The sequence below is a fragment of the Streptomyces sp. NPDC057877 genome, assembly GCF_042796855.1.
Lineage (GTDB): Bacteria > Actinomycetota > Actinomycetes > Streptomycetales > Streptomycetaceae > Streptomyces.
In genome coordinates this window covers 1-55,913 of the sequence record NZ_JBHVMS010000016.1, presented here as the reverse complement: position 1 = coordinate 55,913, position 55,913 = coordinate 1, and the positions used below count along the sequence as shown (strand labels likewise).

Below are 55,913 nucleotides of genomic sequence, written 5' to 3'. Positions count from 1 at the left end.
AGCGGGTGCAGGTGGATGGGGTTGCGGTCGCCGGACACCGCGCCGTACCGCCGCCCGATGTCGCCGCCGAGCCGCCACTCGTCCAGCACGGGGAGCCCGGGGAGCACGGGGAGCGGAGGGAGCGGGTCCGAGTCCGTGGGGTGCTTGTCGTCGGTGCGGTGGTGCCGGGCGAGATAGGTGCTGGACGACTCCCATACGACGTCCCCGTCCCGTTCCATCCGGGTCACCACCGTCGCCTCCGTCCCGCGCCGGTGCGCGGTCAGCCCGTCGACGTGCACGGAGAGGTCGTAGGAGTCGGTGGCCGGGAGGGCGGCATACCGGGAGATCGCGACGGACGTGTGGACCAGGCCGAGCAGCGGCAGCGGGAAGTCCCGGCCGCTCATCAGGCTCATGGCGAGCGGGAAGCCGAGGACGTGCGGGAAGGTGAGGGGGAGGGCGTTGTCGCCGGGGGCCGGGTAGCCGCAGACGCGTTCGTAGGCCGCGAGCCGGGCGAGGTCGACGCTCAGGCCGGGGAGCGTCAGCCGGGTGCGGGGGTAACCGGCGTCCGCGCGGGGGCGCTTGAAGGGGGAGAGCAGGGCGCCGCGGGCGAGCAGCGGGGCCAGGGCCGGGGGACTGGTCAGGGGGTTCACTAGGCCCCCAGGAGGCTCTGGCCGCAGACCCGTACCACCTGTCCGTTGACCGCGCCGGACGCCGGATGGGCGAGCCAGGCGACGGTCTCGGCGACGTCCTGCGGCTGCCCGCCCTGGGCGAGGGAGTTCATCCGCCGCCCCGCCTCCCGGATGAACAGCGGCACCGCGGCCGTCATCCGGGTCTCGATGAAGCCGGGCGCGACCGCGTTCACGGTGATGCCGTGCGCGTCGCGCGCCCGGGGCGCGAGGGCGCGGACCAGCCCGGCCACGCCCGCCTTGCTCGCGCCGTAGTTGGTCTGCCCGGCGTTCCCGGCGAGACCGGCGATGGACGCGGTGGCGACGATCCGGCCGCCGGGGCGCAGGGTGCCGCCCTCCAGCAGGGCGTCCGTCGTGCGCAGCACGCTCGCCAGGTTGACGTCCAGCACGGAACTCCAGCGCTCGGCGTCCATGTTGACCAGGCGCCGGTCACGGGTGATGCCCGCGTTGTGCACCAGCACGTCGAGACCGCCGGGCAGCGCGGCGGCGATCCGTTCGCCCGCGTCGGCGGCGGTGACGTCCACCGCGAGCGCGCTGCCGCCGAGCCGGTCGGCGAGCCGCCGCGCGTCCTCCTCGGCCGAGGGCACATCGAGGACGACGACCCGGGCCCCGTCCCTGGCCAGCGTCCCGGCGACGGCCGCCCCGATGCCGCGCGCGGCGCCGGTGACCAGGGCGGTGCGGCCGGTCAGCGGGCGGTCCCGGTCGTCCGGGGTGGCGGCGGGTGTGGCGTCGACGCCGATCACCTGGCCGCTGACGTAGGCGGACTTGGGGGAGAGCAGGAAGCGGAGGGTCGACTCGGCGGCGTGCGCGTCGGTGAGCCGGACGAGGTTGACCGTCCTGCCCCGGCCGATCTCCTTGCCGAGGGAGCGCGTGAAGCCCTCCAACGCCTGTTGGGCGGCGGCCTGGTGGTGGTCGGCGGGGTCGAGCGGCGCGCCCAGCACCACGATCCGTCCGCTGGGCGCGACCGACCCGACGACGGGGTGCAGGGCGGCGTGCACCCCGTCGAGGGCGTCGACGTCGCGGACGGCGGTGGCGTCGAGGACGACGGCGGCGACGGGGCCGCCGTCGGGGGCGGGGGTGAGGCCCGTACGGGCGAGGACGGGGGCGAGGTCGAGGCCGGAGGCGCCCGCGGTCAGGTGGCGCAACGTCCCGTCGAGCCGGGGCTGTTGCTCCGACCAGCGGCAGAGCGGCGTCGGCTGGGGCAGCCCGAGGCGCCGGGTGAGGAAGCGGCCGGGCGCGGTGCCGGTGAAGCTCAGATAGCGGTCGGCTGCCATGGGCGACTCCTTGGGAATCCCGGGTTCTTACTCCAAAGTAAGGTTACCGTAGGTAAACCCCCGGAGCGGACAGGGTGACAGATGCCACCGCACGCCCCGGAGGACTGCACATCCCCGTCCCCGGACCACCCCCGAAACATCCCCGAACTCGCACGAACTCCCCACGCGAGCGCCGTACGATCACGCTGCCGACCGGCGGCGCGGCGCCGAGCCGCGGGCCGCCGGTGAACGCCTCCGCACGCGCGCCGCGTACCTCATGCGGCGGAGCAGTGCGCCCCGCCGCAAGGCCCCAGGAGCTGCCATGCCCATCTCGTACTCGTCCTCGTCGCCCGTGCCGCCCGATCCGGCGGGGCAGCCGCTGGAGCTGGACTACGACCCGGACGGCGGCCCGGTCCTCGTCGAGCCGGAGATCCGGCGGCTGGACGGAGAGGTGCGCGAGGTGGCCGTACCGCCGCTGGTCCCGCCCGTGTCGCACGGCTCGCTGGCCGACCTGCCGTTCGAGAACGCGGCCGTGGCACCGGACGAACGCGTCATCAGCCGCCGCACCGACGACGGCGGTTGGACGGACCTGACGACCACCGACTTCGCACGGCAGGTGCTGGACCTGGCCAAGGGCCTGATAGCGGAGGGCCTTGCGCCGGGCGACCGGATCGCGGTGATGGCGCGGACGTCCTACGAGTGGACCCTGCTCGACTTCGCCGCCTGGGCGGCCGGACTGGTGACCGTGCCGGTCTACCCGACCTCCTCCGTCTACCAGACCCGGTGGCTCCTCCAGGACTCGGGCGCGGTCGCCCTGGTCACCGAGACGGTGAGCCAGGCCTCGGCACTGGGACCCGAGCTGGGCCACCTCCCCGACCTGCGGCACCTGTGGGTCATCGAGAAGGGGCACCTGGAACGGCTGACGGAGCTGGGCGGCCCGGTGCCGGACCAGGAGGTGGACGTACGCCGTGGCGTGCTGGGCCCGGACACGCTCGCGACGCTCGTGTACACCTCGGGCACGACCGGCCGCCCGAAGGGCTGCGCGCTGACGCACGGCAACTTCCTGTCGGAGGTCGACAACGCGATCGAACTCCTGTACCCGGTCTTCAAGGCGCGGACGAACGTCGAGCCGTCCACCCTCCTCTTCCTCCCGCTCTCCCATGTCTTCGGCCGGATGGTGGCCATCGCCTGCGTCCGCGCCCGGGTCCGGCTCGGCCACGCGCCCAGCCTGAAGGCGTCCGACCTGATCGCCGACCTGGCGGGCTTCAAGCCGACCTTCCTGCTGGCCATCCCGTACATGCTGGAGAAGGTCTACAACAGCGCCCGCGCCACCGCCGAACGCGGCGGAAAGGCCTCGTCCTTCGAACGCGCCGCCAAGGTGGCCCGCCGCTACGGCGAGGCGATCGAGGCCCGCAAACAGGGCACAGGACCGGGCCCCGGCGCCCCCCTCAAGGCGGCCCGCGCCCTGTACGACCCGCTGGTCTACCGCCGGATCCGCAACGCCCTGGGCGGCAAGGTCCGCTATCTGATCTGCGGCGGCTCCCCGTTAAGCCGGGACCTGGCCGCCTTCTACGCGGGCGCGGGCATGGAGATCTACGAGGGGTACGGCCTGACCGAGTCCACGGGCGCCGCGACCGTCACCCCGCCCCTCAAGCCCCGGCTGGGCACGGTCGGCTGGCCCCTCCCCGGCACCCGGGTCCGGATCGCGGCCGACGGCGAGATCCTGCTCTCCGGCGGCCAGGTCCTGCGCGGCTACTGGGACCCCCACGCGGGCGGCGTCGTCCCCGCCTCCGCCGACGGCTGGTTCCCCACCGGCGACCTCGGCAGCCTCGACGGCGAGGGCTATCTCTCCATCACCGGCCGCAAGAAGGAGATCCTGATCACCGCGGGCGGCAAGAACGTGGCCCCCGCGCCCCTGGAGAACTGGCTCCGCAGCCACCCCCTGATCTCCCAGTGCCTGGTCCTGGGCGACCGCCGCCCCTACATCAGCGCCCTCATCACCCTCGACCTCGACGGCGCCAACCACTGGCGCCAGATGAACGGCCGCCCGCCCGCCTCACCGGAGGCCCTGGCGCGCGACGACGAGCTGCGCGCGATCCTGCAACGCGCCATCGACGAGGCCAACAAGATGGTCTCCCGCCCCGAGTCCATCCGCCGCTTCACCGTCCTCCCCGTCGACTTCACCGAGTGGTCCGGCCATCTGACTCCGTCGATGAAGCTCCGGCGCGAGGCGATCCTGCGGGACTTCTCGGCGGAGGTGGAGGCGATGTACGGGAGCTAGGCGTGGGGAGTACGGCAGCTGGCCGCCACCGTGTCGGCGAAGGCGCGTGCCGGTGGGGTCAGGGTGTCCCAGCGGCGGACCGCCCAGCCGACCGTCAGGGGGCGCAGGTCGGGGAGGGGGAGGAGACGGAGGTCGCCGCGGCCGTCGGTGAGGGGGAGGTCCGGCAGGGCGGGGACGACCGCGCGGCCGAGGCCCAGTTCGGCCAGGAGCAGGGCCGTGTCCCAGTCGGCCACGCTGGTGTCGTAGGAGAAGCGCACGCCCAGGTCGGCGCAGGCCGCCTCCAGATGGGCGGCGGAGGTGGAGTTCGGGGGGAGGCGGATCAGGCGCAGGTCCGTCAGCGACTCGGCGGTCACGGCCGTACCGTCCGCGAACCGCTCGTCGTCCGCCCGCACCGCCAGCAGCCACGGCAGCTCCACCACCGGCCGCTGCTCGATGCCGCGCACCGGCGGGCCCAGGGTGATCCAGGCCAGGTCGAGATCGCTGTCGGCCAGCGCGTCGAAGCAGGCGCGGCTGGAACTCTCGGTCCGGAACTCCAGGTTGACCCGGGGGTGGTGGCGCCGGAAGGTGACGATGGCGTCCGCCATGAAGTGCCGTACGGTCGTCGCGCCCGTCGCCACCCGTACCGAGCCGCTCTCCCCGTCGGCCAGGTCCCGCAGCCGCCGTATCGCCAGATCCAGCCCGGCGATCCCCTCGGCCGCGGCGGCCTCGAGCACCCGGCCCGCCCGGGTCGGCACGACCCCGCGGGGCTGCCGCTCCAGCAGGCCGACGCCCGTCTCCCGCTCCAGCCGCTTCACGTGCTGGCTCACCGCCGACTGCGTACAGCCCAGATCGCGCGCCACCGCACTGAGGCTTCCGGCCCGGCACACGGCCACGAACACCCGTAGGTCGTCGAGAGTCATGGACCCAAGGTAATGCTTGGGCTTCGGCAGTCTTCCTTAGGATTGACTGCGACTTGGCCCTGTACGACGATCTCCACAGGGCCCGGGCGGCAACCCGCTCCGTGTGCTGGTCCTCGTCGTCGTCCGAGACGTCCGGAAGGAAGGGGAGGCCAAGTGAGGGAGCGGGTGCCGACCCACCACGCCGATCAGGCCCGCCTGCTGCTGCGCCAGTTGGGCGCCGAGGCCGTCGCCCACCGCGGCGGCACCCTGCTCGCCCACCTGGACCGGGTACGGCGACGGCTCGCCGACTGGTCCGCCCGGCCCGCCCTGCAACTCGCCGGGCTCTGCCACGCCTGTTACGGCACCGACGGCTTTCCGGCCACCCTGCTGCCGCTGGACCGCCGCGCCGACCTCGCGTCGGTGATCGGCGCGGAGGCCGAGGCGATCGTGTACGCCTACGCGAGCTGCGACCGCGACGCCAGCTATCCGGCCTTCCACGAACCGGCGTCCGCGCTCCACGACCGTTTCACCGGGGGCACCCTGGTCCCCGGCCTGCGCCTGCGCCGCGACCTCGCCGAACTCACCGCGGCCAACGAACTCGACCTGGCCCACCACGACCCGGTGTTCCGGGAACGGTGGGGTCCGGACCTGCTCACCCTCTTCACCCGCTTCCGGCCGCTGCTCAGCGAACCGGCGTGGCAGGAGTGCCGTGCGGTGCTCGGTCCGGAGCCGGACCGCGGCGCCCGCCGCTGACCACCGGCCCTCACTCCACGCCCAGCGCCCGCAGCGTCCCCGCCGTCACCGCCGCCCCCAGCACCACGACCACGAACGGCGCCCGACTGCCCCGAGCTCTCGACTTCGCTCGACCAGGGGGCACCCCCATGGCCAGTACGCCCGCCACCAGTACCCCGGCCGGGCGCGCCCAGCCCGCGAAACCGCCGCCCTCGGTCAGCGCCCCGGTCGCCAGCAGCGCCACCAGCAGCACCACGGCACCGGCGGACAGCAGCTCCCGCACCCGCACCGGCAACTCCACCCGCCCGTGCAGCACCGGCCCGACCAGCCGGAAGGCATACGTCCCGACCGCCAGCGCCAGGATCATCGCGACCGTCGCGCTCATGCCGTCCGCTCCCGTCGCCCGGACAGTGCCAGCCCGGCCAGGGCCAGCAGCACCGGCACGCCCGCCGGGACGGCCGGGGTCACGGCCAGGGCGAGCGCGGCGCCGAGGAGGGCGGCGCGCCGTACGGCCCGGTCCTCGCGCAGGACGGGCAGCACCAGGGCCACGAGTACGGCGGGGAAGGCGGCGTCCAGGCCGTAGCGGCCGGTGTCGCCGAGGGCGCTGCCCGCCAGCGCACCGGCCAGGACGCCCGCGTTCCACACGGTGAACAGGCCGAGCCCGGAGATCCAGAAGGCGGCCCGGCGCCGGGCCGGGTCCTGCTGGGCGAGGGCGAAGGCGACGGTCTCGTCCGTCACCAGATGCGCCCCGAGGAGCCGGGCGATCCGTCCCCGGCCCAGGATGTCCGCCACCGCGAGGCTGAAGGCGGCGGTGCGGGTGTTCAGCAGCAGTCCGGTGGCCGCCGCGGCGAGCGGACCGCCCCCGGCCAGCAGCACGCCGACCGCGCTGAACTGGGCCGAGCCCGCGTAGACGACCAGGGACATCACCACCGGCACCCACACCGGCAGCCCGCCGGTCACGGCGATGGCCCCGAAGGAGACGCCGACGACACCGCTCGCCAGCCAGACGAGGGAGGCGTCACGGACGAGGGATGCCATCATGGGGGCGGTAGGTGGTGTTCGGAGTAGCGAACGCATGTTCTCTACGATGAACGCGGAAGGGTCCGTTCGTCAAGGCGAACGATCGTAGTGATGGAGCGAACGCAATGGCAGACGGAACCGGCGGCGCGCCCTCGCCCCGCCTTCCCCTCGACGGAACCGGCGGCGCGCCCCCGCCCCGCCTTCCCCTCGACTGGATCGCCGCCGCCCTGCGGCGCGAACGCACCCGCGCGGGCCTCTCGCTCTCCGAGCTGGCCAAACGCGCCGGTATCGCCAAGTCCACGCTGTCGCAGCTGGAGGCCGGGGGCGGGAATCCGAGCGTGGAGACGCTGTGGGCGCTCGGGGTCGCGCTCGGGGTGCCGTTCAGCGCGCTGGTGGAGCCGCCCGCGCCCGCGGTACAGGTGATCCGGGCCGGGGAGGGCCCGTCCGTCGCCTCCGAGCAGGCGAACTACGTCGCCACGCTGCTCTCCGCCAGCCCGCCCGGCGCCCGCCGGGACATCTACCGGCTCCGGGCGGAACCCGGCGCGGCGCGGGAGTCGGAGCCGCATATTCCGGGGACGGTGGAACACCTCGTCGTCAGCGCCGGACGGGTGAAGGCGGGGCCGCGCGGTGAAGAGGTGGAGCTGGGGCCGGGCGATTATCTGGGTTACCGGGGTGATGTGGCCCATTCGTATGAGGCGCTGGCGTCCGGTACGGCCTTTGTGCTGATCATGCAGCACGTGTGAGGCGGGGACGGGGGCCGGGAGCGGTGCGGCCGGGCCGGTGTGGAATTCCCGGAGAATTCACCCGGTCGCCGCCCTCGCCGCGTCCGCCGCGGTGAAAGGGCAGGAGCCCCGTCGCCGTACTGGACGGCGCGGGGCTCCTTGGGTACTGCACTCGTTCCCGGATCGGAGGATCGATCAGACCGGGGTGACGTTCTCCGCCTGCGGGCCCTTCGGGCCCTGGGTGACGTCGAAGGACACCTGCTGGTTCTCCTCAAGGGACCGGAAGCCGGTCGCGTTGATCGCGGAGTAGTGGACGAAGACGTCGGGGCCGCCGCCTTCCTGGGCGATGAAACCAAAGCCCTTTTCGGCGTTGAACCACTTCACGGTTCCGGTAGCCATAAGCCCTCCTTGGGCTCAAAGGGTTGCCCTGCTCCAGAACCAGCAAGTGTGAAGATTTTTGAGTTCTGCACAACTGCATCCGTCTAGGAACGACGAGAGCCTGCGGTCACATGCTCCGCAGGCTCTGTACTGCAAGGGAAACCAAACTGCAACTTGCGGCGAGCCTAGCACGCGCGCAGGGGAATGCAATAGAGGGCAAGATCACGTCACCCGGATGTTTGAAGGGGCTCACGGGGCTGACGTGGCGTCCCGGCCGGTCCGGCCCGACCCCGGGGGCTGCACCCTACCCCAGGAGGTCTAGCCTCACGATGTGGACATTTCTCGCACCCGGCCGCGCGTCGGCCACATCCAGTTCCTGAACTGTCTGCCCCTGTACTGGGGGCTCGCCAGAACGGGCACGCTCCTCGACTTCGAGCTGACGAAGGACACCCCGGAGAAGCTCAGCGAGAAGCTGGTGCGGGGAGACCTCGACATCGGGCCGATCACCCTCGTGGAGTTCCTCAGGCACGCGGACGAGCTGGTCGCCTTCCCGGACATCGCCGTCGGCTGCGACGGGCCGGTGATGTCCTGCGTGATCGTCTCCCAGGTCCCGCTGGACCGCCTCGACGGCGCCCGGGTCGCCCTCGGTTCCACCTCCAGGACCTCGGTCCGGCTCGCCCAGCTGCTGCTGGCGGAACGCTTCGGCGTGACGCCCGACTACTACACCTGCCCGCCCGACCTCAGCCTGATGATGCAGGAGGCCGACGCCGCCGTCCTCATCGGGGACGCCGCCCTGCGCGCCAACCTGCACGACGGGCCCCGTTTCGGCCTGGACGTGCACGACCTGGGCGCGCTGTGGAAGGAGTGGACCGGGCTGCCGTTCGTCTTCGCGGTCTGGGCGGCGCGCCGCGACTACCTGGAGCGGGAGCCGGTCATCACCCGCAAGGTCCACGAGGCCTTCCTCGCCTCCCGCAACCTCTCCCTCGAGGAGGTCGCCAAGGTCGCCGAACAGGCCGCCCGCTGGGAGGCCTTCGACGAGGAGGTCCTCGCCCGCTACTTCACCACCCTCGACTTCCGCCTCGGCGCCCCGCAGCTCGCGGCGGTCGCGGAGTTCGCCCGCCGGGTGGGGCCGACGACCGGCTTCCCGGCTGATGTGAAGGTGGAGCTGCTGCAGCCGTAGGGCCCCGGGGGCGCGGGCTTATACGCTTCCGGGCAGTGCGCGGGACAGGGCTCATGCGCTTCCGGGCACCGCACGGGAATCGGGGGAACAACCGGGGGAAGGGGGCGGCATGCAGCCGCTCGGTGCCGACGAGCCCACCGTCGTGGGGCCCTACCGACTGCTCGGCCGACTCGGCTCCGGCGGGATGGGGCGGGTCTACCTCGGCCGCAGCGCCGGTGGCCGGACGGTCGCCGTCAAGATCGTGCATCCGCACTTCGCGCTCGACGAGGAGTTCCGCGCCCGCTTCCGACGGGAGGCCGAGGCGGCGCGGCGGGTCGGCGGCGCCTGGACCGCGCCGGTCCTCGACGCCGACCCCGAGGCGCCGGTGCCCTGGATCGCCACCGCCTACGCCGCCGGGCCGTCCCTCACCGCGGCGGTCACGGACGGCGGAGCGCTGCCCGCGCACACCGTACGGGCGCTCGGTGCCGGACTCGCCGAGGCGCTGGCGGCGGTGCACGACCTGGGACTCGTCCACCGGGACGTGAAGCCGTCCAACGTCCTGCTCACCCTCGACGGCCCCCTCCTCATCGACTTCGGCATCGCCCGCGCCACCGACGGCACCGCGTCCCTCACCTCCACCGGCGTCTCCATCGGCTCGCCCGGCTACATGTCCCCCGAGCAGATCCTCGGCAAGGGCGTCACGGGCGCCGCGGACGTCTTCTCGCTGGGCGCGGTCCTGGCGTACGCGGCGACCGGCGCGCCGCCCTTCCCCGGGGACTCCTCGGCCGCCCTGCTCTACAAGGTCGTCCACGAGGAGCCGGAACTGGACGGCCTGAGCGGGGAGTTGCGGGAGCTGGCCGCCGCCTGCCTGGCCAAGCAGCCGGGCGCCCGGCCCGCGCCCCGCGACATCGCCGCGCGGCTGGCTCCCGAGGGGGCCGCCCGGCTGGTCGGCGGGGGGTGGCTGCCGGGGGTGCTGGTGGAGCAGGTCAGCCGTAGTGCCGTACAGCTGCTGAACCTCGAGGGGGCGGGCGACGGGGCCTCGGTGTCGGGGCCGGTGGGGTTCAGCAGTCCGGCGGTGGGGGTGGCGCCGACGTCCACCGGGAACGGGAGCGGTGGGTCGGGGGAGTTCGGTCCGGCGCCGGTGATGCCGACGCCGCACATGCCCACGTACTCCCCGCCCACGGCGGATGCCTCCGGTGGCGGGCGTCCCGGCAGGGTCTCGCTGTCCGTGGCGGCGACCTCCGGGGCCGGTGCGGGCGGCCGGGGGCGGCGGGTGAGCTGCACCGTGGCGCTCGCGGTGGCGGGGGCGCTGGCCGCGGTGACGTTCGGGTCGGTGTTCGTCTTCGACCTGCTGCCGGGCGGCGGTTCGGACGACACCAGCGGGAGCGACACCGGCACGCGGCCCCCGGCGGCGAGCGAGAGCGCCCCCGGGGACTCCGGCGGGGCGGCGGAGGTCCCCGACCGCTACCTCGGCACCTGGGAGGGCCAGGGCACCGCCCTCGGCGGCACGCTGCCCATGGGCGCCTTCCAGGTCACCGTCGAGCGGGCCGAGGTGGGCGAGGAACTGGGCCGGGTCCGCAACACGGACCCGCTCGGCGGCGTCTGCACCGACGTACTGACCCTGCGGCAGGTGACCGAGAAGCGGCTGGTGGCGCGCGCCGTCGGGGCCGAGGGCAACCACGCCGGGTGCAGCCAGGCCGCGCACACCGTCCGCCTCACCCCGGTCGGCGACGACCTCACGTACCAGTCGGACAGTACGGACTCGGGGCAGCCGGAGGCGCGGTTGTCCAAGGTGGGGCAGTAGGCGGGGGGCGGAACCCGCTGGCGTAGGCTGGATCGGTCTGCCCACCCGTCTCCCACCACCACCCTTATTCAGAGCGCTGCGCGCGCACCTTTTGATTCCTTGACGAAAGGGACGCTTCGGTGACCGAGAAGGCCGACCTCCAGTCTGTGCTCGACCGTGCCGCGGCCGGTGGGCGGATCACGCCCGAGGAGGCGCTCGCGCTCTACCGCGACGCCCCGCTGCACGCCCTCGGCGCCGCCGCCGACGCCGTACGCCGCCGCCGGTACGCGGGCGTCGAGCACATCGCGACGTACATCATCGAGCGGAACATCAACTACACGAACGTCTGTGTGACGGCGTGCAAGTTCTGCGCCTTCTACGCGCCGCCGAAGGACAAGGCCAAGGGCTGGACCCGTGACCTGGACGACATCCTGCGCCGGTGCGCGGAGACCGTCGAGCTGGGCGGCACGCAGATCATGTTCCAGGGCGGCCACCACCCGGACTACGGCGTCGAGTACTACGAGAAGCACTTCGCCGCCATCAAGGCCGCCTACCCGCAGCTGGTGATCCACTCGCTGGGCGCGTCCGAGGTCGAGCACATGGCCCGGATCTCCAAGGTGAGCGTCGAGGAGGCGATCCAGCGGATCCACACCGCCGGGCTCGACTCCTTCGCGGGCGCCGGTGCCGAGCTGCTGCCGGAGCGGCCCCGCAAGGCCATCGCCCCGCTGAAGGAGAGCGGTGAGCGCTGGCTGGAGATCATGGAGACCGCCCACAACCTGGGCGTCGAGTCCACCTCCACCATGCTGATGGGGACCGGCGAGACCAACGCCGAGCGCATCGAGCACCTGCGGATGATCCGCGACGTACAGGACCGGACCGGCGGCTTCCGCGCCTTCATCCCGTACCTGTACCAGCCGCAGAACAACCACCTGAAGGGCCGCACGCAGGCCACCATCTTCGAGTACCTGCGGATGATCGCCGTCGCCCGGCTGTTCTTCGACAACGTCGCCCACATCCAGGGCTCCTGGCTCACCACCGGCAAGGACGCGGGCCAGCTCACCCTGCACTACGGCGCCGACGACCTCGGTTCGATCATGCTGGAGGAGAACGTCGTCTCCGCGGCCGGTGCCAAGCACCGCTCCAACCTGATGGAGATGATCGAGATGATCCGCGGCGCGGGCCGGGTGCCCGCCCAGCGGTCCACGACCTACGAGCACCTGCACGTCCACGACGACCCCGCGGACGACCCCGTCGACGGGCGCGTGATGTCCCACATCTCCTCCACCGCCATCGAGGGCGGCACCGCCCACCCCGAGCTGAAGCTGCTCGCTTCCAACTGACACCAGGTGCTGACCATTCATGCCGCCGACCTGGTGGTGGGCGGCGCCGGGGAACTGAAGGACGGCGCCGTCGTCGTCGACGGGGCGCGGATCGCGGCCGTGGGGTCGCTCGCCGAGCTGACCGAGCGGTTCCCGGGGGCACGGGTGCGGCGGTGGCCCGGCGTCCTCGGGCCCGGCCTCGTGCACGAGGGTCCGCTGCCGGACGCGCCTTCGCCGCGCGAGCGGGTGCACGCGGTGTTGAAGCGCGGGGTGACGGCGGTGCTCGCCGCGGATGTGGACAGCGCCGGGCTGCGGGGGGCCGCTGAGCGCGGTGGGGTGAGTGTGGTGGCCGGGGCGCGGTCGTCCGCTGGGCTTGGTGAGGGTGAGCGTGCTGACCTCGCCGTCTTCGCGGAGGCCCATGGGGTGGGGGAGGCCGTGGCCACGGTGTGCGGGGGGCGGTTGGTGCATCGGCGGCGGTGATCCGTCAGCCGGAGAGGGCCTCCGCGAACGCGCCCGGCGTCTGGGTCACGCCGCTGCAGTCGGTGGCGGCCCGTGTCTCGTCGTCCGCGCACTGCTGGTCCCGGAAGGTCGCCCACATCGACACCCAGGCGATCTCCTTCTCCTCCGCGAAGGCCCGTACCCGTGCCGCGTCCGCGAGGGTGAAGGTCTCGCCGTCGACGTCGTTCACGCCGATCATCGAGGTGAGCGCCATGGCCCGCCAGGCGCCCGCGTCGGACTGGCCGAAGACCTCCTTGAGCTGGGCGTGCGTGGCCTTCGCCGACCGGATCGCGTAGGCGCCCATGTCGCCGGTGTACGTGCTGCCGTAGTTCATCGTCATGATGTTGACGGTGGCGACCTGTACGCCGTGGTCGTTGGCGGACTCCAGCAGCGCCACGCTGTCGTCGTCGAGGCCGGAGGGCATCACCGGGAGCGTGAAGGACACCTCCAGCCCGGGCCGGTCCCGCTGGAGCAGCGCGATGGCCTCCGAGCGGAGGGCGACCGAGTCGGCGTCGGTGAGGGTGTCGCCCTCTATGTCGAAGTCGGCGCGGGTGGCACCGGCGGCGTCCAGGGCGGCGCCGTACGCCTCGGCCAGTTCCTCGGCGCTCTCGCAGGCGGTGGCCAGCTCGGCGCCGGACGCGCCGCCGAAGGAGACGCGGGTCTCGGTGAGCCCGGAGATCCGGGACGTGACCGTCGAGTCGTCGACGGGGTGGGTGCCGCCCCAGGTGGGGGTGCAGCCGGTCCCGTCGGCGATCACGAAGGCGAGGTTGTACGTCGTGGGGGATCCGGCGGTGTCGTGGTCGGAGGGGGTGGTGGCGCTGACGTAGGGGGCGTAGGCGGTGGTGTCCGGTGCTTCCTCGGTCGCCGCGTCCGTCGTCTGCGCGGTTGCCCGGTCAGCTGACGTGTGCGCGGTGGTCGTGGAGCAGGCCGTCACCGCCAGTGCGACCAGGCAGCTCAGCCCGGCCACCGGCCTGAGGAAACTCCGCATCGCTGACGCACCCGCTCTCATGGATCGCTTCTGGGGGAGGGGAAACGTCTCACACGAGTCTGGGATTCGACGCCGATTTGCGGCTGCGCAGGGATTCTCTCAGCGGACGGACAGGTTGGGGGACTTTCCATGGGCTGCTCACAACTCGCCAGTGCCCCGCACAAATAAAGCTTCCCTACCGTCCGGGGAATGCATTCCGAGTCTGTCATCGACGACCGTGCCACCGCGCACGGTCGCCACCGCAAACGCGGTAACGGGTCAGTGGCCATCGAGGGGCCCGTGTTCGTCGACACCTCCGGGCGCCGGGCCAGGGTGCTGCGCCGGATCGGTCTCCTCCTCGGGGTCGCCTGCCTCGGGTACGCCGTCCTGCTGGGCGCGGCCTTCATGGGCTGGGGGACCTCGCTCACGCCGTCCTCGCTGTTGCCGTTCGGCGCGGGGGGCGGGCCCGGTCAGGGGGGCGTCCCCAGTGGCGCGCCCGGCACCGGTGTGCCGCCGCAGGGTGGTTACGGCGCCTCATGACCACCGCTCCCGCCCGCCCCGCGCGGGTCGTCCTCGCCCTGCTGCTCCTGCTCGCGCTGACCTCCGTACTGCTGCTGGACGGCTATCTGCGCGCCGAGGTCGGGGGCGACCAGCGCGTACGCACCGGCGCCAGCGCCAGCGACGTACCGGACGAGATCCTGAGCGGCGGGCCCATCCTCACCTTCCGGGGCGGTCAGGCCACCACCCTCTCCGTGCCGGACAAGACGATCGCGCTGACCTTCGACGACGGGCCCGACCCGACCTGGACCCCGCAGATCCTGCAGGTGCTGGAGGAGTACGACGTCCCGGCGACCTTCTTCGTCGTCGGGTCGATGGTGTCCCGGTACCCCGGCATCGTGCGGGACCTGGTGGAGCAGGGCAACGAGGTCGGCGTCCACACCTTCACGCACGTCGACCTGTCGTACCAGAGCGAGGCCCGCGTCACGCGCGAGATGACGCAGACCCAGCTCGCGCTCGCGGGCGCGGCCGGGATCACGACGACCCTGTTCCGGGCTCCGTACTCCTCGCAGACCGACGCCATCGACAACTACAGCTGGCCCGTCTACCAGTCGCTCGGCGAGCAGGGCTACACCAGCGTCTTCGTCGACACCGACAGCGACGACTGGAAGACACCTGGCGTGGCGAAGATCGTCAAGTGGGCCACCCCGGAGGACGGGGAGGGCGCGTCCGTGCTGATGCACGACGCGGGCGGCGACCGCTCCCAGACGGTGAAGGCGCTCGCCGAGTACATCGAGAAGATGCGGGGGGAGGGGTACACCTTCACGACGGTCAGCGGGGCGATGGGGGTGGCACAGGCGGAGGCGCGGGAGGAGGCCGGGGAGGCCCTTGCCGCGCCGGGTGCGGGTGCCGCGCCTGGTTCCGGCTCCGCTTCCGACTCCGGTTCCGGCTCTGACTCCGCTTCCGACTCCGGTTCCGGCTCTGACTCCGCTTCCGGCTCCGGTTCCGGCTCTGCTTCCGACTCCGGCTCAGGCTCCGACTCCGGCTCAGGCTCCGACTCCGGCTCCGGCTCCGGTACGGCGATGCTCCAGGCCGCCCACCGCGAGGCCACCGGCACCACCCTCTACGAGGGCAAGGCGCTCGTCGCGGCCGTCGCCGTCGCCGAGTGGACCGTGCCCGCGCTGTCCGTCGGGCTGGCGGTGGTCGGCGTGGCCGTGCTGGGCCGGTTCGGGATGATGGTGGTCCTGGCCCGGCGCCACTACCGGCAGCGCAACCGGCGCCGGTTCAACTGGGGGCCGCGGGTCACCGCTCCGGTGAGCGTGATCGTCCCGGCGTACAACGAGAAGGAGTGCATCGCCAACACCCTCGACTCGCTGGCGCTGAGCACCCACCCGATCGAGATCATCGTTGTCGACGACGGGTCGACGGACGGTACGGCCGATATCGCCGAGTCCCTCGGCATGCCGAACGTGCGTGTCATCCGGCAGGAGAACGCGGGCAAGCCCGCCGCCCTCAACAACGGTGTCCGCAACGCCCGTCACGACATCGTCGTGATGATGGACGGCGACACCGTCTTCGAACCGGACACCGTACGGCAGCTCGTCCAGCCCTTCGCCGACCCCGCCGTGGGCGCGGTCGCGGGCAACGCCAAGGTCGGCAACCGCAACACCGTGATCGGGGCCTGGCAGCACATCGAGTACGTGATGGGCTTCAACCTCGACCGCCGCATGTACGACCTGCTGCGCTGCATGCCCACCATCCCGGGCGCGATCGGCGCGTTCCGGCGGGAGGCCGTGACGCGGGTCGGCGGGATGAGCGAGGACACCCTCGCCGAGGACACGGACATCACCATCGCCCTGCACCGCGCGGGCTGGCGGGTCGTCTACCAGGAGCACGCGCGGGCATGGACCGAGGCGCCGGGTTCGCTGAAGCAGCTGTGGTCGCAGCGCTACCGGTGGTCGTACGGCACCATGCAGGCCCTCTGGAAGCACCGCAAGTCCCTGACGGACAAGGGGCCCTCGGGGCGGTTCGGTCGGGTCGGGATGCCGCTCGTGGTCGTCTTCCAGATCGTCACGCCGGTCTTCGCGCCGCTCATCGACGTCTTCACCGCCTACTCGATGATCTTCATCGACTTCAGGGCCGCGCTGCTGGCGTGGCTGGCGGTGCTGGGGGTGCAGCTGGCGTGCGCGGCGTACGCCTTCCGGCTGGACCGGGAGAAGTACCGGTATCTGCTGATGATGCCGCTCCAGCAGCTCGCCTACCGGCAGATGATGTACCTGGTCCTGATCCATTCCTGCGTCACCGCGCTCACGGGCGGGCGGCTGCGGTGGCAGAAGCTGAAGCGGACGGGTGAGGTCGGGACACCGGCGGGAGCGGGGTCTTCGGGCTGATGGGGGCGCATCGCAAGGCGGTCGGGGCGGGTTCTGCGGGCCGCGGTCGTGACCGGTACTTCGACGTGCTGCGGGCCCTCGCCCTCGTCCGCGTGGTCACGTACCACACCTTCGGCTGGCCCTGGGCGGGCATGGTGTTCCCCTCGATGGGGATCATGTTCGCCCTCGCCGGGAGCCTGATGGCGAAGTCGCTGGAGCGCCCGGCGCTGGCGGTGATCCGGGGGCGGGTGCGCCGGTTGCTGCCGCCGTTCTGGTTCTGGGGCTGCTTCGTGGTGCTCGCGATGCTGGTGCACGGCTGGATGCCGGGCTGGCAGATCGTCTACTGGGTGGTGCCGCTCGGCGACCCGCCGGGCGACGCGTGGGCCGAGCAGGCGTGGGAGGTCGTCTGGTACCTGCGCACGTACCTGTGGCTGGTCCTGCTCTCCCCGCCGCTGCTGTGGCTGCTGCGCCGGGCGCCGGTCCCGGTGCTGCTGCTGTCGCTGGTGCCGGTCCTGGTGTTCACGTACGTCTGGTGGCCACCGGACGGCCGCCTCGGCACCGGGCTGTGGGACCTGGCGACGTACCTGTTCTGCTGGCTGCTCGGCTTCGCCCACCGCGACGGTGTGCTGCGGCGGCTGCGGCCGTTCGCGGTCGTCGTGCTGTCGCTGGCCGCGCTGGGCTACGGCGGCTGGTACGCGCTGACCCACCAGGCCGAGTACGGCGGCACCTACGACCTCGACGACAACCCCCTGGCGCAGGCGTTCTGGTCGGCGGGCTTCGTGACGCCGCTGATCTACGCCAAGGCCCGCCTCGGCACCGGCCTCGCCGGGCTGGCCCGCTTCCGGCGGCTCGACCGGATCGTGGCCGTGCTCAACGCCCGCGCGGTGACGGTCTACCTCTGGCACGAGATCGCGCTGATCCTCGCCGTGCCGCTGATCGACCGGTTCTGGCGGGTACCCGCCTTCGAGGCCCATCTGCCGCTGGAGAGCCAGTGGTTCCTGTTCGGGGTGGCGTGGGTGCTGATCGGGGTGTTCGTGCTGCTGTGCGGGTGGGTGGAGGACGTGGCGGCGCGGCGGGCGCCGCGGCTCGTCCCGGGCGCCGTGCCCCGCGGCCCTGCTGCAAGAATGGCTCCGTGACCCGCGCATCCCTGGAAAAGCAGCCGCACGAAGTCGCCTCGATGTTCGACGACGTCGCGGAACGGTACGACCTCACCAACGACGTGCTCTCCCTCGGCCAGGACCGGCGATGGCGCAAGGAGGTCGCCCGGGCCGTCGACGCGCGCCCCGCGCAGAAGGTCCTCGACCTGGCGGCCGGTACGGGCACCTCGTCCCTGCCGTTCACCCGCGCGGGAGCCTTCGTCGTGCCCTGCGACTTCTCCCTCGGGATGCTCCAGGTCGGCAAGCGGCGCCAGCCGTGGATGCCGTTCACCGCAGGGGACGCGACCAGGCTGCCGTTCAAGGACGACACCTTCGACGCGGTGACGATCTCCTTCGGGCTGCGCAACGTCCAGGACACGGACGCGGCGCTGCGGGAGATGTACCGGGTCACCCGGCCCGGCGGGCGCGTCGTCATCTGCGAGTTCTCGCACCCGACGTGGACGCCCTTCCGGACCGTCTACACCGAGTACCTCATGCGCGCCCTGCCCCCGGTCGCCCGGGCCGTCTCCTCCAGCCCCGACGCCTACGTCTACCTCGCCGAGTCCATCCGCGCCTGGCCCGACCAGCCCGCCCTCGCCGAACGCCTCCGTGACGCGGGCTGGTCGAGCGTGGCCTGGCGGAACCTGACGGGCGGGGTCGTGGCGCTGCACCGGGGGTTCAAGGTGGCGCGGGCACGTGGGGGGACGTCTCAGTAGGGCACGCCGACGAACGGGTCCCGCGGTTCGTCCAACTCCCTGCGCACCCCGCCCCCGGGAGGACCCGGCACGCGCGGCTCCCGCACGCCCGCGCCCCCGCCTCCCTCACCCTCCCCGAGGTCGAACCACACGGTCACCACGGCCCCGCGCGGGATCTCGACGCCGGGCGGCGGGTACTGCCGTACGACGTAGTCGACGACGGTGCGGTGGAAGTCGGGCCGGTCCGGCGCGGCGAGCAGCACCCCGTGCGCCTCGGCCGCCTCGCGCGCGTCCACGGCCATCAGACCGACCAGCTTCGGCACCCGCACCTCGGGCGTCCTGGGTGTTATGCGCACAGATGTCACCCCCAGCGGTACTGGCAGGGTAACCCCAGGGAGGCCCGTCGGGAAGCGTCAAGTACCTTTCCGTAGCCGACTGTTACTGTCAGTCACGGTCGCTGGAGATCGCCTGGAGCGCGAGTCGATAGCACCGCCCCTTCTGCTGTGTCGCGGGGGACATGAAGGTCTCGGCGAGCCGCATGCCGAGCCGCTGGGTGACCGCGATCGAGCGGGCGTTGCGCGCGTTGACCATCGCCACGACCGAGGGAACCCCCGCCGCCCTGACCCGTTCCAGGGTCTCCTGCGCGGCGGCCGTGACGTACCCCTTGCCCCAGTGCTCCCGCGCGAGCCGCCACCCGATCTCGATCTCGCCCTGCGGGCCCCACTCCCAGGGCCAGGGCTGGGCGCCGGTGAAGCCGATGACCCGGTCCCGGTCGTCCAGCATGGTCCACAGGCAGAAGCCGTGCTCGGCGTCGTGACGGCGCTGGCGGGCGGTCAGCTCCTCGTAGACGGACAGTTCCGCGGACCGGCCGCCGTGGAACTCCATGACATCCGGGTGGTCGAACGCCCGGTGCCAGGCGACGGCGTCCTCGTCGGTGGGGACGCGCAGCCGTACTACGGGGAGGGTTCGGTTCACGAGGGCAGCCCTTCAGCCGGGTGATCAATTCTGCTGAATAGACTGCCCATGTCCAGTGCCGGTCGGCACACAGATTTCGAACTTGGGGAGATCCCGCCGTGGCCGAGTCTCTGACGGACAACACCGCCGATGTGATCGTCGTGGGCGCGGGCCCGGCCGGTTCCACGACGGCCTACCACTTGGCCAAGGCCGGAATGAACGTGCTGCTACTGGAGAAGACCGAGTTCCCACGGGAGAAGGTCTGCGGCGACGGTCTCACCCCGCGCGCGGTCAAGCAGCTGGTGGCGATGGGCATCGACATCTCCGAGGAGGCGGGCTGGCTGCGTAACAAGGGCCTGCGCATCATCGGTGGCGGTGTCCGGCTCCAGCTGGACTGGCCGGATCTCGCCTCCTTCCCGGACTACGGACTGGTCCGCAAGCGCGACGACTTCGACGAGCAGCTCGCCCGGCAGGCCCAGAAGGCGGGCGCCCGGCTGCACGAGCGCTGCAACGTCAGCGAGCCGATCGTCGACGCCCGCACGGGCCGTATCACCGGCGTGCGCGCCAAGCTGGGAGAGGACAAGCAGGAGGTCACCTTCCACGCGCCCCTCGTCGTCGCCGCCGACGGCAACTCCACCCGCCTCTCCCTCGCGATGGGCCTGCACCGCCGCGAGGACCGCCCGATGGGCGTCGCGGTCCGTACGTACTTCACCTCCCCGCGTCACCACGACGACTACCTGGAGTCCTGGCTGGAACTCTGGGACCGGCGCGGCCCCCAGGACCGTCTGCTGCCCGGCTACGGCTGGATCTTCGGCATGGGCGACGGCACGTCCAACGTCGGCCTGGGCGTCCTGAACACCTCCGACTCCTTCAAGGAGCTGGACTGGCGCGAGGTGCTGAAGGCCTGGTGCGCGTCCATGCCGGAGGACTGGGGCTACACCCCGGACAACATGACCGGCCCGATCCGCGGCGCCGCCCTCCCCATGGCCTTCAACCGCCAGCCGCACTACACGCGCGGGCTGCTCCTCGTCGGCGACGCCGGCGGCCTGGTGAACCCCTTCAACGGCGAGGGCATCGCCTACGCCATGGAGTCCGCCCAGATCGCCGCCGACGTCATCGTCCAGGCCCACGCGCGCGCGACCCCGGCCCAGCGCGAGGCGGCCCTGCAGCGCTACCCGCGCGTGCTCAAGGACACCTACGGCGGCTACTACACGCTCGGCCGCGCCTTCGTGAAGCTCATCGGCAACCCCAAGGTCATGCAGATCGCCGCCCAGCGCGGACTGACCCACCCCATGCTGATGCGGTTCACGCTGAAGCTCCTCGCCAACCTCACCGACCCCACGGGCGGCGACGCGATGGACCGCATCATCAACGGCCTGAGCAAGGTGGCCCCGAAGGCCTGACCCAGGCCCTAGGCCTTGAGCGCCTCCACGTTGGCGGCCCGGCGGGCGAACACCTCGTCCCGCCGGGCCGCGACCTGCCGCAGGGCCTGCTTCCGCTCGCGCGCGGAGAGCCGGTCGAGATACACCTGACCGTTCACATGGTCGGTCTCGTGCGCGAGACACCGCGCGAAGTAGCCCGTCCCCTCGATGACGACCGGCGCGCCGTCCCTGTCGCGCCCGCGTACGACGGCCCGGTCCGGGCGCGGTACGACCATCAGCGCGCCGGGTACCGACAGGCACCCCTCGCTGTCGTCGACCAGCCGTCGCCCGGCCGGATCCAGCGGTTCGAGCACCGGATTGACGATGTGCCCGACATGTCGGACTCCGTCGTCGTCCGGGCAGTCGTAGACGAACAGCCGCAGATCGACGCCGACCTGATTCGCCGCCAGTCCGGCCCCCTCGGCGATGTACATGGTCAGGAACATGTCGTCGATGAGCGCGGCGAGGTCGGGCCCGAACTCCGTCACGTCCCGGCACGGCTTGTGCAGGACCTGCTCACCGACCTCGGTGATCCGCCGCACCGATCCGCGCCGGGCTTCCGGCGCGAGCGGCGGGTAGGACTCCACGGGCCGTCCCTGGAGGAAGACGCTGGGCATCGCTGCCCCTCCTTGTCCCTTACGCGGTCCCGCCACCGTGGCGTGACCGTCGGGGAAGAGACTGTCGGGACAGCTCGCGCCCGTGCAACGGGTGGTACGGCGAAGGGCCGCTGCCCCCGAGCGGCTGCGGCCCTTTCCCCTGGCGCCCGTCGGCGCGCGTCGCTCCGGTCAGAGCACGCGCACCGCGCCCGACGCCGGGTAGCCGGAGAGGTCCTGGATGACGACACCCTTGGAGGGGTTGGCCGCGTCCAGGTACTGGCCGTTACCGATGTACACCCCTGTGTGATACGCGGAGCCCTTGCCGCCCCAGTACAGGATGTCGCCGACCTGGAGGGCGGAGAGGGAGACCTCGGTGCCGACCATCGACTGGTCCTGCGAGACCCGGGGGAGGTCCACGCCGACCTGGCGGAAGGCGGCCTGGACGAGGCTGGAGCAGTCCCAGGCGTTGGGGCCGGTGGCGCCCAGGACGTAGGCGTCGCCCAGCTGGGCCTTGAGGAAGGAGATGACCGTCGCCACGCTGCCGCTGGCCGGTGCGGAGGCCGTGGTGCCGGTGTCGGCGCTCGCGCTGGCCGTGAGGGTGGTGCGCTCGGCGTCGCGGGTGGCCCGCTCCGCGGCGGCCTGGCGGGCGGCCTCCGCGGCCTTCTTCTTGGCCTCGGCCTTCCGCTTGGCCTCGGCGAGGTCCGCCTTGGCCTCCTTCGCGGCCTTTGCGGCGGCCGCGTCTCGCTCGGCCTCCAGCTCGTAGCTCGCGGCCGCCAGTTGGGTGGCGTCCGCGGACTCGGCGACCTGAGCGGCCAGGTCGGCCGTCAGGACGGGCAGTTCAAGCGTCTGTGTGACCGGCTCGGCGGCGTTCGCCGCGGCCGACGCACTGGCCACTGCCACGGTGCTGAGGATGCCACCGGCAACTCCGGCGCGCATCGCGATCGTCGAGGACGCGGTGCGGCGGGGCTTCCGGTGGCTGCGTATGTGAGCGGTGTGGGACATGAGAACAACCGGTATCAGGGGCTCCTCCATACCTACAAGAAACGTGTGCTGCGCCACAGTTGTTCAACCGGCACCCCGAACGCTTGGCGCACCGCCCTTTATTGACGCCGTAACGGACATTGCGGACGCAGTCATTCAAGCCTGTGATCACGGCCTTTCGTTGTTACGTCCGAATTGCCCGCGACCTACCACTCGTTGCGTCCGTTGGCCAAGCCCGCTTTTCATCCGCCTCTCATGAATGTGGCGGAGGTCACGGAACGGTTGCCCCGGCGGTCGCGTCCCGCGCGGGAACCGGAGCCGGGCCGACTTCGTGAACGCGTGCACGCGTCCACACCCCCTCGCGCGGCTCCCGCTGAAGTGTGAACGTGATCCACTACCAGCCGCTCCCGTCCATCTCCAATTTGCATGCAGCGGAACCATCTTGATATTGAGACGACCCCTCTGAACTGCACTGACGAGCGAAAATGTCACCTCTGGTGATCACTCGGACGCTTCACGTGCGAAGATCACCGCTCATCCGACTTCATGATCCTTCGTCAGGTGGTGGAGATCACAAAGCTTGAGCAATACCCCGTGTCGCAGATCACAGAGCTGCGGGCATAAGATGCGAGGCAACTGGGCTTGTGACCTGCTTCACATGTTCTCGATCTTCGCCGGGACAAGCGGGGTTTGTGGGACTGACGGGGCGGATGCGAGTCCAAAGCACACCGCCAGCAGTCAGTGCCGACTGAGAGGAGCGAGGAGCGGTGAACGCGTATGCGCCCATCCTCGTACTGGGAGCCCTCGGGGCAGGCTTTGCGATCTTCTCCGTGGTCATGGCCACGCTGATCGGTCCAAAGCGATACAACCGGGCCAAGCTCGAGGCCTACGAGTGCGGCATCGAGCCGACCCCCACGCCGGCCGGCGGCGGGCGTTTCCCCATCAAGTACTACCTGACGGCGATGCTCTTCATCGTCTTCGACATCGAGATCGTCTTCCTCTACCCCTGGGCCGTCACCTTCGACGCCCTGGGTGTGTTCGGGCTCGTGGAGATGCTGCTCTTCGTGCTCACCGTCTTCGTCGCGTACGCGTACGTGTGGCGGCGCGGCGGCCTGGAATGGGACTGAGGGGCCTTTAGCCATGGGACTTGAAGAAAAGCTGCCGAGCGGATTCCTGCTGACCACCGTCGAGCAGGCCGCCGGGTGGGTGCGCAAGTCGTCGGTCTTCCCGGCCACCTTCGGCCTCGCCTGTTGTGCCATCGAGATGATGACCACCGGCGCCGGGCGGTACGACCTCGCACGCTTCGGCATGGAGGTCTTCCGCGGCTCACCCCGCCAGGCGGACCTGATGATCGTGGCGGGCCGGGTGAGCCAGAAGATGGCGCCGGTGCTGCGGCAGGTCTACGACCAGATGCCGAGCCCCAAGTGGGTGATCTCCATGGGCGTGTGCGCGTCCTCGGGCGGCATGTTCAACAACTACGCCATCGTCCAGGGCGTCGACCACGTCGTCCCGGTCGACATCTATCTCCCCGGCTGCCCACCACGGCCCGAGATGCTGATGGACGCCATCCTCAAGCTCCACCACAAGATCCAGCACTCCAAGCTCGGCGTGAACGCGGAGGAAGCGGCCCGCGAGGCGGAGGAGGCGGCGCTCAAGGCCCTGCCGACGATCGAGATGAAGGGGCTGCTGCGATGAGCGAGGCCAACGGCAACGAGGTCAATCCAGAAAAGGACCTCTCCGCCTCCAACCTCCCCGGCCAGCGCGGCCAGGGCGGCGAGGAGATCCGCGTCCAGCGCGGCATGTTCGGCGCCAACAACGGCGGCGACACCTCCGGCTACGGCGGCCTGGTCCGCTCGGTCCGGCTCCCGGGACCGGCGTCCCGCCCCTACGGCGGCTGGTTCGACGAGGTCGCCGACGAACTGGAAGGCGCCCTGGAGGAACAGGGACTCCTGCCCGCCAACGCCATCGACAAGACGGTCGTCGACCGCGGCGAACTCACCTTCCACATCGAACGCGAACACCTGGTCCGCGTCGCCCGCACCCTGCGCGACGACCCCGCCCTGCGCTTCGAACTGTGCACCGGCGTCAGCGGCGTCCACTACCCGCACGACAAGGGCCGCGAGCTGCACGCCGTCTACCACCTGCGCTCGATCACCCACAACCGGCTGATCCGCCTCGAGGTCAGCGCCCCGGACGCCGATCCCCACATCCCGTCCCTGGTCGCCGTCTACCCGACGAACGACTGGCACGAGCGCGAGACGTACGACTTCTTCGGCATCGTCTTCGACGGCCACCCGGCCCTGACCCGGATCATGATGCCGGACGACTGGCAGGGCCACCCGCAGCGCAAGGACTACCCCCTCGGCGGCATCCCCGTCGAGTACAAGGGCGCCCAGATCCCGGCTCCGGACCAGCGGAGGTCGTACTCATGAGCACTTCCCACGCCTCCCCCAGGGAGACGACCGAGGGCACCGTCTACACGGTCACCGGCGGCGACTGGGACGAGGTCGTCCAGTCCGCGGCCCGCGCCGACGACGAGCGCATCGTCGTCAACATGGGCCCCCAGCACCCCTCCACCCATGGCGTGCTCCGCCTCATCCTGGAGATCGAGGGCGAGACGGTCACCGAGGCCCGCTGCGGCATCGGCTATCTGCACACCGGCATCGAGAAGAACCTCGAGTACCGCACGTGGACGCAGGGCACCACCTTCGTCACGCGCATGGATTACCTGACGTCCTTCTTCAACGAGACCGGCTACTGCCTCGCCGTCGAGAGGCTCCTCGGCATCGAGGACCAGATCCCCGACCGCGCCACCCTGATCCGTGTGCTCCTGATGGAGCTGAACCGGCTCTCCTCGCACCTGGTGTGCATCGCCACCGGCGGCATGGAACTCGGCGCGACCACGATCATGATCTACGGATTCCGTGATCGTGAAATGATTCTCGACATCTACGAGCTGATCACGGGCCTGCGGATGAACCACGCGTACATCCGCCCCGGCGGACTCGCCCAGGACCTGCCGCCCGGCGCGGTGGACCAGATCCGCGAGTTCGTGAAGAAGATGAAGAAGAACCTCCCGGAGTACGACAAGCTCGCCACCGGGAACCCCATCTTCAAGGCCCGTATGCAGGACGTCGGCCACCTCGACCTGACGGGCTGCATGGCCCTCGGCGTCACCGGCCCGATGCTGCGCTCCGCGGGACTGCCGCACGACCTGCGCAAGTCCCAGCCGTACTGCGGCTACGAGACCTTCGACTTCGACGTCCCGACCGCCGACACCTGCGACGCCTACGGCCGCTTCCTGATCCGCCTGGAGGAGATGCGCCAGTCGCTCAGGATCGTCGAGCAGTGCCTGGACCGGCTCCAGCCCGGCCCGGTCATGGTCACCGACAAGAAGATCGCCTGGCCCGCCCAGCTCGCCCTGGGACCGGACGGCCTTGGCAACTCCCTGGACCACATCAAGAAGATCATGGGCACCTCCATGGAGGCCCTGATCCACCACTTCAAGCTGGTGACCGAGGGCTTCCGCGTCCCGCCGGGACAGGCGTACGCGGCCGTCGAGTCACCCAAGGGCGAACTCGGCGTACACGCCGTCTCCGACGGCGGCACCCGCCCTTACCGGGTCCACTTCCGCGACCCGTCCTTCACCAACCTTCAGGCCATGGCGGCGATGTGCGAGGGCGGCCAGGTGGCCGACGTCATCGTCGCTGTCGCGTCCATCGACCCCGTGATGGGAGGCGTCGACCGGTGACCACCAGTTCTTCGGAGCGGGGCGTCAGCCTGGGCATGCCCGAACTGCCCGCGCCCGACTACCCGGACGACGTCCGCACCCGGCTGGAGCGGGACGCGCGCGAGATCATCGCCCGCTACCCCGACTCCCGCTCCGCTCTCCTGCCGATGCTGCACCTCGTGCAGTCGGAGGAGGGCCATGTCACGCGCACCGGGATGCGGTTCTGCGCGGACATGCTCGGCCTGACCACGGCCGAGGTCACCGCGGTCGCCACCTTCTACACCATGTACCGGCGCCGCCCGAGCGGTGACTACCAGGTCGGGGTGTGCACCAACACCCTGTGCGCGGTGATGGGCGGAGACGCGATCTTCGAGGCCCTCCAGGAGCACCTCGGCCTCGGCAACGGCGAGACCACCGACGACGGCAAGGTCACCCTGGAGCACATCGAGTGCAACGCGGCCTGTGACTTCGCGCCGGTCGTGATGGTCAACTGGGAGTTCTTCGACAACCAGACCGTCGACAGCGCCAAGCAGCTCGTGGACGACCTGCGCACCGGCGCCCAGGTCTCGCCCACCCGCGGGGCGCCGCTGTGCACCTTCAAGGAGACCGCCCGGATCCTGGCGGGCTTCCCCGACGAGCGCGAGGGCGCGGTCGAGGCGACCGGAAGCGCGGGACCCGCCTCACTGGTCGGCCTCAAGCTCGCCAAGGGCGAGTCGGCACCCGCGCGGATCGTGCACCCGAGGGACGCCGGGCCGCACGACCAGCCGCAGGACAAGGTGCACGAGCCGTCGCCCACCGAGCACCTCAGCTCGCACGACGCGCCGCAGGACACATCGGCCTCCGACCCCACCCACCCGGCGGGGCCCGTCGCCGAGGAGGGGGAGTGATGACCTTGGCACCCGAGCTGAAAGACACCAGCCCCGAGAAGCTGCTCGCACCCGTGCTGTCGGCCTTCTGGGACGAGGACAGGTCCTGGACGCTGGACGTGTACCAAAGGCACGAGGGATACGAGGGACTCCGCAAGGCGCTGGCCATGTCGCCCGACGACGTGATCGCGTACGTCAAGGACTCCGGGCTGCGCGGGCGTGGCGGCGCGGGATTCCCCACCGGAATGAAATGGCAGTTCATTCCGCAGGGGGATGGAAAGCCACACTATCTAGTTGTCAACGCCGACGAATCGGAGCCCGGAACCTGCAAGGACATTCCGCTCCTCTTCGCGAACCCGCATAGCCTCATCGAGGGCATTGTCATCGCGTGTTATGCCATCCGGTCTTCGCATGCCTTCATCTATCTGCGTGGTGAAGTGGTCTCCGTGCTGCGGCGGTTGCACTCGGCCGTGAGCGAGGCCTATGCGGCCGGCTACCTGGGCGAGAACGTCCTGGGCAGCGGCCTCGATCTCGATATCACCGTGCACGCGGGCGCGGGCGCGTACATCTGCGGTGAGGAGACCGCACTGCTCGACTCGCTCGAAGGCCGCCGTGGGCAACCGCGGCTCCGTCCCCCCTTTCCTGCCGTCGCGGGCCTCTATGCGTGCCCGACTGTTGTGAACAACGTCGAGTCCATCGCGTCGGTTCCCGCCATCATGAAAAACGGCAAGGAATGGTTCAGGTCGATGGGCAGCGAGAAGTCCCCGGGCTTCACGCTCTACTCGCTCAGCGGCCATGTCGCCAGCCCCGGCCAGTACGAGGGCCCGCTCGGCATCACGCTGCGCCAGCTCCTGGAGATGGGCGGCGGCATGCGGCCCGGCCACCGGCTGAAGTTCTGGACCCCGGGCGGCTCCTCGACACCGATGTTCACCGACGAGCACCTGGACGTCCCCCTCGACTACGAAGGAGTGGGCGCCGCGGGTTCCATGCTCGGCACGAAGGCGCTCCAGTGCTTCGACGAGACGACCTGCGTGGTGCGGGCCGTGACCCGCTGGACCGAGTTCTACGCCCATGAGTCCTGCGGCAAGTGCACACCCTGCCGCGAAGGCACGTACTGGCTCGTGCAGTTGCTGCGCGACATCGAGGCGGGCAAGGGCCAGATGGCCGACCTCGACAAGCTCAACGACATCGCCGACAACATCAACGGCAAGTCGTTCTGCGCCCTCGGCGACGGCGCCGCCGCGCCGATCTTCTCCTCGCTGAAGTACTTCCGTGAGGAGTACGAGCAGCACATCACGGGCCGTGGCTGCCCCTTCGACCCGGCCAAGTCGACGGCCTGGGCCGATCACCGTACGGAGGTGAACGCATGACAGTGACCACCAGCGCTCCCTCCGGCGGGGGCGAGGCGGCCCGCCCGCCGGAGGACCTCGTGACGCTGACGATCGACGGCGCCGAGATCAGCGTGCCCAAGGGCACCCTGGTCATCCGGGCCGCCGAGCAACTCGGCATCGAGGTCCCCCGGTTCTGCGACCATCCCCTCCTCGACCCGGTCGGCGCCTGCCGCCAGTGCATCGTCGAGGTCGAGGGCCAGCGCAAGCCGATGGCGTCCTGCACCATCACCTGCACCGACGGCATGGTGGTGAAGACGCAGCTCAGCTCGCCGGTCGCGGAGAAGGCCCAGAAGGGTGTGATGGAGCTGCTGCTCATCAACCACCCGCTGGACTGCCCGGTCTGCGACAAGGGCGGCGAGTGCCCGCTGCAGAACCAGGCGATGTCGCACGGCAACGCCGAGTCCCGCTTCGACGGCAAGAAGCGCACGTACGAGAAGCCCGTGCCGATCTCCACCCAGGTGCTCCTGGACCGGGAGCGGTGCGTGCTGTGCGCCCGCTGCACCCGCTTCTCCAACCAGGTCGCGGGCGACCCGATGATCGAGCTGCTGGAACGGGGCGCGCTCCAGCAGGTCGGCACCGGCGAGGGCGACCCGTTCGAGTCGTACTTCTCCGGCAACACCATCCAGATCTGCCCGGTCGGCGCGCTCACCTCGGCGGCGTACCGGTTCCGCTCCCGCCCCTTCGACCTGATCTCCTCGCCGTCGGTGTGCGAGCACTGCTCCGGAGGCTGTGCCACCCGCACCGACCACCGGCGCGGCAAGGTGATGCGGCGGCTCGCCGCCAACGACCCCGAGGTCAACGAGGAGTGGATGTGCGACAAGGGACGCTTCGCGTTCCGGTACGCGCAGCAGAAGGACCGCCTCGAGACGCCGCTGGTGCGCAACGCCGAGGGTGAACTCGAACCGGCCTCCTGGCCGGACGCGCTGCAGATCGCGGCGCAGGGCCTGCTCGCCTCGCGGGGCCGGACCGGTGTGCTGACCGGTGGCCGCCTCACCGTCGAGGACGCCTACGCGTACAGCAAGTTCGCGCGGGTGGCGCTGGACACCAACGACATCGACTTCCGCGCGCGCGTGCACAGCGCCGAGGAGGCCGACTTCCTTGCGGCACGCGTCGCCGGACGCGGCCGGGACCTCGACGGTACGGGGGTCACGTACTCCGCTCTGGAGAAGGCGCCCGCCGTGCTGCTGGTCGGGTTCGAGTCGGAGGAGGAGGCGCCCGGCGTCTTCCTGCGGCTGCGCAAGGCCTGGCGCAAGCACGGACAGCGGGTGTTCTCGCTGGCCACGCACGAGACCCGGGGCCTGACGAAGGCGGGCGGCACGCTGCTGCCCGCCGCTCCCGGCACGGAGACCGAGTGGCTGGACGCGCTGGCCGGCGGCGTCGGTCTGGACAACGACGGCGCGCGGGCCGCCGAGGCGCTGCGCGCCGAGGGCGCCGTGATCGTCGTCGGTGAGCGGCTCGCCGCCGTGGCGGGCGGTCTGACCGCTGCCGTCCGGGCCGCGTCCGCGACCGGCGCGCGGCTGGTGTGGATCCCGCGGCGGGCGGGGGAGCGGGGCGCCGTCGAGGCGGGCGCGCTGCCGTCGCTGCTGCCGGGCGGGCGTCCGGCGACCGACCCGCGCGCGCGTCAGGAGGTCGCCGCCGTGTGGGGCGTCGCCGAACTCCCGCACCGCTACGGCCGGGACACCGGGCAGATCGTCGAGGCCGCCGCCTCCGGCGAACTCCAGGCCCTGCTGGTCGCCGGGGTCGAGGTCGCGGACCTGCCGGACCCGGCACGCGCGCGTGAGGCACTGGCCGAGGCAGGGTTCGTGGTCTCGCTGGAGCTGCGGCCCAGCGAGGTCACCGAACTCGCGGACGTCGTCCTGCCGGTCGCCGCGGTCGCCGAGAAGGCGGGCACCTTCCTCAACTGGGAGGGCCGGGCCCGTCTCTTCGAGGCCGCGCTCAAGCCCGAGCACACCCCGCGCCGCCTGAACGCCGACGCGCGCGTGCTGCAGATGCTGGCCGACGCCATGGACGTCCACCTGGGCCTGCCGGACCTGCGGACCGTACGCGCCGAACTGGACCGGCTCGGCGGCTGGGACGGGCCGCGGGCCACCGATCCGCTGGAGACGGCGAGCCCGCTGCCGCGTCCGGCCGCCGGGGAGGCCGTCCTGGCCGGGCACCGGCTGCTGCTGGACCTCGGCGTTCTCCAGGAGGGCGACGAGGCGCTCGCCGGAACCCGGCACGCCGCCCACGCGCGCGTGTCGCCCGCCACGGCCGCCGAGGCGGGTGTCGAGGACGGCGGCACGATCACCGTGACCGGCCCCGCCGGGAGCGTCGAACTCCGGCTGGAGACGACGGAGATGCCCGACCGTGTGGTCTGGCTGCCGCTGAACTCCGTCGGCGGGGGCGTCGCCTCCGACACCGGGGCACGGCCCGGCTCCCTCGTCCGCATCGGCCCGGCGACCCACGCCGCCGACGCCCCCAAGGAGGTGGAGGCATGAGCCCGTACCAGGCTGCTGAGGACCTCTCGCTGTTCGGCACCGACCCGTGGTGGCTGGTCGTCATCAAGGCGGTCTTCTGTTTCGCCTTCGTGATGGTGACCGTGCTGTTCTCCATCGTCTGGGAGCGCAAGGTCGTCGCCTGGATGCAGCTGCGCATCGGCCCCAACCGGCACGGCCCCTGGGGCATGCTCCAGTCGCTCGCCGACGGGGTGAAGCTCATGCTGAAGGAGGACGTGATCGTCCGCCGCGCGGACAAGGTGGTCTACGTCCTCGCGCCGATCGTCGCGGCCGTCCCGGCCTTCATGGCGATCGCGGTGATCCCCTTCGGCCCGGCCGGGAACGAGATCTCGATCTTCGGCCAGCGCACCACGATGCAGCTCACGGACCTGCCGATCGCGATGCTCTACATCCTCGCGGTCGCCTCGGTCGGCATCTACGGCATCGTGCTGGCGGGCTGGAGTTCCGGCTCCACCTATCCGCTGCTCGGCGGCCTGCGGTCCTGCGCGCAGATGATCTCCTACGAGATCGCCATGGGCGCCGCGTTCGCCTCCGTCTTCCTCTACTCGGGGTCGATGTCGACCTCCGCGATCGTCGAGGCGCAGGCGGACCGCTGGTACGTGGTCCTGCTGCCGGTCTCCTTCCTGATCTACATCGTGACGATGGTCGGCGAGGTCAACCGCGCCCCCTTCGACATGCCGGAGTCCGAGGGCGACCTGGTCGGCGGCTTCAACACCGAGTACTCGTCGATCAAGTTCGCGATGTTCATGCTCGCCGAGTACGTGAACATGGTGACGGTCGCGGCGGTGTCCGTGACGCTCTTCCTGGGCGGCTGGCGGGCCCCCTGGCCGGTCAGCACCTTCTGGGAGGGCGCCAACCACGGCTGGTGGCCGATGCTGTGGTTCGTCCTCAAGGTGCAGTTGCTGCTGTTCTTCTTCATCTGGCTGCGCGGGACCCTGCCCCGCGTCCGCTACGACCAGCTGATGAAGCTCGGCTGGAAGGTCCTCATCCCGGTCTCCGTGGTCTGGCTGATGCTCGTCGCCACCGTGCGGACCCTGCGGAACGAGAACTACGACTTCGCCGACATCGCCCTGTACGTCGGCGGCGGTGTGCTCGTCGTGCTGCTGCTGTCCTTCGTCGCGGACTTCTTCCGCGACCGCGACAAGACGGGCACGGAAGCGCCCGCCGAACCGCCCGCTTTCGACCCGATGGCGGGCGGATTCCCGGTGCCGCCACTGCCCGGACAGGAGCTGCCGCCCGTGCCGCGGCGCCGCTCGCACCGCGAGCGGGAGTTGATTGTCAGTGGTGGGCCGGATACTGCCAGTGACGGATCTCTGGATGGAAAGGAGGCGTCCGATGGCTGAGGAGCCCCAGGAGGCCGGGCAGACGAAGCCCGGTTTCCAGAACCCCGTGGCCGGCTTCGGCGTGACCTTCAAGGCCATGTTCAAGAAGCGGCTGACCGAGCAGTACCCCGAGCAGCAGAAGACCACCGCACCCCGGTTCCACGGACGGCACCAGCTCAACCGCCATCCGGACGGCCTGGAGAAGTGCGTCGGCTGCGAGCTGTGCGCCTGGGCCTGCCCGGCCGACGCGATCTACGTCGAGGGCGCGGACAACACCGACGAGGAGCGCTACTCGCCGGGCGAGCGGTACGGCCGCGTCTACCAGATCAACTACGCCCGCTGCATCCTGTGCGGCCTGTGCATCGAGGCGTGCCCCACGCGCGCGCTCACGATGACCAACGAGTTCGAGCTGGCCGACTCCAGCCGCGCCAACCTCATCTACACCAAGGAGCAGCTGCTCGCCGGTCTGGAAGAGGGCATGGTCGACTCGCCGCACGCGATCTACCCGGGCATGGACGAGCAGGACTACTACCGGGGCCTGGTCACCGAGGCCGCGCCCGGCACGGTCCCGCAGACGGCCGTCTCCAAGGGGGAGACGCCGCAGGAGGCCGCCACCACCTTCGGCGCCGACGAGCCCGCGTCGGAGGAGGTGATCGGCCGATGACGGAGCAGCTCGCCGCCTACTCCACCTCCACCGGGGAGGCGGTCCAGTTCTGGATCCTCGGCACCATCGCCGTGATCGGCGCCCTGTGCACCGTGTTCATGAAGAAGGCCGTGCACAGCGCGCTCTGTCTCGCCGGGACCATGATCGTCCTGGCGGTGTTCTACCTCGCCAACGGCGCCTACTTCCTGGGCATCGTGCAGATCGTCGTCTACACCGGCGCGATCATGATGCTGTTCCTGTTCGTGGTGATGCTCGTCGGTGTCACCGCGGCGGACTCCCTGAAGGAGACCATCAAGGGCCAGCGCTGGGTGGCCCTGCTGTGCGGGCTCGGCTTCGGGATCCTGCTGGTCGGCGGCATCGGCAACGCCTCCCTCAGCGAGTTCAACGGCCTCGGCGCGGCGAACGCGAACGGCAACGTGGAGGGCCTGGCGGCCCTCATCTTCACCAAGTACGTCTTCGCCTTCGAGCTGACCGGCGTCCTGCTGATCACGGCCGCCGTCGGCGCCATGGTGCTCACCCACCGCGAGCGCACCGAGCGCGCCAAGACCCAGCGGGAGCTGGCCGAGCAGCGCGTGCGCGAGGGCAAGCACCTCCCGCCGCTGCCCGCCCCCGGCGTGTACGCCCGGCACAACGCCGTGGACATCGCCGGTCTGCTCCCCGACGGCACCCCGTCCGAGCTGACGGTCAGCAAGACGCTGCGTGAGCGCGGTCAGATCCGGGATGTGTCGACGGAGGCGCTCAACGATCTGCGGGCCCTGGAGCAGCGCGCCGAGGAGCGCCTGGAGCGGACCGCGATCGAACCGGCGACCTTCAAGCGGGCCGAGGAGGCGTCGAAGTGAACCCGGTCAACTACCTCTACCTCGCGGCCCTGCTGTTCACGATCGGCGCCACCGGCGTGCTGATCAGGCGGAACGCGATCGTGCTGTTCATGTGCGTGGAGCTGATGCTCAACGCCTGCAACCTCGCCTTCGTCGCGTTCTCCCGGATGCACGGCAATCTCGACGGCCAGATCATCGCCTTCTTCACGATGGTCGTCGCCGCCGCGGAGGTCGTGGTCGGACTCGCGATCATCGTCTCGGTGTTCCGTGCCCGCCACTCGGCCTCGGTCGACGACGCCAGCCTGATGAAGCTGTAAGGGGTCGGAAGAATCGTGGAGAACCTGATTGCGCTGCTGGTGGCGGCGCCCCTGCTCGGAGCGGCCGTCCTGCTGTGCGGCGGCCGTCGGCTCGACGCCGTGGGCCACTGGATCGGCACCGCGCTGGCGGCCGTCTCCTTCGCCATCGGCCTCGTCCTCTTCGGCGACCTGCTCGGCAAGGGCGCCGAGGAACGGACGCTCACACAGCACCTGTTCAGCTGGATCCCCGTCGAGGGCTTCCAGGCCGACGTCGCCTTCCGGCTCGACCAGCTGTCGATGACGTTCGTCCTGCTGATCACCGGCGTCGGCTCGCTGATCCATCTGTACTCGGTCGGGTACATGGAGCACGACGAGCGGCGGCGCCGCTTCTTCGGCTATCTGAACCTGTTCCTCGCGGCGATGCTGCTGCTCGTCCTCGCCGACAACTACCTGCTGCTGTACGTCGGCTGGGAGGGCGTCGGTCTCGCCTCCTACCTGCTGATCGGCTTCTGGCAGCACAAGCCCAGCGCGGCCACCGCCGCGAAGAAGGCCTTCCTGGTCAACCGCGTCGGCGACGTGGGCCTGTCGATCGCGATCATGCTGATGTTCACCACCTTCGGCACCTTCGCCTTCGGGCCGGTGCTGGACAGCGTGGGGGAGACCTCCGAGGGCACCCTCACCGCCATCGGCCTGATGCTGCTGCTCGCCGCCTGCGGCAAGTCCGCCCAGGTGCCGCTGCAGTCGTGGCTCGGGGACGCGATGGAGGGCCCGACGCCGGTCTCCGCGCTGATCCACGCCGCGACCATGGTGACCGCGGGCGTCTACCTGATCGTCCGCTCCGGAGCGATCTTCAACGCCGCGCCGGACGCGCAGCTCGTCGTCACCATCGTCGGCGCGGTCACGCTGCTGTTCGGTGCGATCGTCGGTTGCGCGAAGGACGACATCAAGAAGGCGCTGGCCGGTTCGACGATGTCGCAGATCGGCTACATGATCCTCGCCGCGGGCCTCGGCCCCATCGGCTATGTCTTCGCGATCATGCACCTGGTGACGCACGGCTTCTTCAAGGCCGGGCTGTTCCTCGGCGCCGGTTCGGTCATGCACGGCATGAACGACGAGGTCGACATGCGCCGGTACGGCGGACTGCGCAAGTACATGCCGGTCACCTTCGTCACCTTCGGCCTCGGCTATCTCGCCATCATCGGCTTCCCGGGTCTGTCCGGCTTCTTTTCCAAGGACAAGATCATCGAGGCGGCGTTCGCCAAGGGCGGCACCGAGGGCTGGATCCTCGGCTCGGTCGCCCTGCTGGGCGCGGCGATCACCGCCTACTACATGACGCGCGTGATGCTGATGACGTTCTTCGGCGAGGAGCGCTGGCGCAACGCCCCGACGCCGTCCCCCGCCGAGCCGGGCGTGGAGCCCGCCGCCGAGACCCGCGGCGAGTACACCCCGCCGCACCCGCACGAGTCGCCCAAGACCATGACGATCCCGATGATCCTGCTGGCCGTCGGCTCGGTCGCGGGCGGCGCGTTCTTCAGCATCGGGGACCGTTTCGTGCACTGGCTGGAACCCATCACCGAGCACGACCACGGCCACGCGCCGATCAGCGCGGGCACGGTCACCGGCGCGACGGTGGCGTGCATGGTCATCGGTGTCGCGCTCGCCTGGGCGCAGTACGGCCGCCGCCCGGTCCCGGCCGTCGCCCCGCGCGGGTCGCTGCTCACCCGGGCCGCCCGCCGCGACCTGCTCCAGGACGACTTCAACCACGTCGTCCTGGTCCGTGGCGGCGAGCACCTCACCCGGTCCCTGGTGTACGTCGACCACACCCTGGTCGACGGAGTCGTCAACGGCACGGCGGCCTCGGTCGGCGGCCTCTCGGGACGGCTGCGCAGGCTCCAGAACGGCTTCGCGCGGTCGTACGCGGTCTCGATGTTCGGGGGTGCGGCGGTCCTGGTCGCCGCGACCCTGCTGATGAGGGCGGTCTGATACCGATGTCCTTTCCCCTGCTGACAGCGACGGCGGTGCTCCCCGCACTCGGGGCCATCGCCACGGCCGCCGTACCGGCCGCACGGCGCGATGTCGCCAAGTGGCTGGCTCTGCTCGTCTCGCTGGCCACGCTCGCGCTGGCCATCACGATCGCGGTCCGTTTCGACCCCGGCGGCGAGCGGTACCAGCTCACCGAATCGCACTCCTGGATCGCCGACTTCGGGGTCCGCTACGACCTGGGCGTGGACGGCATCGCGGTCGCGCTGATCGCGCTCACCGCCGTACTGATCCCGTTCATCATCCTCGCGGGCTGGCACGACGCCGACCCGCTGGAGACCGGCAGCAAGCGGTGGCGGCCCACCCAGGGCTTCTTCGCCCTGATCCTGGCCGTCGAGGCGATGGTGATCATCTCCTTCGAGGCCACCGACGTCTTCCTCTTCTACATCTTCTTCGAGGCCATGCTCATCCCGATGTACTTCCTCATCGGAGGCTTCGGGGACCGTGCCCACGAGCACGGCGAGGAAGTGGCGTCCACGCAACGGTCGTACGCGGCCGTGAAGTTCCTGCTCTACAACCTCGCCGGTGGCCTGATCATGCTGGCCGCGGTGATCGGCCTGTACGTGGTCGCCGGGAACTTCTCGCTCCCGGAGATCGCCGCGGCCCGCGCGAGCGGCGAGCTGGACATGGCGACCAACACCGAACGCTGGCTGTTCCTCGGCTTCTTCTTCGCCTTCGCGGTGAAGGCGCCGCTGTGGCCGCTGCACACCTGGCTGCCCAACGCCATGGGCGAGGCCACCGCCCCGGTCGCGGTGCTGATCACCGCGGTGGTCGACAAGGTGGGCACCTTCGCGATGCTCCGCTTCTGCCTCGGGCTGTTCCCGGAGGCGTCGAAGTGGGCGACGCCCGCCATCCTCGTACTGGCGCTGATCAGCATCATCTACGGGGCACTGCTCGCCGTCGGGCAGCGCGACATGAAGCGGCTGGTGGCGTACGCGTCGATCTCGCACTTCGGCTTCATCATCATGGGCATCTTCGCGATGACCAGCCAGGGCCAGTCGGGCGCGACGCTGTACATGGTCAACCACGGCATCTCCACCGCCGCGCTGATGCTGGTCGCCGGGTTCCTGATCTCCCGGCGCGGCTCGCGGCTCATCGCGGACTACGGGGGAGTGCAGAAGGTCGCCCCGGTGCTCGCCGGGACGTTCCTGATCGGTGGTCTCGCGACGCTGTCGCTGCCGGGTCTCGCGCCGTTCGTGAGCGAGTTCCTGGTGCTGGTCGGCACGTTCTCGCGGTATCCGGCGGTCGGGATCATCGCCACCTTCGGCATCGTGCTCGCCGCGCTGTACACCCTCGTCCTCTACCAGCGGACGATGACCGGCCCGGTGAAGGCCGAGGTCGCCAAGATGCCCGACCTCAGGGTGCGGGAACTGGCCGTCGTCGCACCACTGGTGGCCCTGCTGATCGTCCTGGGCGTCTACCCGAAGCCGGTCACGGACATCGTCAACCCGGCGGTCAAACAGACCATGTCGGACGTACAGGAGAAGGATCCCCGGCCTGACGTGGAGGCGGCCAAGTGAGCGCAACAGCTGTCCACAGCCTGTGGACAACGGCGGCCGATCCGATCTCGAAGATCGACTCGCCGAAGATCGAGTATGCGCAGCTCTCGCCCACCCTGATCGTCGTGGGCGCGGCGATCATCGGGGTGCTGATCGAGGCGTTCGTACCGCGCAAGTCCCGCTACTACACCCAGGTGTTCGTCTCCGTCGTCGGGCTGGCCGCCGCGTTCGCCGCGGTCGTCGCCCTCGCGGTCGACGGATACGGCACCACCAAGGCGCGTATCGCGGCGATGGGCGCCATCGCGGTCGACGGACCGGCCCTGTTCCTGCAGGGCACGATCCTGCTGGCGGCGCTGGTCGCCCTGTTCACCTTCGCCGAGCGGCGGCTGGACCCGGAGGCGCACGGCAACCGCGTCGACTCCTTCGCCGCGCAGGCCGCCTCCGTGCCCGGCAGTGAGAGCGAACAGGCCGCGGTGAAGGCCGGGTTCACCACCACCGAGGTATTCCCGCTGCTGCTGTTCGCGGTCGCCGGAATGCTGCTGTTCCCCGCGGCCAACGACCTGCTGACGCTGTTCGTGGCCCTGGAGGTCTTCTCGCTGCCGCTGTACCTGCTGTGCGCGCTGGCCCGCCGCAAGCGGCTGATGTCGCAGGAGGCCGCGGTCAAGTACTTCCTGCTGGGCGCGTTCGCGTCGGCGTTCACCCTGTTCGGCATCGCGCTGCTGTACGGCTACGCGGGCTCGATGTCGTACGGCACGATCGCGCAGGTCGTCGACGGGACCGTCACCGAGGTCACGCCCGCGCTCGCGTCCACCATGGGCAACGACGCGCTGCTGCTCGTCGGCGCCGGGCTGATCGTGATGGGCCTGCTGTTCAAGGTGGGCGCGGTGCCGTTCCACATGTGGACGCCGGATGTGTACCAGGGCGCGCCGACGCCGGTGACCGGGTTCATGGCGGCGGCGACGAAGGTGGCCGCGTTCGGCGCGCTGCTGCGGATCCTGTACGTGGTGCTGCCGGGCCTGCGCTGGGACTGGCGGCCGGTGATGTGGGGCGTGGCGATCATCACCATGCTGGGCGGCGCGATCGTCGCCATCACCCAGACCGACATCAAGCGGCTGCTGGCGTACTCGTCGATCGCCCACGCGGGCTTCATCCTCGCGGGTGTCATCGCGACCAACCCGGAGGGTGTGTCGTCGGTGCTGTTCTACCTGGCGGCGTACTCGTTCGTGACGATCGGCGCCTTCGCGGTGGTCACGCTGGTGCGGGACGCGGGCGGCGAGGCGACGCACCTGTCCAAGTGGGCCGGGTTGGGCCGTAGATCGCCGCTGGTCGCGGCCGTCTTCGCGGTGTTCCTGCTGGCCTTCGCGGGCATCCCGCTGACCAGTGGCTTCACCGGGAAGTTCGCCGTGTTCAAGGCGGCTGCGGAGGGTGGCGCGGCCCCGCTGGTCGTGGTCGGTGTGATCTCGTCGGCGATCGCGGCGTTCTTCTACATCCGGGTGATCGTGCTGATGTTCTTCAGCGAGCCCAGGCCCGAGGGGCCGACCGTCGCCGTCCCGTCGCCGCTGACCATGACAGCGATCGGGGTGGGGGTGGCGGTCACGCTGGTGCTCGGAGTGGCGCCGCAGTACTTCCTGGATCTGGCGGGGCAGGCGGGAGTGTTCGTGCGCTGACCAGCCCTGTTGTCGAGCCGCTGCCCGGCGTCCCTGGAAGGTCAGGGGCGCCGGGCAGCGGCGTGTGCGGTGGTGCGGCGGCGCATCCGGTATTACTGCGGGGGCGAGCCTGTGGATAACTTCGAGGGCTGTCGGTGCGGACCCCTATCGTGGACGCAGTGGTCGAGGGACGACGTACGGGGGACATGACGATGGGTGGGACGGGCGGTATCGCCGAGATGTCAGTGACGCAGAGTGAGACGTTGGCCACGCTGAACCGGGTGTTCGGGTACGACGCCTTCCGCGGCGAGCAGGAAGCGGTGATCGAGCATGTGGTGGCCGGCGGGGACGCCGTCGTCCTCATGCCGACCGGTGGCGGCAAGTCGCTGTGCTATCAGATTCCGTCCCTGGTCAGACCCGGTACGGGCATCGTCGTCTCGCCCCTCATCGCGCTGATGCAGGACCAGGTGGACGCGCTGCGGGCGCTCGGCGTGCGGGCCGGGTTCATGAACTCCACCCAGGACTTCGACGAGCGCCGGGTGGTGGAGGCCGAGTTCCTCGCGGGCGAGCTGGACCTGCTCTATCTGGCGCCGGAGCGGCTGCGGCTGGATGCCACCCTGGACCTGCTCTCGCGCGGGAAGATCGCCCTCTTCGCGATCGACGAGGCGCACTGTGTGTCCCAGTGGGGCCACGACTTCCGCCCCGACTATCTCTCCCTGTCGCTGCTCGGTGAGCGCTGGCCGGACGTCCCCCGGATCGCGCTCACGGCCACCGCGACCGACGCGACGCACCAGGAGATCACCCAGCGGCTGAACATGCCGACGGCCCGGCACTTCGTGGCCAGCTTCGACCGGCCGAACATCCAGTACCGGATCGTGCCGAAGGCCGACCCCAAGAAGCAGCTACTGAGCTTCCTGCGCGAGGAGCACGCCGGGGACGCGGGCATCGTCTACTGCCTCTCGCGCAACTCCGTGGAGAAGACGGCGGAGTTCCTCACCCGCAACGGCATCGAGGCGGTGCCGTACCACGCGGGCCTGGACGCGGGCACGCGCGCCGCGCACCAGTCCCGCTTCCTGCGGGAGGAGGGCCTGGTCGTGGTGGCGACCATCGCCTTCGGCATGGGCATCGACAAGCCCGATGTACGGTTCGTCGCCCACCTCGACCTGCCCAAGTCGGTGGAGGGCTACTACCAGGAGACCGGACGCGCCGGACGCGACGGACTGCCGTCCACGGCCTGGATGGCGTACGGCCTCAACGACGTCATCCAGCAGCGCAAGCTGATCCAGTCCGGCGAGGGCGACGAGTCCTTCCAGCGCCGGGCCGCCGCGCACCTGGACTCGATGCTGGCACTGTGCGAGACCGCCCAGTGCCGCCGGGGCCAACTGCTCGCCTACTTCGGCCAGGACCCCCACACGGCGGGCTGCGGCAACTGCGACACCTGCCTGATGCCGCCCGAGACCTGGGACGGCACGGTCGCGGCGCAGAAGGTGCTGTCGACGGTGGTCCGCCTGCAGCGGGAGCGGGGGCAGAAGTTCGGCGCGGTGCAGATCGTCGACATCCTGCTGGGCAAGCGCACCGGCAAGGTGATCCAGTTCGACCACGACCAGCTGTCCGTGTTCGGCATCGGACAGGAGCTGGCCGAGGGCGAATGGCGCGGTGTCGTACGGCAGTTGCTGGCCCAGGGGCTGCTCGCGGTGGAGGGTGAGTACGGCACGCTGGTGCTCACCGAGGCGAGCGGCGCGGTGCTGCGGCGGGAGCGGGAGGTGCCGCTGCGCAAGGAGCCGAAGAAACCGGCGTCCCGCTCGGCGTCGTCCGGCTCGGGTTCCGGCCGGGGCGAGCGCAAGCCGAAGGCCGCCGCGGTGGAGCTGCCCGAGGAACTGCTGCCCGCGTTCGAGGCGCTGCGCGCGTGGCGTGCTGAGCAGGCCCGTGAGCAGGGCGTCCCGGCGTACGTCATCTTCCACGACGCCACGCTGCGGGAGATCGCCTCGGCCTGGCCCACCTCGGTGGCGCAGCTCGGCGGGATCAGCGGCGTCGGCGAGAAGAAGCTGGCGACGTATGGCGAAGGAGTGCTCGGGGTGCTCGCCGCCCTGGGCGGCCGACCGGGCGCCGCGCCGGACGCGGGCGCGGGCGGCGGCGGCCCGCAGGCGGCGGACGACGACATATGGGCCGATATGGCGGGGGAGCCCGAGCCGGAGCCGGAGGACTGGGCGTAACCACCACCGCGACAGCGGCCCTCACGGCACCCTGACGGCGCCCTCGTGGCCTCGTGGCCTCGCGGCCACCACGATCAGCTCAGCGCCGTCAGCCCCGGTGCGAAGGTGATCAGCAGCGGCAGCAGCGGCACCAGTGCCGCCGCGGTGGTGGTCAGGGCGCGGTCGCGGCGGCCCAAGCGCGGCGGGGGCTCCAGCAGCCGGTCGACGCGCTCGCCGAGCAGCCGGTTGCTGGAGGCGCAGGAGAGGACCCCGCGGTGCTGGTTCAGCTCGATCAGGGCCAGGGCGGTGGTGAGGTGGCCGCAGCGGCGGGACGCCGTGTCGTCGGCGGCGAGTTCGACCAGGCGGCGGGTCTGGTCGCAGAAGTGGGCGAACAACGGGATGTGGGGGAATCCGGTGGCCAGTGCGGTAGAGAGGTGGACCAGCCAGTCGTGGCGGGCGCGGGCGTGGCCGCGTTCATGGGTGAGGACGGCGTCGAGCTGGTGGTCGGTGAGCCGCTGGAGCGCGCCGGTGGTGACGACGAGCTGCGGCGGGTGGCCCGGCATCCACCAGGCGTCGGGGTATTCGTCCTCCAGCACCAGCAGCGGGCCCCGTGCGGCGGGCAGCCCGGCGGGCAGATCGGGGGCGCGTTCGTTGAGGACCGTGCGGGCCCGCAACCTGCGGCGCCTGGCCTCGAACAGCTCCCGGGCGAGCATGGCGCCGGTCCAGGCGGCACCGCAGGCCAGCAGCAGGGTGAGGGCGACGGCCCAGGTCGGCGCGGTGGACAGGTCGTACGCCGCGGTGACGGCCGCCGGGGCCGGGGCGAAGACCTGGGCGCGTACGGTCTGGAAGACGGCCGCGGCGCCGAGGACCAGAGCCGTCAGACAGCTCAGCAGCACCGTCGCGACCAGACACTGCCACACCCACAGACCGACCACCGGTTCCCGCTCGGGCCAGGCGGCCCGGGTCAGCAGACGCGGCACCGGTAGGGCGGCCGTCAGGGCGACGATGCTCAGCAGGAGCAGGCAGACGGTCATGCCACACGGCTCCGGATCCTGATCGGGAGTATCGGAAGGTTGCGCCTGTGGGGGGTGCGGGGTGGTGCGGCTCGGGTCGCGCGCGGCGCAGCGTCTCGTGCCCGCACGCACGCGCCCGCCGCCAGTATGACGGCGGCGGGCGGTCGGAGTCAGCGCCCCGGAAGAGTCCGGTCGCACTGTCTCAGCTTGCGGCGATCCGTCCGGTCACCTCACCCAGGCCGACCCGGACGCCGTCCGGTCCCGGGGCCCACGCCGTCATGGTGACGACGTCGCCGTCCTCGAGGAACGTGCGCTTGCCGTCGGGGAGTTCGAGGGCGTCGCGGCCGTTCCAGGTCAGTTCCAGCAGCGAGCCGCGTTCGTGCTCGGCCGGTCCGCTGACCGTGCCGGAGCCGTACAGGTCGCCGGTGCGCAGGGAGGCGCCGTTGACGGTCATGTGGGCGAGCTGCTGGGCGGCCGTCCAGTACATGGTGGAGAAGGGAGGCTCGGAGATGACGTGGCCGTTGACGGAGACCGAGATACGCAGGTCGTAGCCGCCGGGCTCCTCCTGGGCGTCGTCCAGGTAGGGCAGGAGGGGGTGGGTGCGCTCCGGTGGGGCTACCCGGGCCTCCTCCAGGGCGTCCAGCGGGGTGATCCACGCCGAGACGGAGGTGGCGAAGGACTTGCCGAGGAAGGGGCCGAGGGGCACGTACTCCCAGGCCTGGAGGTCGCGGGCGGACCAGTCGTTGAGGAGGCAGAGCCCGAAGACGTGCTCGCGGAAGTCGCCGAGCGCGACGGCGCCGCCCATCGGTGACGGCGCGCCGACCACGAACCCGACCTCGGCCTCGATGTCGAGGCGGACGGAGGGCCCGAAGACCGGCGCGGGATCGGCGGGGCCCTTGCGCTGGCCGGACGGGCGGACGACCTCGGTGCCGGAGACCACGACCGTGCCGGAGCGGCCGTGGTAGCCGATCGGCAGGTGCTTCCAGTTGGGGGTCAGGGAGTCCGTGGCGTCGGGGCGGAACATCTGGCCGACGTTCCGGGCGTGGTTCTCGGAGGCGTAGAAGTCGACGTAGTCCGCGACCTCGAAGGGGAGGTGCAGGGTCACCGAGGTCAGCGGGTGCAGCAGTGGTTCCAGGGCCTCGCGGTGGGAGGGCACGGTCACCCAGGCGGTGAGCGCGCGCCGCACGTCCGACCAGGTGGTGCGGCCCGCGGCCAGCAGGGGGTTCAGGGTGGATCGGCCGAGCAGGGCGGCGTAAGGGGAGCCGAGGGTCAGGGCCGCGGCCCCGGCGTCGAGGACGTGGTCGCCGAGGCGGACACCGATCCTGCGGTCCGCGCTGCCGGGGAGTGAGAACACGCCGTACGGAAGGTTGTGCGGTCCGAAGGGGTCACCCTCGGGGACATCGAAGGGGGGCATGGGGTGCTGCCTCACTTTCGTACGCGCCGTGGTCCAGGGGTCGCGCCGCGGTGCGAGCGCGCCACACGTTCAGGTGGTCGCGCCACACGTTACGGCTGGGGCGGCCGTCTTGGGCAGTGTCCGCGGTCCGGCCGACCACGTGGCGGCGGACCGCGACCGGGCCCGGGAGACCGAAGGACGGAGCGGGGCAAGGAAGTTGAGAGGAGGCACGGGGGTGAACGAAGGGAGCGCGATGTCCGTATTCTCTGATCATGGCCGCACCCACCGCATATGCCGAGCGCACCGCGTACTCCCTCATCGCCACCGACCTGGACGGAACGCTCCTGCGCGGCGACGACACCTTCTCCGACCGGTCGCTCACCGCGCTCGCGCGGGTGGCCGCGGCCGGTGCCCGGCACCTGGTGGTGACAGGCCGACCGGCACCCAGGGTGCGTCCGCTGCTGGAGTTCCTGGGCGGCACAGGGCTGGCGGTGTGCGGGCAGGGCGCGCAGTTGTACGACGCCGGTACGGACCGCCTGCTGTGGTCCGTGACCCTGGACCGGGAGCTGGCCGAGACCGCGCTCGGCAAGATCGAGGCCGAGGTGGGGCAGGTGTACGCGGCGGTCGACCAGGACGGCGTGGAGGGGCTCACGCTCATCGAGCCGGGCTATCTGATGCCGCATCCCACGCTGCCCGCGGTACGCGTGGAGCGGCGCGACGACCTGTGGTGCGCGCCCATCAGCAAGGTGCTGCTGCGCCATCCCAGCCTGTCCGACGACGAGTTGGCGTCGGTGGCCCGCGCGGTGGTGGGTTCGCTGGCGACGGTCACCATGTCGGGGCCGGGGACCGTGGAACTCCAGCCGTGCGGCATCACCAAGGCGACCGGCCTGGCGCTGGCCGCCCGGCGGCTCGGGCTGCGCCCGCAGGACACCATCGCCTTCGGCGACATGCCCAACGACATCCCGATGTTCGACTGGGCGGGGCACGGCGTGGCCATGGCCAACGCCCACCCGGAACTCAAGGCCGTCGCGGACGAGGTCACCCTCTCGAACGAGGACGACGGCGTCGCCGTCGTCCTCGAACGTCTCTGCTCACGGGGCTGAGGTCAGGTGCTCAGCCCCGAGTCCGCGGGCGGGCGCTCAGTACGCGCCGAAGACGTTGTCGATCGAGCCGTACCGGTCGGCGGCGTAGTTGCAGGCGGCGGTGATGTTGGCGACCGGGTCGTACGGGTCGTAGACGGTGCCGGGCACGTGGTACGCGGCGAAGGTCGGGTCGATGACCTGGAGCAGGCCCTTGGACGGGGTGCCCGCGACGGCGTTGGAGTCCCACAGGTTGATGGCGTTCGGGTTGCCGGACGACTCCCGCATGATGTTGCGGTGGATGGCGTCGTAGGAGCCCGGGATGCCGTGCTGCGCCATCACGGAGAGCGACTGGCGGATCCAGCCGTCGAGGTTGTTCGGGTACGCGACCGCGGTGGCCGCGGCCGGGGCGGCGGTCGTGGTGTGCGCGGAGGCGGTGGTCGCGCCGATCAGCGGGAGCGCGAGCACGGCGGCACCGGTGCCGGCGAGAGCGATCTTGCGGGCGACGCGGGTGGTGCGGGCACGGCGGGGCTGGCCGTTTGCAGGCATGGTGAAGGTCCTCTCCGGCGCCTGCGAGGTGAGCTGTCGGGTTCGGGCGGGAGATGCCCGGCCGTGCCCTGCGCGGGTACGACTTCACCCCAAGCCGTGCCGTGGCGTCGTACGGCGTCGTGTGACGTCGTACGCGTCGCGGCCCGGCGACTTACCTGGGTCCCCCGCTCCTGCCTTGGATGAGTGAGTCCGTCATTGGGTGGCCGGGCGGTGGCAGGATTCGGCGTCCGCCCGACTGGATCGGGAACGTATGCGAGAGCACATGTCGGAAACAAGTACGGGACGCATGCATCACACCGTTCAGTCCTTGATCGACCTTGATCGACCTTGATCGGGCGATTTCGGGGTACTTGATCCTTTGCGAACGCACAGATTCAACTGCCCGCGCGGGAAGGCTGATTCATGGGTGATTCACAAGGGTCCGGCGGTCGCGGGAGGGTGGTGCGGCCCCGTGCGCGGGGTGAGCCAACTCACGGGTGTCCACAAGACCGGCAAAACGGGCATTGCGGCCAACTCGCCCTTGGGGGTCGGATGGTGTCCGGGGCGGATCCGGAACCCCTTCTGGCGGATGCGTCGTTGTCGTAGTGATCGCCTGGGGAGTGGCGCGAACGGAGGGGCGTGCCCATGTCGGCATGGATGATCAGAGGGTGCGACTCAGGGCTTTCTGTGGCATCCCTCCGCAATCACTCACTTAGCTCCCACATCCACGCTTATCTAATGATCGAAAGCATTCCGGCCGTGATCCGATACCGCCCGTGCTGCAACGGTGGGCGCCCTCGGTGATCGAAACGTGACCGGATACGCTGACTTGAGTGAAGGCAGCGACGTATCGACAAACCGCGTAAGCGCCGGTGGACACCAGCAGACAGGAGACCCCTCGTGACCGTCGTCGGGCCATTCGGGCTGAGCGTGCGGGACCAGGCCCTGGAGGCCGATGTCCAGGCTGGGATGGCTGCTGTCGAGGAAGGGTTGCTTGAGGCAACCAAAAGCGAGGTCCCGTTCATCACCGGCGCCGCCCAGCATCTGGTGCGGGCGGGCGGGAAGCGTTTTCGGCCACTGCTCGTGATGCTCGCGGCCCAGTTCGGTGACCCCTACGCGCCCGGAATCGTGCCTTCCGCCGTGGTCGTGGAACTGACCCACCTCGCGACCCTGTACCACGACGACGTGATGGACGAGGCGGCGGTACGGCGCGGGGTGCCCAGCGCGAACACCCGCTGGGGCAACTCCGTCGCCGTCCTCACCGGCGACTTCCTCTTCGCCCGCGCCTCGCACATCCTGGCCGACCTCGGGCCGGAGGCGGTCCGGGTGCAGGCCGAGGCGTTCGAGCGGCTGGTGACCGGGCAGATCCTGGAGACCGCGGGCCCGGCCGACGGGCGCGATCCGGTCGACCACTACCTCGACGTGCTCTCCGGCAAGACCGGTTCGCTGGTCGCGGTCGCCTGCCGGTTCGGCGCGATGATGTCCGGCGCGGACGAGACGGTCGTGGACGTCCTCACCCAGTACGGCGAGCGGCTCGGTGTCGCCTTCCAGCTCGCGGACGACGTCCTGGACATCGCCTCCGACTCCCATGAGTCGGGCAAGACGCCGGGCACCGATCTGCGCGAGGGCATCGCGACGCTGCCCGTGCTGCGGCTGCGGGAGCGGGCCGCCCGGCTGGGGCTGGCCGAGGACATCGCCCTGTGCAAGCTGCTGGACTCCGACCTCACCGACGACGAGCAGCACCGGCGTGCGCTGACGGCGCTGCGCGCCCACCCCGCGCTGGAACAGGCACGGGCGGACACGGTGCGGTACGCGAAGGACGCGCGGTCGGCGCTGGTGCCGCTGCGGGAGTGCGACGCGAAGGCGGCGCTGATGGAGCTGTGCGACGCGGTGGTGCACCGGGCGGGGTAGCCGTCGGTCGCCGTGTCTGTCGGTTGCCCTGTCCGTCGGGAGCTGTGTCCGGCGGCCACCCTGTCCGGCGGCCACCCTGTCCGTCGGGAGCCGTGCCCGTCGGTCGCCGTGTCCGGCGATGACGCGATGCCCGTCCGCTACCCCTACGGGTCGGGTGTACGCGGTGTCGCCTCGTGTCATACCCGAGCAGTACGCGGAGTTGGCTCCGTGGGTTGACGTATCTCGCGGGCCGATTTGGTCAGATGGGAACCACGGAAAACACCACTCCTCACCGATTCGGGTGAGAATGGCGGCTCGGGGTACAGCGCGACGAGGACGTGACGAGACGGACAGCCGCCGCCGACGCGAGAGGTAAGGCACACATGGCACCGTACGCATCCGACGACAACACGACCGCGGCGCGGGACGCGCAGGACGACGAGGCGCGCGGAGTACGGCGCAGGGCCGCGCGGTATGTCGTCCCGGTCGCGGTGACGGGGGTGGCCGCGGCGACCATCGGGCTCGTCCCGGCGATCGCCGACTCCGGCAGCCCGGACCTGCCGAAGATCAGCGCGCAGCAACTCATAGAGAAGATCGCCGAGTCGGACGTACAGCAGCTGTCCGGGACGGTGAAGATCACCTCGGATCTGGGGCTGCCCGACCTCGGCGGCCTGGAGGGCGGTCTGGCGTCCGGCATGGCCGGGCCGAAGGACGGCGAGGGCTCCACCGCGGACCCGTCGGCCAAGCTCACCGAGCTGGTGTCCGGCACGCACACGCTGCGCGTCGCCGCCGACGGCCCGGACCGGCACAAGCTGTCGCTGCTGGAGGACGCCGCCGAGTACAGCCTGATCCACAACGGCAAGGACGTCTGGGGATATGACAGCGCGTCGAACGAGGTGTACCACGGCACCGCGGCCGACAGCCCCGACGCGAGGGAGAAGACCGACGAGGTCCCGGCCACGCCCAAGGACCTCACCGAGGAGGCCCTGAAGTCGGTCGACGACACCACCTCGGTGACCGTCGACGGGACCGCGCAGGTCGCCGGGCGGGACGCCTACAAGCTGCTCATCAAGCCCAGGCAGTCCGGCTCCACGGTCGGCGCCATCAGCGTGGCGGTGGACGCGAAGACCGGCCTGCCGCTGAAGTTCACGCTGACCCCGGCGAGCGGCGGCGCCGCCGTCGTGGACGCGGGCTTCACCCAGATCAGCTTCGCCAAGCCCGCCGCGTCCACCTTCGACTTCACACCGCCCAAGGGCGCGAAGGTCACCGAGGAGGGCGACGCCGCGACGGAGAAGCACGAGCGCGGATTCGGGGAGGACTTCCCCAAGGGCCTCGACAAGGGCTCCGAGGGCCTCGACAAGGAGTCCGAGGGCCCGGAGGTCATCGGTGAGGGCTGGAACTCCATCGCCGTCCTCGACACCGGCGGCGAGGGCATGCCCTCCGGCGCCGAGGTCGGGGGAGACGTCGGTGGTTTCCTCGACTCCCTCGGTGACCAGGTGAAGGGCGACTTCGGTTCGGGCACGGTCTTCAAGACCCGCCTGATCAACGCCCTCATCACGGACGACGGCAAGGTCTATGTCGGTGCCGTGACCAAGGACGCGCTGGTGAAGGCGGCCGAGTCCGGGAAGTAGCGCGAAGCAACCGCCGTACGCGCGGGGCGACTCGGGCCCCGCGCGTACGACGAGACTGCGTACGACGAGACTGCGTACGACGAGACAGGGAGCCGAGGAGCCGATGGGCGAACCGTCCACCACGGAGCCGGACGAGACACGGCCGGACACGGGGGACGCCGGAAGCACGGGGGACACCGAGAACGAGGTGGTCGTGGCGGACGGCGTCATCCACACCCGTGCGCTCACCAAGCGCTACCGCGGCGGCCAGCTCGCCGTAGACGGCCTCGACCTGACCGTTCCGGCGGGCAGCGTCTTCGGCTTCCTCGGCCCCAACGGCTCCGGCAAGACCACCACCATCCGCATGCTGATGGGCCTGATCGCCCCGACCTCGGGCACGGCCCGGGTGCTGGGCCACCCGATGCCGCGCGCCACGCGCACCGTGCTGCCCCACGTCGGCGCCCTCATCGAAGGACCCGCGCTGTACGGCTTCCTGTCCGGCCGGGAGAACCTCACCAGGTACGACGCCGCCGACCCGACCGCCGACCCGCGCACCCGGCGCGTCCGCGTCGAGACGGCGCTGGAGCGGGTGGGGCTGGCGGCGGCGGCCGGGAAGAAGGCGAAGGCGTACTCGCTGGGCATGAAGCAGCGGCTCGGCCTGGCCGCGGCGCTGCTCCAGCCCCGCAGGCTGCTCGTCCTGGACGAGCCGACCAACGGCCTCGACCCGCAGGGCATGCGGGAGATCCGCGCACTGATCAGGGAGCTGGCGTCCGAGGGCACGACCGTGTTCCTGTCCTCGCACCTGCTGGACGAGATCGAGCAGGTGTGCACCCACGCCGCGGTGATGGCGCAGGGGCGGCTGATCACCCAGGGCGCCGTGTCCGACCTGGCGGCCGGGATGCGCGGGCGGCTGGTGGTGGCGACGCCCGACCCGGCGGAGGCGGCACGGGTGCTGAAGGAACAGGGCGTCGGTGACGTCGTGGTCGCCGACGACGACCGGGTGACGGGGGACGCGCCGGACGGCGAACTCGCCGACCTCAACGCCGCGTTGGTGGCGGCGGGGGTCCGGGTCCGGGGCTTCGGGGTGGAACGGGCCTCGCTGGAGGACGCGTTCGTGGCGCTGACGGGGGAGGGGTTCGATGTCGCGGGTTGAGGCGGGGGCGAGCACCGGGACCTCCGGTGGTGCCACGGGAACCCGCGGGCGGGGACCGCTGTGGACCTTCGGTCTCCTCCGTAGCGAGCTGATCACGACCTTCCGGCGCTGGCGCACCCTGGCGCTGCTCGGGGTGCTGGCCGCCGTGCCGGTCCTGGTCGGGATCGCCGTGAAGATAGAGACGAGTGACGGTTCCTCCGTCGGAGGCGGGGGCGGCGGTGGCGGCGGTGAAGGCCCCGCGTTCATCGCGCAGGTCACCAACAACGGACTGTTCCTGGTGTTCACCGCGCTGGCCGCGACCCTGCCGTTCTTCCTGCCGATGGCCATCGGCGTCGTCGCGGGCGACGCCATCGCCGGTGAGGCGAACGCCGGGACCCTGCGCTATCTCCTGGTCGCCCCCGCGGGCCGCACCCGGCTGCTGCTCACCAAGTACGCCACCGTGATCGCCTTCTGTCTGGCCGCCACGCTCGTGGTCGCGCTGTCGGCGCTCACGGTCGGCGCCCTGCTCTTCCCACTGGGCGAGTTGACCACCATCTCCGGCACCCGGATCAGTTTCGCCGAGGGTCTGCTGCGGGCGCTGCTGATCGCCCTGGTCGTCGCCGCGTCACTGATAGGCATCGCGGCGCTCGGGCTGTTCGTCTCCACGCTGACCAACAGCGGCGTCGCGGCGATGGCGACGACCGTCGGGCTGCTGATCACCATCCAGATCCTGGACCAGATACCGCAGCTCGACGCGCTCCACCCGTACTTCTTCTCCCACTACTGGCTGTCCTTCGCCGACCTCATGCGCGAACCGGTCTACTGGGACGACCTGGTGAAGAACCTCGGCCTGCAGGGCCTGTACGCGGCGGTGTTCGGCTCGGCGGCGTGGGCGCGGTTCACGGCGAAGGACATCACGGCGTAGGGCGTTACGGCGTGGGGAAGCGGGCGAGAGGCGCCTCGGTCGCGAAGAAGCTTTTCGCGCGGGTCAGCGCCTCGGTGTCGTCGAGCACGTCACCCGGCTTGCTGCCGTTGCCGAGGAGGACTCCGCCGAAGCGCATCCTCAGATAGGCGGCCGAGTTGTTGAGGGTGCCGACCAGCGGATCGGCGACGACGGGCTCGGCGTCCGAGAGGGCCGTGACGCCCCAGAGGGTGCGCCCGGCCATGGTGGCCCTGAAGTCGATGCCGGGGGTGCGCAGCCAGCCGGACCAGTAGTCGAGGTAGCGCTTGGTGTGGCCGGACACCGAGTACCAGTAGAGCGGCGAGGCGATCACGATGTCCGTCGCCGCGAGGGTGGCGTCGAGCAGCAGCGCGGCCTCGCCCTCCGTGGGGCGGAGGTGGTCGTCGTCGTGGCGCAGGTCCACGAAGTCGGGCAGCGGGTGCTCGGCCAGGCTGATCCACTGTTGCTCGACGTCCGCGGGGAGTTGTTCGGCTGCCCGGCGGGCCAGCAGTTCGGTGTTGCCCTCGCTGCGGCTGCTGCCCAGGACGAACAGGAAACGGCGGGTCATTGGATCTCCCAGAATGTCTGGCGCGCGATCATTAAAGGCGCATGCATTATATGCACGCGCAATCGGATCGGGGCAAGCGAGTGGGGGTGCGGGCAGTTGGGACGAGCCTGTGACGGCGTGGTGACGTGTGCACCGGGGCGGGGCGGACAGACTCGTCAGTACGACCATGGGCGTAACCAAGTGAGGAACCGATGTCCCTACCCAGCCGCGATCAGAATCGGGAACCGGTCGAGGTCCGGGTCTCCGGCGTCGACGGGGGCGGAGCGTCGGTCGGGGGCGTGCCCGTCGTCCCCGCGGCGGGCGAGGAACTCCAGCACGCGGTACTGGGCCAGCTGCGCCGCATGGCCCGCGCCGCCGGGAAGCCCGTCCTGGCCACGGTCCACGACGAGCGCATCGGCTACGTCGTCCCGCTCCAGGTCGACCCGGACGGGTCCAGCCGCTTCACCGTGGACCCGGTCCCGACGGAGCAACCGGCACCGGCGCCCGCCCCGCTGGGCGTGTTCGGCCCACCGCCGGTGATGGCGGCGAGGCCGCGTCCGGCCGAGGGGAGCATGCCGGAGGCGGGCCCGTACGCGGGTCCGTACACGCCTGGCGGTCACCGGGCCCCGGCCCTTCAGCAGCCATCCCCGGCCCCACCACAGTCACCCCCGTCCCCACGACAGTCACCCCCGGCCCCGCCACAGCCATCCCCAGCCTCACGACAGTCACCCCCAGCCCCTCAAACGCCATCCCCAGCCCCTCAAACGCCATCCCCGTCCCCTCAAAGGCCATCCCCGCCCCCCACCACCGGCAACTCCGACCTCAAGCCGACCCCACCCCGAGGCTTCGACGCCGTGGCCGAAGCCATCCTCGGCGACGGCGACGCCGTCCAGGCGACGCCCCCGCCCCCCGCGTCCATGACGCAGATCGGCGACGCGGTGAAGTCGGGCCGTATAGACGCGGCGGCGGCGCTGGCGGAGCGGGCGCTGGCGGAGGCGTCGCGCACGCTGGGCCCCGAGCACCCCGAGGTGCTCCGCCTCTCCGAACTGGCCGCCTACGTCGCCTACCTGGCGGGCGACCCGGTCCGCGCCTTCCGTCTCTCCCTAGCCGTGGCAGGCATCCAGCACCGCCGCACGCGCGACGCGGAGGCCGCCTACGGCAATGTCCAGAGCGCGGCCACCGCCTGGCGCGCGGTGCGGGACCCGGAGCTGGGCCTGTCCCTGGGGCGGGATCTGATCGCCCTGTGGACCGAGGTCGCCGCCGCGGGAGGGGTGGCCGCCGAGGACGTGGAGCAACTGGACAAGGCGCACGCCCGCATGACCCGCCTCACCGAACGCGCCCGTCAGCCGGAAGGTGTCCGTCAGCCGGAAGGTGTCCGTCAGCCGGAAGGCACCCGTCAGACCTGACCCGGCGGGGTCACACGTCCGCCGTGGCAGACGCCGACCGCTCCCTGTCCGTCCCCGTCCCCCGGGCCCCGCCCGCCAGCCCCAGCTCCTCCAGCGACCGCGGCCTGGACCGCCGTACCGAACGCCACGCGTCCCACGTCAGCAGCGTCAGCGCCAGCCAGACCAGGGCGAACCCGGCCCAGCGCTCGGGCGGCATGGCCTCGTGGAAGTAGAGGATGCCGAGCAGGAACTGGAAGACCGGCGCCAGGTACTGGAGCAGCCCCAGGGTCGACAGCGGCACGCGGATCGCCGCCGCGCCGAAGCAGACCAGCGGTGCCGCGGTGACCAGGCCGGTCGCGGCGAGCAGGGCCGCGTGCCCCGGGCCCTCGGTGCTGAAGGTGGAGTCGCCGCGCGAGGTCAGCCACAGCAGGAAGGCCAGCGCGGGCAGGAACTGGATCGCGGTCTCGGCGGCCAGCGACTCCACGCCGCCGAGGTTCACCTTCTTCTTGATCAGGCCGTAGAGGGCGAAGGAGAAGGCGAGGGCGAGGGAGATCCACGGCGGACGGCCGTAGCCGACGGACAGGACGAGCACGGCGGCGAAGCCGATCCCGACCGCCGCCCACTGCACGCGCCGCAGCCGTTCCTTCAGCAGCAGCACGCCTATCGCGATGGTGACCAGGGGGTTGATGAAGTACCCGAGCGACGCCTCGACGACATGGCCGGTGTTCACGGCCCAGATGTACAGGCCCCAGTTGACGGTGATGACGGCCGCGGCGAGCGCGACGAGCCCGAGTCGGCGCGGCTGCCGGAGCAGTGCACGGGCCCAGTCCCAGCGTCGTATGACCAGGAGCGCGACGGCGACGACGGCGAGGGACCACACCATGCGGTGGGCGAGGATCTCGATCGCCCCGGCGGGCTTCAGCAGCGGCCAGAAGAGGGGGACGAGACCCCACATCCCATAGGCCGCGAAGCCGTTCAGCAGGCCTATGCGCTGCTCACCCCTTGGCTTCCCGGCCACGGCGCCTCCTTCGTACGTCACCCACTCGGATGAACCCGTCTGGAGGAAGGTAGCGCCGATCGCCCTCGCATGTCATGCCCGTATCGGCATACGGTCATGACATGCGAGGGTGGGCCCATGGATCAGCTCTTGAGCGCGTCCGCGACGGCCTCGGCGAGCGGGGTCGTCGGGCGCCCCGCCAGCCGGGACAGGTCCCCGCTGGTGACCGCCAGCTCGCCCTTCTCGATGGACGCGTCCACGCCGACCAGGACCGAGGCGAAGGCCTCCGGCACTCCGGCGCCGGTCAGGATGCCGGTGAGCACCTCGCCGGAGACGGCGTTGTAGGCGATCTCACGGCCGGTCTGCCGGGTCAGCTCGGCGGCGTACTCGGCGAAGCTCCACGCCTCGTCACCGCTCAGCTCGTACGTCCGGTTCTCGTGGCCCTCGCCGGTCAGTACGGCGACGGCGGCGGCCGCGTAGTCGGCGCGGGCGGCGGAGGCGACCCGCCCCGCACCGGCCGCGGCGACGACGGCGTCGTGCGCCAGCACCGGGGCGAGGTTCTCGGTGTAGTTCTCGTGGTACCAGCCGTTGCGCAGCAGCACATACGGCGCTCCGGACGAGGTGAGGATCTCCTCGGTGGCGCGGTGGTCGTCGGCGAGCGCGGCGGTGAGGGTGCCGGGGGCGCTGGTGTAGGCGAGGAGCGCGACACCGGCCGCCGCGGCGGCGTCGATCACGGCCTTGTGCTGGCCGACGCGGTCCTTGCCGACCTCGCTGCCGGAGATGAGCAGCACCTTGTCGCCGGTGGTGAACAGACCGTCGAAGGTCTCGGGGGCGTCGTAGTCCGCGACGGCGATCCGGACGCCCCGGGCCGCGAGGTCGGCCGCCTTCTCCGGATTGCGGACGACGGCGGTGACCTGGTCGGCCGGGACCTTCTCCAGGAGCTGCCCGATGACGTGGCGGCCGAGGTGGCCGGTGGCTCCGGTGACGACGATGCTCATGATGCCTGCGCTCTCCTTGTGGGGGACTGTGCCAGTAACTCTAAGGGGGGCGCTAACTCAGGGAAAGTACCCACTTTGAGGTAAGGTACGGGCATGGAAGTAAGCACAGCAGGGCCATCGGTCGCCGCCCGTAGCGCCCCGAGCACCTGGAGCGTCGACGGCGACGCCATGTGCCCGTCCCGCCTCGTACTGGAGCACGTCACCAGCCGCTGGGGCGTCCTCGTGCTGATCCGCCTGCTGGAGCGCCCGTACCGGTTCAGCGAGCTGCGCCGGGCGATCGGCAGGGTCAGCGAGAAGATGCTCTCCCAGACGCTCCAGACCCTGGAGCGCGACGGCTTCGTCCACCGCGACGCCAAGCCCGTCATCCCGCCCCGCGTCGACTACTCCCTCACCGACCTGGGCTACGAGGCCGCCGAACAGGTGCAGGCGTTGGCCGTGTGGACGGAGGAGCGGATGCGCGAGGTGGCGGAGGCGCGCCGCACATACGACGAGGCCCGGTCGGTGCGGTAACCGACCGGGCCCCTCAGCATTCCCTGGACGTCAGCCCACGACGGTCCAGGTGTCCCCACCGGCCAGCAGCGCGGCGAGGTCGCCCTTGCCGTTCTGCTCGATCGCGGCGTCCAGTTGGTTGGCCATCTGCTGCTCGTAGACCGGCCGCTCCACGGAGCGCAGGACGCCGATGGGTGTGTGGTGCAGGGTGTCGGGGTCGGCGAGGCGGGAGAGGGCGAACGCGGTGGCCGCGGAGGCGGCGTGTGCGTCGTGGACGAGGACCTGGTCCTCGTTGTCCGCGGTGACGGTGACGACGGTGAGTTCGCCGGTGGCCGGGTTGCGTACGACGCCCTTGGTGTTGTCGGTGCCGAAGCGGACGGGCTGGCCGTGTTCGAGGCGGATGACCGCTTCCTGGGCCTGTTGTCTGTCCTTGAGGGCGTCGAAGGCGCCGTCGTTGAAGATGTTGCAGTTCTGGTAGATCTCGATCAGCGCGGTGCCCGGGTGCGCGGCGGCCTGGCGCAGTACCTCGGTCAGGTGTGCGCGGTCGGAGTCCAGGGTGCGGGCGACGAAGGAGGCTTCCGCGCCGAGTGCCAGGGAGACGGGGTTGAAGGGGGCGTCCAGGGAGCCCATCGGCGTCGATTTGGTGAT

At 71.0% G+C, this 55,913-nt stretch carries 53 protein-coding genes, 1 pseudogene and 1 riboswitch (1 of these 55 running past the window's edge); of the genes and pseudogenes, 34 read left to right on the top strand and 20 right to left on the bottom strand.

The genetic code is table 11. From position 1 onward, the window contains the following. A protein-coding gene (locus ACFVQG_RS36540; protein WP_383392341.1) for a MaoC family dehydratase crosses the window boundary here: on the bottom strand, positions 1 to 629 show its 5' portion. The gene continues 229 nt to the left of window position 1, outside the view; 629 of the gene's 858 nt are visible here — the first part of the coding sequence; its start codon is at positions 627 to 629; its stop codon lies beyond the left edge, outside the window. Further along, positions 629 to 1,939 carry a 3-oxoacyl-ACP reductase gene (locus ACFVQG_RS36535; protein WP_383392338.1) on the bottom strand — a complete coding sequence of 437 codons (1,311 nt, stop codon included), beginning with the start codon at positions 1,937 to 1,939 and terminating at the stop codon, positions 629 to 631. The genes ACFVQG_RS36540 and ACFVQG_RS36535 overlap by 1 nt, the downstream gene beginning before the upstream one ends. A gap of 301 nt (positions 1,940 to 2,240) precedes the next feature. Here ACFVQG_RS36535 and ACFVQG_RS36530 point away from each other — a divergent pair, with 301 nt between their 5' ends. Then, positions 2,241 to 4,199, top strand: a complete 1,959-nt coding sequence (locus ACFVQG_RS36530) for an AMP-dependent synthetase/ligase (protein WP_383392335.1) — start codon at positions 2,241 to 2,243, stop codon at positions 4,197 to 4,199. Here the strand turns inward: ACFVQG_RS36530 and ACFVQG_RS36525 are convergent. Then, the gene (locus ACFVQG_RS36525; RefSeq protein ID WP_383392333.1) at positions 4,196 to 5,098 is read right to left on the bottom strand and encodes a LysR family transcriptional regulator; all 903 of its coding nucleotides are present in this window, start codon (positions 5,096 to 5,098) and stop codon (positions 4,196 to 4,198) included. The two genes, ACFVQG_RS36530 and ACFVQG_RS36525, sit on opposite strands and share 4 nt — an antisense overlap. Positions 5,099 to 5,251: 153 nt before the next feature. Here ACFVQG_RS36525 and ACFVQG_RS36520 point away from each other — a divergent pair, with 153 nt between their 5' ends. Further along, positions 5,252 to 5,830 carry a DUF6817 domain-containing protein gene (locus ACFVQG_RS36520; protein ID WP_383392330.1) on the top strand — a complete coding sequence of 193 codons (579 nt, stop codon included), beginning with the start codon at positions 5,252 to 5,254 and terminating at the stop codon, positions 5,828 to 5,830. Positions 5,831 to 5,840: 10 nt separating this feature from the next. Here the strand turns inward: ACFVQG_RS36520 and ACFVQG_RS36515 are convergent, their stop codons facing one another. Beyond that, a complete protein-coding gene (locus tag ACFVQG_RS36515) occupies positions 5,841 to 6,194 on the bottom strand; it encodes an AzlD domain-containing protein (RefSeq protein ID WP_383392328.1) in 354 nt (117 codons plus the stop codon). After that, positions 6,191 to 6,886 (bottom strand): AzlC family ABC transporter permease, encoded by a 696-nt coding sequence (locus ACFVQG_RS36510; protein ID WP_383392325.1) that lies wholly within the window; start codon positions 6,884 to 6,886, stop codon positions 6,191 to 6,193. Before ACFVQG_RS36510 ends, ACFVQG_RS36515 begins: the two co-directional genes overlap by 4 nt. 68 nt (positions 6,887 to 6,954) lie before the next feature. Here ACFVQG_RS36510 and ACFVQG_RS36505 point away from each other — a divergent pair, with 68 nt between their 5' ends. Continuing rightward, positions 6,955 to 7,572: a helix-turn-helix domain-containing protein gene (locus ACFVQG_RS36505; RefSeq protein WP_383392322.1), complete on the top strand. Its 618-nt coding sequence runs from the start codon at positions 6,955 to 6,957 to the stop codon at positions 7,570 to 7,572. Positions 7,573 to 7,746: 174 nt separating this feature from the next. Here the strand turns inward: ACFVQG_RS36505 and ACFVQG_RS36500 are convergent, their stop codons facing one another. Next, on the bottom strand, positions 7,747 to 7,950 hold the full coding sequence (locus tag ACFVQG_RS36500) for a cold-shock protein (protein ID WP_004984723.1): 204 nt from the start codon (positions 7,948 to 7,950) through the stop codon (positions 7,747 to 7,749). Positions 7,951 to 8,260: 310 nt separating this feature from the next. Between ACFVQG_RS36500 and ACFVQG_RS36495 the strand changes: the two genes are divergently transcribed. The 4 genes from ACFVQG_RS36495 (at position 8,261) to ACFVQG_RS36480 (ending at position 12,670) form a co-directional block, all read left to right on the top strand. After that, the gene (locus ACFVQG_RS36495; RefSeq protein ID WP_383392317.1) at positions 8,261 to 9,109 is read left to right on the top strand and encodes a menaquinone biosynthetic enzyme MqnA/MqnD family protein; all 849 of its coding nucleotides are present in this window, start codon (positions 8,261 to 8,263) and stop codon (positions 9,107 to 9,109) included. Positions 9,110 to 9,218: 109 nt separating this feature from the next. Next, positions 9,219 to 10,892: a serine/threonine-protein kinase gene (locus ACFVQG_RS36490; protein ID WP_383392314.1), complete on the top strand. Its 1,674-nt coding sequence runs from the start codon at positions 9,219 to 9,221 to the stop codon at positions 10,890 to 10,892. Between the two features lie 119 nt (positions 10,893 to 11,011). Then, entirely contained in the window at positions 11,012 to 12,211 is a 1,200-nt protein-coding gene (gene mqnC, locus ACFVQG_RS36485; protein ID WP_383392311.1) for a cyclic dehypoxanthinyl futalosine synthase, read from the top strand. 6 nt (positions 12,212 to 12,217) lie between these two features. Further along, on the top strand, positions 12,218 to 12,670 hold the full coding sequence (locus tag ACFVQG_RS36480; protein WP_383392308.1) for a hypothetical protein: 453 nt from the start codon (positions 12,218 to 12,220) through the stop codon (positions 12,668 to 12,670). Between the two features lie 4 nt (positions 12,671 to 12,674). Here ACFVQG_RS36480 and ACFVQG_RS36475 read toward each other — a convergent pair whose 3' ends face one another. Beyond that, positions 12,675 to 13,676, bottom strand: coding sequence for a chitinase (locus tag ACFVQG_RS36475; RefSeq protein WP_383392305.1), 1,002 nt, complete (start codon positions 13,674 to 13,676; stop codon positions 12,675 to 12,677). Between the two features lie 189 nt (positions 13,677 to 13,865). On the opposite strand from ACFVQG_RS36475, the gene ACFVQG_RS36470 reads away from it, so the two are divergent. From ACFVQG_RS36470 to ACFVQG_RS36455, 4 genes are read left to right on the top strand one after another with little or no spacing between them, the layout of a single operon-like run. Beyond that, positions 13,866 to 14,195: a hypothetical protein gene (locus ACFVQG_RS36470; RefSeq protein WP_383392302.1), complete on the top strand. Its 330-nt coding sequence runs from the start codon at positions 13,866 to 13,868 to the stop codon at positions 14,193 to 14,195. Next, positions 14,192 to 16,543, top strand: a complete 2,352-nt coding sequence (locus ACFVQG_RS36465; protein ID WP_383392299.1) for a bifunctional polysaccharide deacetylase/glycosyltransferase family 2 protein — start codon at positions 14,192 to 14,194, stop codon at positions 16,541 to 16,543. The genes ACFVQG_RS36470 and ACFVQG_RS36465 overlap by 4 nt, the downstream gene beginning before the upstream one ends. Beyond that, complete coding sequence (locus tag ACFVQG_RS36460; RefSeq protein WP_383392296.1) at positions 16,543 to 17,658, top strand: acyltransferase; 1,116 nt, start codon at positions 16,543 to 16,545, stop codon at positions 17,656 to 17,658. The genes ACFVQG_RS36465 and ACFVQG_RS36460 overlap by 1 nt, the downstream gene beginning before the upstream one ends. Continuing rightward, positions 17,655 to 18,374 carry a demethylmenaquinone methyltransferase gene (locus tag ACFVQG_RS36455; protein ID WP_383392293.1) on the top strand — a complete coding sequence of 240 codons (720 nt, stop codon included), beginning with the start codon at positions 17,655 to 17,657 and terminating at the stop codon, positions 18,372 to 18,374. Before ACFVQG_RS36460 ends, ACFVQG_RS36455 begins: the two co-directional genes overlap by 4 nt. On the opposite strand, the gene ACFVQG_RS36450 is transcribed toward ACFVQG_RS36455, so the two are convergent. Then, a complete protein-coding gene (locus tag ACFVQG_RS36450; protein WP_383392291.1) occupies positions 18,368 to 18,709 on the bottom strand; it encodes a PASTA domain-containing protein in 342 nt (113 codons plus the stop codon). The genes ACFVQG_RS36455 and ACFVQG_RS36450 overlap by 7 nt on opposite strands. An 88-nt stretch (positions 18,710 to 18,797) precedes the next feature. After that, on the bottom strand, positions 18,798 to 19,328 hold the full coding sequence (locus tag ACFVQG_RS36445) for a GNAT family N-acetyltransferase (protein ID WP_383392288.1): 531 nt from the start codon (positions 19,326 to 19,328) through the stop codon (positions 18,798 to 18,800). A gap of 98 nt (positions 19,329 to 19,426) precedes the next feature. Between ACFVQG_RS36445 and ACFVQG_RS36440 the strand changes: the two genes are divergently transcribed. Further along, complete coding sequence (locus tag ACFVQG_RS36440; RefSeq protein ID WP_383392285.1) at positions 19,427 to 20,710, top strand: geranylgeranyl reductase family protein; 1,284 nt, start codon at positions 19,427 to 19,429, stop codon at positions 20,708 to 20,710. Positions 20,711 to 20,718: 8 nt separating this feature from the next. Here the strand turns inward: ACFVQG_RS36440 and def are convergent, their stop codons facing one another. Together def and ACFVQG_RS36430 are read right to left on the bottom strand one after the other, a co-directional pair. Continuing rightward, entirely contained in the window at positions 20,719 to 21,345 is a 627-nt protein-coding gene (gene def, locus ACFVQG_RS36435; protein WP_383392283.1) for a peptide deformylase, read from the bottom strand. A 168-nt stretch (positions 21,346 to 21,513) separates the two neighbouring features. Further along, positions 21,514 to 22,356, bottom strand: coding sequence for a C40 family peptidase (locus ACFVQG_RS36430; protein WP_383392280.1), 843 nt, complete (start codon positions 22,354 to 22,356; stop codon positions 21,514 to 21,516). Between the two features lie 716 nt (positions 22,357 to 23,072). Between ACFVQG_RS36430 and ACFVQG_RS36425 the strand changes: the two genes are divergently transcribed. The 15 genes from ACFVQG_RS36425 (at position 23,073) to recQ (ending at position 41,285) form a co-directional block, all read left to right on the top strand. After that, positions 23,073 to 23,432 (top strand): NADH-quinone oxidoreductase subunit A, encoded by a 360-nt coding sequence (locus ACFVQG_RS36425; protein ID WP_007383963.1) that lies wholly within the window; start codon positions 23,073 to 23,075, stop codon positions 23,430 to 23,432. 13 nt (positions 23,433 to 23,445) lie between these two features. Beyond that, positions 23,446 to 24,000: a NuoB/complex I 20 kDa subunit family protein gene (locus ACFVQG_RS36420; protein ID WP_383392277.1), complete on the top strand. Its 555-nt coding sequence runs from the start codon at positions 23,446 to 23,448 to the stop codon at positions 23,998 to 24,000. After that, positions 23,997 to 24,737, top strand: coding sequence for an NADH-quinone oxidoreductase subunit C (locus tag ACFVQG_RS36415; protein WP_383392274.1), 741 nt, complete (start codon positions 23,997 to 23,999; stop codon positions 24,735 to 24,737). Before ACFVQG_RS36420 ends, ACFVQG_RS36415 begins: the two co-directional genes overlap by 4 nt. After that, positions 24,734 to 26,056: an NADH-quinone oxidoreductase subunit D gene (locus tag ACFVQG_RS36410; protein ID WP_383392271.1), complete on the top strand. Its 1,323-nt coding sequence runs from the start codon at positions 24,734 to 24,736 to the stop codon at positions 26,054 to 26,056. The genes ACFVQG_RS36415 and ACFVQG_RS36410 overlap by 4 nt, the downstream gene beginning before the upstream one ends. Further along, positions 26,053 to 26,922, top strand: a complete 870-nt coding sequence (nuoE, locus tag ACFVQG_RS36405; protein ID WP_383392268.1) for an NADH-quinone oxidoreductase subunit NuoE — start codon at positions 26,053 to 26,055, stop codon at positions 26,920 to 26,922. Before ACFVQG_RS36410 ends, nuoE begins: the two co-directional genes overlap by 4 nt. Further along, entirely contained in the window at positions 26,922 to 28,271 is a 1,350-nt protein-coding gene (gene nuoF, locus ACFVQG_RS36400) for an NADH-quinone oxidoreductase subunit NuoF (protein WP_383392265.1), read from the top strand. Before nuoE ends, nuoF begins: the two co-directional genes overlap by 1 nt. Beyond that, positions 28,268 to 30,769, top strand: coding sequence for an NADH-quinone oxidoreductase subunit G (locus ACFVQG_RS36395; RefSeq protein WP_383392263.1), 2,502 nt, complete (start codon positions 28,268 to 28,270; stop codon positions 30,767 to 30,769). The genes nuoF and ACFVQG_RS36395 overlap by 4 nt, the downstream gene beginning before the upstream one ends. Then, positions 30,766 to 32,130 (top strand): NADH-quinone oxidoreductase subunit NuoH, encoded by a 1,365-nt coding sequence (nuoH, locus tag ACFVQG_RS36390; protein WP_383392260.1) that lies wholly within the window; start codon positions 30,766 to 30,768, stop codon positions 32,128 to 32,130. The genes ACFVQG_RS36395 and nuoH overlap by 4 nt, the downstream gene beginning before the upstream one ends. Next, a complete protein-coding gene (gene nuoI, locus ACFVQG_RS36385) occupies positions 32,123 to 32,773 on the top strand; it encodes an NADH-quinone oxidoreductase subunit NuoI (protein ID WP_383392257.1) in 651 nt (216 codons plus the stop codon). The genes nuoH and nuoI overlap by 8 nt, the downstream gene beginning before the upstream one ends. Then, positions 32,770 to 33,612 (top strand): NADH-quinone oxidoreductase subunit J, encoded by an 843-nt coding sequence (locus tag ACFVQG_RS36380; RefSeq protein ID WP_383392254.1) that lies wholly within the window; start codon positions 32,770 to 32,772, stop codon positions 33,610 to 33,612. Before nuoI ends, ACFVQG_RS36380 begins: the two co-directional genes overlap by 4 nt. Further along, on the top strand, positions 33,609 to 33,908 hold the full coding sequence (nuoK, locus tag ACFVQG_RS36375) for an NADH-quinone oxidoreductase subunit NuoK (RefSeq protein WP_356061246.1): 300 nt from the start codon (positions 33,609 to 33,611) through the stop codon (positions 33,906 to 33,908). Before ACFVQG_RS36380 ends, nuoK begins: the two co-directional genes overlap by 4 nt. A 15-nt stretch (positions 33,909 to 33,923) precedes the next feature. Then, entirely contained in the window at positions 33,924 to 35,870 is a 1,947-nt protein-coding gene (gene nuoL / locus ACFVQG_RS36370) for an NADH-quinone oxidoreductase subunit L (protein ID WP_383392251.1), read from the top strand. Positions 35,871 to 35,875: 5 nt separating this feature from the next. Next, complete coding sequence (locus tag ACFVQG_RS36365) at positions 35,876 to 37,447, top strand: NADH-quinone oxidoreductase subunit M (protein ID WP_383392249.1); 1,572 nt, start codon at positions 35,876 to 35,878, stop codon at positions 37,445 to 37,447. After that, the gene (gene nuoN, locus ACFVQG_RS36360) at positions 37,444 to 39,093 is read left to right on the top strand and encodes an NADH-quinone oxidoreductase subunit NuoN (RefSeq protein ID WP_383392245.1); all 1,650 of its coding nucleotides are present in this window, start codon (positions 37,444 to 37,446) and stop codon (positions 39,091 to 39,093) included. Before ACFVQG_RS36365 ends, nuoN begins: the two co-directional genes overlap by 4 nt. A gap of 191 nt (positions 39,094 to 39,284) precedes the next feature. Next, positions 39,285 to 41,285 carry a DNA helicase RecQ gene (recQ, locus tag ACFVQG_RS36355; protein ID WP_383392556.1) on the top strand — a complete coding sequence of 667 codons (2,001 nt, stop codon included), beginning with the start codon at positions 39,285 to 39,287 and terminating at the stop codon, positions 41,283 to 41,285. A gap of 74 nt (positions 41,286 to 41,359) precedes the next feature. Here recQ and ACFVQG_RS36350 read toward each other — a convergent pair whose 3' ends face one another. Next, complete coding sequence (locus ACFVQG_RS36350; RefSeq protein WP_383392242.1) at positions 41,360 to 42,298, bottom strand: M56 family metallopeptidase; 939 nt, start codon at positions 42,296 to 42,298, stop codon at positions 41,360 to 41,362. A 181-nt stretch (positions 42,299 to 42,479) separates the two neighbouring features. Then, positions 42,480 to 43,691 carry a fumarylacetoacetase gene (gene fahA / locus ACFVQG_RS36345; RefSeq protein WP_383392239.1) on the bottom strand — a complete coding sequence of 404 codons (1,212 nt, stop codon included), beginning with the start codon at positions 43,689 to 43,691 and terminating at the stop codon, positions 42,480 to 42,482. 251 nt (positions 43,692 to 43,942) lie between these two features. On the opposite strand from fahA, the gene ACFVQG_RS36340 reads away from it, so the two are divergent. Then, positions 43,943 to 44,773: an HAD family hydrolase gene (locus ACFVQG_RS36340; RefSeq protein WP_383392236.1), complete on the top strand. Its 831-nt coding sequence runs from the start codon at positions 43,943 to 43,945 to the stop codon at positions 44,771 to 44,773. A 36-nt stretch (positions 44,774 to 44,809) separates the two neighbouring features. Here ACFVQG_RS36340 and ACFVQG_RS36335 read toward each other — a convergent pair whose 3' ends face one another. Further along, complete coding sequence (locus ACFVQG_RS36335) at positions 44,810 to 45,298, bottom strand: transglycosylase SLT domain-containing protein (protein WP_383392235.1); 489 nt, start codon at positions 45,296 to 45,298, stop codon at positions 44,810 to 44,812. Positions 45,299 to 45,303: 5 nt separating this feature from the next. Next, a riboswitch (cyclic di-AMP (ydaO/yuaA leader) is annotated at positions 45,304 to 45,494 on the bottom strand. Between the two features lie 683 nt (positions 45,495 to 46,177). On the opposite strand from ACFVQG_RS36335, the gene ACFVQG_RS36330 reads away from it, so the two are divergent. The 4 genes from ACFVQG_RS36330 to ACFVQG_RS36315 all read left to right on the top strand — a co-directional run bounded on the left by ACFVQG_RS36330 (position 46,178) and on the right by ACFVQG_RS36315 (position 50,834). Then, positions 46,178 to 47,188, top strand: a complete 1,011-nt coding sequence (locus ACFVQG_RS36330) for a polyprenyl synthetase family protein (RefSeq protein ID WP_383392232.1) — start codon at positions 46,178 to 46,180, stop codon at positions 47,186 to 47,188. Positions 47,189 to 47,550: 362 nt separating this feature from the next. After that, complete coding sequence (locus ACFVQG_RS36325) at positions 47,551 to 48,798, top strand: outer membrane lipoprotein carrier protein LolA (protein WP_383392229.1); 1,248 nt, start codon at positions 47,551 to 47,553, stop codon at positions 48,796 to 48,798. A gap of 103 nt (positions 48,799 to 48,901) precedes the next feature. Beyond that, positions 48,902 to 49,930 (top strand): ABC transporter ATP-binding protein, encoded by a 1,029-nt coding sequence (locus ACFVQG_RS36320; protein ID WP_383392226.1) that lies wholly within the window; start codon positions 48,902 to 48,904, stop codon positions 49,928 to 49,930. Continuing rightward, a complete protein-coding gene (locus tag ACFVQG_RS36315) occupies positions 49,917 to 50,834 on the top strand; it encodes an ABC transporter permease (RefSeq protein ID WP_383392224.1) in 918 nt (305 codons plus the stop codon). The genes ACFVQG_RS36320 and ACFVQG_RS36315 overlap by 14 nt, the downstream gene beginning before the upstream one ends. A 4-nt stretch (positions 50,835 to 50,838) precedes the next feature. On the opposite strand, the gene ACFVQG_RS36310 is transcribed toward ACFVQG_RS36315, so the two are convergent. The 3 genes from ACFVQG_RS36310 to ACFVQG_RS36300 form a co-directional block, all read right to left on the bottom strand. Next, the gene (locus ACFVQG_RS36310; protein ID WP_383392221.1) at positions 50,839 to 51,417 is read right to left on the bottom strand and encodes a flavodoxin family protein; all 579 of its coding nucleotides are present in this window, start codon (positions 51,415 to 51,417) and stop codon (positions 50,839 to 50,841) included. Between the two features lie 197 nt (positions 51,418 to 51,614). Beyond that, positions 51,615 to 51,800, bottom strand: coding sequence for a hypothetical protein (locus tag ACFVQG_RS36305; protein ID WP_383392218.1), 186 nt, complete (start codon positions 51,798 to 51,800; stop codon positions 51,615 to 51,617). 14 nt (positions 51,801 to 51,814) lie between these two features. After that, positions 51,815 to 52,003: a hypothetical protein gene (locus ACFVQG_RS36300; RefSeq protein ID WP_383392215.1), complete on the bottom strand. Its 189-nt coding sequence runs from the start codon at positions 52,001 to 52,003 to the stop codon at positions 51,815 to 51,817. Between the two features lie 247 nt (positions 52,004 to 52,250). Here ACFVQG_RS36300 and ACFVQG_RS36295 point away from each other — a divergent pair, with 247 nt between their 5' ends. After that, positions 52,251 to 52,802 carry a hypothetical protein gene (locus ACFVQG_RS36295; protein WP_383392213.1) on the top strand — a complete coding sequence of 184 codons (552 nt, stop codon included), beginning with the start codon at positions 52,251 to 52,253 and terminating at the stop codon, positions 52,800 to 52,802. Between the two features lie 10 nt (positions 52,803 to 52,812). Here the strand turns inward: ACFVQG_RS36295 and rarD are convergent, their stop codons facing one another. Then, a complete protein-coding gene (rarD, locus tag ACFVQG_RS36290) occupies positions 52,813 to 53,799 on the bottom strand; it encodes an EamA family transporter RarD (RefSeq protein WP_383392211.1) in 987 nt (328 codons plus the stop codon). Between the two features lie 122 nt (positions 53,800 to 53,921). Further along, the gene (locus ACFVQG_RS36285; protein WP_383392208.1) at positions 53,922 to 54,776 is read right to left on the bottom strand and encodes an NAD(P)H-binding protein; all 855 of its coding nucleotides are present in this window, start codon (positions 54,774 to 54,776) and stop codon (positions 53,922 to 53,924) included. A gap of 168 nt (positions 54,777 to 54,944) precedes the next feature. Between ACFVQG_RS36285 and ACFVQG_RS36280 the strand changes: the two genes are divergently transcribed. Then, positions 54,945 to 55,286, top strand: coding sequence for a winged helix-turn-helix transcriptional regulator (locus ACFVQG_RS36280; protein ID WP_383392553.1), 342 nt, complete (start codon positions 54,945 to 54,947; stop codon positions 55,284 to 55,286). A gap of 30 nt (positions 55,287 to 55,316) precedes the next feature. Here ACFVQG_RS36280 and ACFVQG_RS36275 read toward each other — a convergent pair. Continuing rightward, positions 55,317 to 55,913, bottom strand: a pseudogene (locus tag ACFVQG_RS36275) (2-oxoacid:ferredoxin oxidoreductase subunit beta); the annotation flags it as partial.

Bases quoted from the DNA above. Each gene is read 5' to 3' on its own strand.
- ACFVQG_RS36365 (WP_383392249.1), top strand. From the start codon at position 35,876: ATGTCCTTTCCCCTGCTGACAGCGACGGCGGTGCTCCCCGCACTCGGG.
- ACFVQG_RS36380 (WP_383392254.1), top strand. From the start codon at position 32,770: ATGACGGAGCAGCTCGCCGCCTACTCCACCTCCACCGGGGAGGCGGTC.
- ACFVQG_RS36310 (WP_383392221.1), bottom strand. From the start codon at position 51,417: ATGACCCGCCGTTTCCTGTTCGTCCTGGGCAGCAGCCGCAGCGAGGGC.
- nuoF (WP_383392265.1), top strand. From the start codon at position 26,922: ATGACCTTGGCACCCGAGCTGAAAGACACCAGCCCCGAGAAGCTGCTC.
- ACFVQG_RS36525 (WP_383392333.1), bottom strand. From the start codon at position 5,098: ATGACTCTCGACGACCTACGGGTGTTCGTGGCCGTGTGCCGGGCCGGA.
- ACFVQG_RS36530 (WP_383392335.1), top strand. From the start codon at position 2,241: ATGCCCATCTCGTACTCGTCCTCGTCGCCCGTGCCGCCCGATCCGGCG.
- ACFVQG_RS36410 (WP_383392271.1), top strand. From the start codon at position 24,734: ATGAGCACTTCCCACGCCTCCCCCAGGGAGACGACCGAGGGCACCGTC.
- ACFVQG_RS36420 (WP_383392277.1), top strand. From the start codon at position 23,446: ATGGGACTTGAAGAAAAGCTGCCGAGCGGATTCCTGCTGACCACCGTC.
- ACFVQG_RS36490 (WP_383392314.1), top strand. From the start codon at position 9,219: ATGCAGCCGCTCGGTGCCGACGAGCCCACCGTCGTGGGGCCCTACCGA.
- fahA (WP_383392239.1), bottom strand. From the start codon at position 43,691: ATGCCCCCCTTCGATGTCCCCGAGGGTGACCCCTTCGGACCGCACAAC.
- def (WP_383392283.1), bottom strand. From the start codon at position 21,345: ATGCCCAGCGTCTTCCTCCAGGGACGGCCCGTGGAGTCCTACCCGCCG.
- ACFVQG_RS36315 (WP_383392224.1), top strand. From the start codon at position 49,917: ATGTCGCGGGTTGAGGCGGGGGCGAGCACCGGGACCTCCGGTGGTGCC.
- recQ (WP_383392556.1), top strand. From the start codon at position 39,285: ATGGGTGGGACGGGCGGTATCGCCGAGATGTCAGTGACGCAGAGTGAG.
- ACFVQG_RS36460 (WP_383392296.1), top strand. From the start codon at position 16,543: ATGGGGGCGCATCGCAAGGCGGTCGGGGCGGGTTCTGCGGGCCGCGGT.
- ACFVQG_RS36475 (WP_383392305.1), bottom strand. From the start codon at position 13,676: ATGCGGAGTTTCCTCAGGCCGGTGGCCGGGCTGAGCTGCCTGGTCGCA.
- ACFVQG_RS36335 (WP_383392235.1), bottom strand. From the start codon at position 45,298: ATGCCTGCAAACGGCCAGCCCCGCCGTGCCCGCACCACCCGCGTCGCC.
- ACFVQG_RS36285 (WP_383392208.1), bottom strand. From the start codon at position 54,776: ATGAGCATCGTCGTCACCGGAGCCACCGGCCACCTCGGCCGCCACGTC.
- ACFVQG_RS36340 (WP_383392236.1), top strand. From the start codon at position 43,943: ATGGCCGCACCCACCGCATATGCCGAGCGCACCGCGTACTCCCTCATC.
- ACFVQG_RS36510 (WP_383392325.1), bottom strand. From the start codon at position 6,886: ATGCGTTCGCTACTCCGAACACCACCTACCGCCCCCATGATGGCATCC.
- ACFVQG_RS36415 (WP_383392274.1), top strand. From the start codon at position 23,997: ATGAGCGAGGCCAACGGCAACGAGGTCAATCCAGAAAAGGACCTCTCC.
- ACFVQG_RS36515 (WP_383392328.1), bottom strand. From the start codon at position 6,194: ATGAGCGCGACGGTCGCGATGATCCTGGCGCTGGCGGTCGGGACGTAT.
- ACFVQG_RS36505 (WP_383392322.1), top strand. From the start codon at position 6,955: ATGGCAGACGGAACCGGCGGCGCGCCCTCGCCCCGCCTTCCCCTCGAC.
- nuoI (WP_383392257.1), top strand. From the start codon at position 32,123: ATGGCTGAGGAGCCCCAGGAGGCCGGGCAGACGAAGCCCGGTTTCCAG.
- ACFVQG_RS36325 (WP_383392229.1), top strand. From the start codon at position 47,551: ATGGCACCGTACGCATCCGACGACAACACGACCGCGGCGCGGGACGCG.
- ACFVQG_RS36500 (WP_004984723.1), bottom strand. From the start codon at position 7,950: ATGGCTACCGGAACCGTGAAGTGGTTCAACGCCGAAAAGGGCTTTGGT.
- ACFVQG_RS36430 (WP_383392280.1), bottom strand. From the start codon at position 22,356: ATGGAGGAGCCCCTGATACCGGTTGTTCTCATGTCCCACACCGCTCAC.
- ACFVQG_RS36535 (WP_383392338.1), bottom strand. From the start codon at position 1,939: ATGGCAGCCGACCGCTATCTGAGCTTCACCGGCACCGCGCCCGGCCGC.
- ACFVQG_RS36395 (WP_383392263.1), top strand. From the start codon at position 28,268: ATGACAGTGACCACCAGCGCTCCCTCCGGCGGGGGCGAGGCGGCCCGC.
- nuoH (WP_383392260.1), top strand. From the start codon at position 30,766: ATGAGCCCGTACCAGGCTGCTGAGGACCTCTCGCTGTTCGGCACCGAC.
- ACFVQG_RS36350 (WP_383392242.1), bottom strand. From the start codon at position 42,298: ATGACCGTCTGCCTGCTCCTGCTGAGCATCGTCGCCCTGACGGCCGCC.
- ACFVQG_RS36320 (WP_383392226.1), top strand. From the start codon at position 48,902: ATGGGCGAACCGTCCACCACGGAGCCGGACGAGACACGGCCGGACACG.
- ACFVQG_RS36280 (WP_383392553.1), top strand. From the start codon at position 54,945: ATGTGCCCGTCCCGCCTCGTACTGGAGCACGTCACCAGCCGCTGGGGC.
- ACFVQG_RS36465 (WP_383392299.1), top strand. From the start codon at position 14,192: ATGACCACCGCTCCCGCCCGCCCCGCGCGGGTCGTCCTCGCCCTGCTG.
- ACFVQG_RS36470 (WP_383392302.1), top strand. From the start codon at position 13,866: ATGCATTCCGAGTCTGTCATCGACGACCGTGCCACCGCGCACGGTCGC.